This is a genomic window from Alistipes sp. UBA1686 (assembly GCF_002320215.1).
Classification (GTDB): domain Bacteria; phylum Bacteroidota; class Bacteroidia; order Bacteroidales; family Rikenellaceae; genus Alistipes; species Alistipes onderdonkii.
Map to the genome: position 1 here is coordinate 57,672 of NZ_DCKA01000005.1, position 45,830 is coordinate 103,501.

At 56.9% G+C, this 45,830-nt stretch carries 36 protein-coding genes and 1 tRNA gene (1 of these 37 only partly in view); 15 read left to right on the forward strand and 22 right to left on the reverse strand.

Annotation, left to right across the window (positions count from 1 at the left end; all coding sequences use genetic code 11):
* From B3C38_RS01375 to B3C38_RS01435, 14 genes are all read right to left on the reverse strand, one after another.
* Positions 1–945: the 5' portion of an AGE family epimerase/isomerase gene (locus B3C38_RS01375; protein WP_286724551.1), read on the reverse strand. 222 nt of this gene lie to the left of the window's left edge; the window shows 945 of its 1,167 coding nt (coding positions 1–945); its start codon is at positions 943–945; the stop codon falls past the left edge of the window.
* 91 nt (positions 946–1,036) lie between these two features.
* Complete coding sequence (locus B3C38_RS01380) at positions 1,037–2,437, reverse strand: sugar porter family MFS transporter (RefSeq protein WP_286724552.1); 1,401 nt, start codon at positions 2,435–2,437, stop codon at positions 1,037–1,039.
* Positions 2,438–2,440: 3 nt separating this feature from the next.
* Entirely contained in the window at positions 2,441–3,550 is a 1,110-nt protein-coding gene (locus tag B3C38_RS01385) for a DUF4434 domain-containing protein (protein WP_286724554.1), read from the reverse strand.
* A gap of 218 nt (positions 3,551–3,768) precedes the next feature.
* Positions 3,769–4,977 (reverse strand): ROK family transcriptional regulator, encoded by a 1,209-nt coding sequence (locus B3C38_RS01390; RefSeq protein WP_286724556.1) that lies wholly within the window; start codon positions 4,975–4,977, stop codon positions 3,769–3,771.
* 272 nt (positions 4,978–5,249) lie between these two features.
* Positions 5,250–6,965 carry an ATP-binding protein gene (locus tag B3C38_RS01395; RefSeq protein WP_141405134.1) on the reverse strand — a complete coding sequence of 572 codons (1,716 nt, stop codon included), beginning with the start codon at positions 6,963–6,965 and terminating at the stop codon, positions 5,250–5,252.
* 2 nt (positions 6,966–6,967) lie between these two features.
* A complete protein-coding gene (locus B3C38_RS01400; protein ID WP_022333923.1) occupies positions 6,968–8,089 on the reverse strand; it encodes a sensor protein KdpD in 1,122 nt (373 codons plus the stop codon).
* Between the two features lie 2 nt (positions 8,090–8,091).
* Positions 8,092–8,835 (reverse strand): hypothetical protein, encoded by a 744-nt coding sequence (locus B3C38_RS01405; protein WP_230317627.1) that lies wholly within the window; start codon positions 8,833–8,835, stop codon positions 8,092–8,094.
* A 51-nt stretch (positions 8,836–8,886) separates the two neighbouring features.
* Positions 8,887–9,519, reverse strand: a complete 633-nt coding sequence (gene kdpC, locus B3C38_RS01410; RefSeq protein WP_117507689.1) for a potassium-transporting ATPase subunit KdpC — start codon at positions 9,517–9,519, stop codon at positions 8,887–8,889.
* Between the two features lie 12 nt (positions 9,520–9,531).
* Positions 9,532–11,574, reverse strand: coding sequence for a potassium-transporting ATPase subunit KdpB (gene kdpB, locus B3C38_RS01415; protein WP_055202333.1), 2,043 nt, complete (start codon positions 11,572–11,574; stop codon positions 9,532–9,534).
* 12 nt (positions 11,575–11,586) lie between these two features.
* A complete protein-coding gene (gene kdpA / locus B3C38_RS01420) occupies positions 11,587–13,278 on the reverse strand; it encodes a potassium-transporting ATPase subunit KdpA (RefSeq protein WP_055202331.1) in 1,692 nt (563 codons plus the stop codon).
* 28 nt (positions 13,279–13,306) lie between these two features.
* Positions 13,307–13,387 carry a potassium-transporting ATPase subunit F gene (locus B3C38_RS12565; protein ID WP_055202329.1) on the reverse strand — a complete coding sequence of 27 codons (81 nt, stop codon included), beginning with the start codon at positions 13,385–13,387 and terminating at the stop codon, positions 13,307–13,309.
* Positions 13,388–13,775: 388 nt separating this feature from the next.
* The gene (locus B3C38_RS01425) at positions 13,776–15,116 is read right to left on the reverse strand and encodes a sigma-54-dependent transcriptional regulator (RefSeq protein ID WP_055202327.1); all 1,341 of its coding nucleotides are present in this window, start codon (positions 15,114–15,116) and stop codon (positions 13,776–13,778) included.
* A gap of 120 nt (positions 15,117–15,236) precedes the next feature.
* On the reverse strand, positions 15,237–17,285 hold the full coding sequence (locus B3C38_RS01430) for an LruC domain-containing protein (protein ID WP_286724569.1): 2,049 nt from the start codon (positions 17,283–17,285) through the stop codon (positions 15,237–15,239).
* A gap of 264 nt (positions 17,286–17,549) precedes the next feature.
* Complete coding sequence (locus B3C38_RS01435) at positions 17,550–18,416, reverse strand: helix-turn-helix domain-containing protein (RefSeq protein WP_022333932.1); 867 nt, start codon at positions 18,414–18,416, stop codon at positions 17,550–17,552.
* Positions 18,417–18,634: 218 nt separating this feature from the next.
* On the opposite strand from B3C38_RS01435, the gene B3C38_RS01440 reads away from it, so the two are divergent.
* From B3C38_RS01440 to B3C38_RS01450, 3 genes are all read left to right on the forward strand, one after another.
* Positions 18,635–19,309, forward strand: coding sequence for a FadR/GntR family transcriptional regulator (locus B3C38_RS01440; RefSeq protein WP_022333933.1), 675 nt, complete (start codon positions 18,635–18,637; stop codon positions 19,307–19,309).
* A gap of 9 nt (positions 19,310–19,318) precedes the next feature.
* A complete protein-coding gene (locus B3C38_RS01445; RefSeq protein ID WP_022333934.1) occupies positions 19,319–20,551 on the forward strand; it encodes an MFS transporter in 1,233 nt (410 codons plus the stop codon).
* Positions 20,552–20,661: 110 nt separating this feature from the next.
* On the forward strand, positions 20,662–21,183 hold the full coding sequence (locus B3C38_RS01450; RefSeq protein ID WP_022333935.1) for a methylated-DNA--[protein]-cysteine S-methyltransferase: 522 nt from the start codon (positions 20,662–20,664) through the stop codon (positions 21,181–21,183).
* Positions 21,184–21,436: 253 nt separating this feature from the next.
* On the opposite strand, the gene B3C38_RS01455 is transcribed toward B3C38_RS01450, so the two are convergent.
* On the reverse strand, positions 21,437–22,399 hold the full coding sequence (locus tag B3C38_RS01455) for a hypothetical protein (RefSeq protein WP_022333936.1): 963 nt from the start codon (positions 22,397–22,399) through the stop codon (positions 21,437–21,439).
* 706 nt (positions 22,400–23,105) lie between these two features.
* Between B3C38_RS01455 and B3C38_RS01460 the strand changes: the two genes are divergently transcribed.
* Positions 23,106–23,996 (forward strand): HEPN domain-containing protein, encoded by an 891-nt coding sequence (locus tag B3C38_RS01460; protein WP_022333937.1) that lies wholly within the window; start codon positions 23,106–23,108, stop codon positions 23,994–23,996.
* A gap of 20 nt (positions 23,997–24,016) precedes the next feature.
* Here the strand turns inward: B3C38_RS01460 and B3C38_RS01465 are convergent, their stop codons facing one another.
* From B3C38_RS01465 to B3C38_RS01480, 4 genes are all read right to left on the reverse strand, one after another.
* Positions 24,017–24,928, reverse strand: a complete 912-nt coding sequence (locus tag B3C38_RS01465) for an abortive infection family protein (RefSeq protein ID WP_022333938.1) — start codon at positions 24,926–24,928, stop codon at positions 24,017–24,019.
* A gap of 402 nt (positions 24,929–25,330) precedes the next feature.
* A tRNA-Gly gene (locus B3C38_RS01470) sits at positions 25,331–25,403 on the reverse strand.
* A gap of 221 nt (positions 25,404–25,624) precedes the next feature.
* On the reverse strand, positions 25,625–26,896 hold the full coding sequence (locus B3C38_RS01475) for an aminotransferase class I/II-fold pyridoxal phosphate-dependent enzyme (RefSeq protein ID WP_286724573.1): 1,272 nt from the start codon (positions 26,894–26,896) through the stop codon (positions 25,625–25,627).
* A gap of 181 nt (positions 26,897–27,077) precedes the next feature.
* Positions 27,078–28,241 (reverse strand): dicarboxylate/amino acid:cation symporter, encoded by a 1,164-nt coding sequence (locus tag B3C38_RS01480; protein WP_286724575.1) that lies wholly within the window; start codon positions 28,239–28,241, stop codon positions 27,078–27,080.
* Positions 28,242–28,371: 130 nt separating this feature from the next.
* On the opposite strand from B3C38_RS01480, the gene B3C38_RS01485 reads away from it, so the two are divergent.
* Genes B3C38_RS01485 through B3C38_RS01495 form a run of 3 tightly spaced genes read left to right on the forward strand, consistent with a single transcriptional unit; the run spans position 28,372 to position 30,691 of the window.
* On the forward strand, positions 28,372–29,145 hold the full coding sequence (locus B3C38_RS01485) for a radical SAM protein (RefSeq protein WP_286724577.1): 774 nt from the start codon (positions 28,372–28,374) through the stop codon (positions 29,143–29,145).
* 13 nt (positions 29,146–29,158) lie between these two features.
* Positions 29,159–29,926 carry an immunoglobulin-like domain-containing protein gene (locus B3C38_RS01490; protein WP_286724579.1) on the forward strand — a complete coding sequence of 256 codons (768 nt, stop codon included), beginning with the start codon at positions 29,159–29,161 and terminating at the stop codon, positions 29,924–29,926.
* 9 nt (positions 29,927–29,935) lie between these two features.
* On the forward strand, positions 29,936–30,691 hold the full coding sequence (locus B3C38_RS01495; RefSeq protein ID WP_286724580.1) for a YaaA family protein: 756 nt from the start codon (positions 29,936–29,938) through the stop codon (positions 30,689–30,691).
* A 42-nt stretch (positions 30,692–30,733) separates the two neighbouring features.
* On the opposite strand, the gene B3C38_RS01500 is transcribed toward B3C38_RS01495, so the two are convergent.
* Both B3C38_RS01500 and dxs read right to left on the reverse strand, forming a co-directional pair.
* The gene (locus B3C38_RS01500; protein WP_286724583.1) at positions 30,734–30,961 is read right to left on the reverse strand and encodes a hypothetical protein; all 228 of its coding nucleotides are present in this window, start codon (positions 30,959–30,961) and stop codon (positions 30,734–30,736) included.
* Between the two features lie 70 nt (positions 30,962–31,031).
* On the reverse strand, positions 31,032–32,912 hold the full coding sequence (gene dxs, locus B3C38_RS01505; protein ID WP_286724605.1) for a 1-deoxy-D-xylulose-5-phosphate synthase: 1,881 nt from the start codon (positions 32,910–32,912) through the stop codon (positions 31,032–31,034).
* Positions 32,913–33,201: 289 nt separating this feature from the next.
* On the opposite strand from dxs, the gene pyrH reads away from it, so the two are divergent.
* The 4 genes from pyrH (at position 33,202) to B3C38_RS01525 (ending at position 35,773) form a co-directional block, all read left to right on the forward strand.
* Positions 33,202–33,909 (forward strand): UMP kinase, encoded by a 708-nt coding sequence (pyrH, locus tag B3C38_RS01510; protein ID WP_286724585.1) that lies wholly within the window; start codon positions 33,202–33,204, stop codon positions 33,907–33,909.
* A gap of 4 nt (positions 33,910–33,913) precedes the next feature.
* Positions 33,914–34,480 (forward strand): peroxiredoxin family protein, encoded by a 567-nt coding sequence (locus B3C38_RS01515; RefSeq protein WP_018696253.1) that lies wholly within the window; start codon positions 33,914–33,916, stop codon positions 34,478–34,480.
* A 1-nt stretch (position 34,481) separates the two neighbouring features.
* Positions 34,482–35,039 carry a ribosome recycling factor gene (gene frr, locus B3C38_RS01520; protein WP_018696254.1) on the forward strand — a complete coding sequence of 186 codons (558 nt, stop codon included), beginning with the start codon at positions 34,482–34,484 and terminating at the stop codon, positions 35,037–35,039.
* Between the two features lie 86 nt (positions 35,040–35,125).
* Positions 35,126–35,773 (forward strand): DUF3575 domain-containing protein, encoded by a 648-nt coding sequence (locus B3C38_RS01525; protein WP_032135473.1) that lies wholly within the window; start codon positions 35,126–35,128, stop codon positions 35,771–35,773.
* Positions 35,774–36,123: 350 nt separating this feature from the next.
* Here B3C38_RS01525 and pckA read toward each other — a convergent pair whose 3' ends face one another.
* Positions 36,124–37,737: a phosphoenolpyruvate carboxykinase (ATP) gene (pckA, locus tag B3C38_RS01530; protein ID WP_286724592.1), complete on the reverse strand. Its 1,614-nt coding sequence runs from the start codon at positions 37,735–37,737 to the stop codon at positions 36,124–36,126.
* A 239-nt stretch (positions 37,738–37,976) separates the two neighbouring features.
* Here pckA and upp point away from each other — a divergent pair, with 239 nt between their 5' ends.
* From upp to B3C38_RS01550, 4 genes are all read left to right on the forward strand, one after another.
* On the forward strand, positions 37,977–38,636 hold the full coding sequence (gene upp / locus B3C38_RS01535) for a uracil phosphoribosyltransferase (protein WP_286724594.1): 660 nt from the start codon (positions 37,977–37,979) through the stop codon (positions 38,634–38,636).
* 561 nt (positions 38,637–39,197) lie between these two features.
* A complete protein-coding gene (locus B3C38_RS01540) occupies positions 39,198–42,374 on the forward strand; it encodes an alpha-amylase family glycosyl hydrolase (protein ID WP_286724596.1) in 3,177 nt (1,058 codons plus the stop codon).
* 98 nt (positions 42,375–42,472) lie between these two features.
* Positions 42,473–42,631: a hypothetical protein gene (locus B3C38_RS01545; protein WP_286724599.1), complete on the forward strand. Its 159-nt coding sequence runs from the start codon at positions 42,473–42,475 to the stop codon at positions 42,629–42,631.
* 72 nt (positions 42,632–42,703) lie between these two features.
* A complete protein-coding gene (locus B3C38_RS01550) occupies positions 42,704–45,556 on the forward strand; it encodes a starch-binding protein (RefSeq protein WP_286724601.1) in 2,853 nt (950 codons plus the stop codon).
* Positions 45,557–45,830: the final 274 nt, after the last annotated feature.

Here is a 45,830-nt window from a genome sequence, read left to right on the forward strand (position 1 = left end):
CTTGATCATCGTGATCGCGGATTCGATATGCACCCACCACAGTTTCTGATCCCATTCGAGCTGCTGCTGCGGACGCCCGAGGCGATCCATGAAATAGAATATGCCGCCGTACTGTTTGTCCCAGCCGTATTCAATGGTCGAAAGCGCAATCTTCACGGCTTTGTCGATCAGTTCGGGACGACCGAGCCGCTTGCCCAAGTCCATGATGAACCACATCGCCTCAAGCGAATGCCCCGGGTTGACCGAGCGTCCCTCGAAGGAGTCGACCAGCGAATTGTCTTCCGCCGAGACATTCTCGACGATAAGCCCGAGGTCTTTCTGGTAAAAGACCTCCATCACCTCGTGCAGGCATGTTTCGATCGTTTGGTCGATGAGTTGCTTGTCGATGAGCTGCTCGATTTCGAGCGACAGGTTGCACAGGATCATCGGCAGCGCGAAATCCTTGATCGGACGCGTCCCCGGATGTGCCTTGCACCACTTGCCCTTGGGGTTCGAACGCTTCTCGAGCACCCGGTCGAAAGTTTTTTTGGCGATGGCGGCATACCCGGTGTCGCCCGAGGCGATGGCCAGCTGCGCGAAGGCCATCGTGGCGAACGTATACGAGAAAATGTTGTAGGGGTCGACCAGCGGCCGGCCGTCGCGCGTGAGCGAGAAATACCAGTTGTAATTGCCATCATGGCCGTATTTCTTCAGGAACTCCGCACCCTGCAAAGCACACTCGAGCCACTCGGGGCGTTTTTCCACCTTGTTATAGAGCATCGAGAAAAGCCACACCTCACGGCCTTGCAGCCAGATGAACTTGTCGGTGTCGTAGACGCTGCCGTCGCGTTCGAGGCAGGTGAAATACCCCCCGTATTGTTTATCCTGGGAGTGTTCGAGCCAAAACGGCAGGACGCTGTCCAGCAGCTCCGACTTATACTCGCCGGCCAGTTTCTGAAAATCCATAGTGTCGGTTGTTAAATTGATGTCCCGGAGGTGATCCAGACGACGGAGGTCTCCGGCCTGAATGCGCACAGCACCGGATTCATTATTCGTGTTATTCATTTTTTTGCCAGTATTTCTCTATTTCTTCAAGCGAGCGCCCCGTGGTTTCGGGAACGGCACGCCAGATAATCAACATATAGGGGACGCACATCGCCGCGAAGAGGAAGAACGTGCCGGCGGGTGTAAGGTTTTCGAGCATCCACGGCGTCAGCTGCCCGATGAGGTAGGTGCCCACCCACAGCGCAAGTCCGGCGATCGACATCGCCAGCCCGCGCACCCGGGTGGGGTACATTTCCGAGAGCAGCACCCACACCACGGCGCAGATCGAAACGGCGCAGCAGAAAATATAGGCCAGGAAGAACACCAGCAGGAATACGCTGGGCAATCCCAGCGCCGCGCCGCACATAAAATAGAACCCGATGCAGAGCAGCGAAACGATCATGCCCGACACACCCCAGTAGACCAGTTGTTTGCGTCCCACGCGGTCGATGATGACAAGCGCCAGCACCGAGGTCAGCATGTTGACCACACCCACGAGCACCTGCGAGAAGAGCGAATCGCCGCTCGACAGCCCTGCATTTTCGAAGATCGTCGGGCCGTAGTACAGCACGGCGTTCACGCCCATGAACTGCCCCAGGATGGCGATGAAAACGCCTATGACGACCGCCTTGCGGATACCCGGTTCGAACAGCACGCGCCATTCGGACTTCGACGAAGCGGAGGCCGTGCCGTGTACGGCAGCGATCTCCTCGTCGGCGGCTTCCGACGAACGGTAGATGCGCTGCAACACGGCATGCGCCCGCACGTCGCGGCCGCGCAGCACGAGCCAGCGGGGGCTTTCGGGAATGAAGAATATAACGGTGAAGAAGAGCAGCGCAGGCAGCGTTTCGGCACCGAACATGCCGCGCCACAACTCCGTAACCCATATCTTCTGCATCCACGGGGAGGCGTAGACGGCCGTTTCGGCCGATTTGAGTATCTGGAAGTTCACGAGGTAGGCCGCCAGGAACCCGACCGTGATGGCCAGCTGGTAAAGCGACACGAGTGTCCCGCGCCAGCGTGCCACGGCGACCTCGGAAATATACATCGGCGAAACGATCGACACCACACCGATGCCCACGCCGCCCACGATGCGGTAAACGACCAGTTGCGTGAAGTCGGCGCTAACGGCACAGCCGACGGCAGAAACGGTGAACAGCACGGCCGACAGCAACATCGTCAGCTTGCGCCCGAAACGGTCGCTCAGCACACCGGCCACGGCCACGCCGCCGATCGAACCGACGAGCGCACACCCGACGAACCATCCCTGCTGCATGGCATCCAGCGAGAACTGCGCGGCCACACCGGATATCGTACCCGAAATGACCGCCGTGTCGTACCCGAATAAAATCCCGCCTATGGCGGCTACCAGTGACAGGAATGCCACATATCCCGTATTCGTCTGTGATTTCATCGGCTAACGGATGTTAAAGTATTCCTTGTAACGGTCGAAGAGATGCCCGGCCTGCAGGTATGCAGACTGGGGGCTCATGAAATGCGAAAATTCGAATGTGATGGCCTTGTCGTAGCCCGCACGCATGGCGGCTTCGAGCTTCATGCGCAGCTTGTCGAACTTGATGGGCAGGAACTTGATGGGCATGTCGCGGTCGAACGACTCGGCGTTGGTCCAGCATTGCATGCCGTACTTGTCGGCCAGGCGTTTGTTGACCGCAAAGAACACATCCAGCTCGTCGTAGTCGATATGCCCGTCCTGAAACGCACAGGCATCCACCACATCGTGAATCCCGTCGAATATCTCGTCCCATTCGCGTTCGTGCTGCTCGACGGAAACAGCCTGCTCCTTGGTCAGTTTGCTCCCGCTGGCCATCACGGCCTTCTTGCCGTCGATCCACGGCGAGATGAAGGTGGGCAGCCCGCCCGAAACCTCCTTGCACTGTTTGCCCAGGGCATGGAACGTCCCGATGGCACCCTTGGTGGCACGGCTGATCTCGCCACTCAGGTACCAGCCGCCGAAACTCTCGTATTTGCGGCCGTACATGTTCCACACCTCGTCGATTACATATTTGTTATGTTCGACCTCATGCGACATGTCGCCCGTGTCCCAGTATTCGCCCGAGTCGTAAAGCCCGAAGTAGAACTTCATGCCGTACTTGCCGGCCAGGCGCAGGAACAGGTCGAGCAGGTCGACCGACGGCATGTAACACCCTTTTTTGAGCAGGTAGGGCGAAGGGTAGGTGATGAACTTGCGGTAGCCCGAGCGAATCCCGATCACCGTGTCGATGCCGATCGACTTCATATGGCGAAAATCGGCGTCCCACTCCTTCTCGCCCCAGTTCTGGTGCGGGATGTCGTGCGAAATTTCGTCGAGGAACGTACCCGTGATGCGCAACCCTTCCCCCTTTGGGACGATCAGCCCGCCGTGCCCCGGAGCGGATGCGGCCAGGGCATCGTCCATCCCTTCTGCACCCAACTCCGAAGCTGCCTTGACCAGTCCGGGGACGGCGACAGCCGAAGCCGCCGTCACAGCTACTTTCTTAAGAAAATTCCTTCGACTCGAAGTTTTCATATCAGACGGGATTTTATAGTTTGCATAAAACAAAGTAAATTTTATCGTTTTTCTATGCAAATATAATAAATAAATTTACAATGAGGCAATATTATAGTCTTTTTTATTCTAATCGACTAAAAAAAACATTTGCGACAGGTAATATCGGGCAATAACGGGTATAAAAAAAAGTCCGTAAGGCTACGGACTTCTCTTTATAGCTAATTTTTGGTTCCGGACTACATCAGCCCCAGCATCTTGCTACGGCTCAGCATACAGGCGCCCACGGCCCCGGCTTTTTCACCCAACTTACTGAGTTTTATGGTAGTATCCTTATTCACGAGTTGCAGCGAATATTTATTGATGGCACTCTTAAGCGGCAACATGATATAATCCTTGGCCACGGCCAGCGTCCCGCCCAGCACGATGAGGTCGGGATTGAAGAGGTTGATGAGCCCGGCCATAGCCTTGCCGAGCGTATGCCCGACGGTTTCCATGACTTCGATGGCAAGCACGTCCTCCTGCCCCAGCGCTTCGAGGATATCCTCGAGCAGGATCTGTTCGCCGCGATTGTACTTGTCGGAAAGCATCGAAACACGCTTCTGCGCCAGCTTCTCCATGAATATACGGTGTACGGCCGAGCCCGAGGCGCCGGTTTCGAGGCAGCCGCGCTTGCCGCACCGGCATATCACCTCGTTGTCGAGCAGCGGGAAATGGCCGAACTCGCCCGAGAATCCCGACCGGCCGTAGAACAGTTTGCGGTCGATGACCAGCCCGACGCCCAAACCCCAGCTGGCATTGACGAATATCATCGTATCCTCGTTGTTGCCCACGCCGCACATGTACTCCCCGTAGGTCATCGCCCGGGTATCGTTCTCGACATAGACCTTGCAGCCCAGGCGTTTCTCCAGCAGCATCGTGAGGGGCTCCTCCTCGACGAAGAAATAGCTGTAACTGTACCCCGTCTTGGAATTGACCCGCCCCGAGAGGTTGAAGCCGACCGAAAAGATCTTGATCCGGTCGATCTTGCTCTTGGCGATGAACCCGTTGACCACGTCGCACAGCCGGTCGAGCGCCTGTACCGAATTTTCCATGACGAACGGCACGCAATCGCGCATGTCGACGACCTGCCCCTTGAAATTGATGATCGCCAGGGTGATGATGTCCTTCTTGATGTCGACACCGACGAAATAACCTGCATAGGGGTTGAGCCCGTAGATGTTGGGCCGGCGCCCCCCGGCAGTACCCTGTTTCCCGAAATCGTGCACGAAGCCGTCTTCGATCAGTTCGCTGACCAGTTTGGTGACCGTCGGCACCGACAGATTCATTTCATGGCTCAGATCCGTGATGCTGAAATCCCCACCCATGATGTAGTGTCCGATCAACTGCAGTTTCAGCAGAGCGGTTTTATTGCCTTCTTCGGCTTGTCCCAAAAAAGAATCGACCATAATTCGCAATGATTATTTGGTTTGGTGCTGTACTCCTGCAAAGATAATAATTTTTACTTTAAACAAGCTTTTTTCTACGGTATTTGGCCGTCTGCAACAGGCAAAATAAATAAATACGGAGAAAGCCGGGGAAAATGCGAATTTTATTTCTTTCCCGCTGCCGCCTGCCGTCGCCACACCGGACAATTCCGTCCGGGCAAACGAAAACGGGGAAGCCGCAGGCACGATGCCTGCGGCTTCGGCGCGCTGCGAGGGGCCTCCCCGGCAGGGCGCTAGGCCGGCAACAGGATCGAAAAACGGCTTCCCTTGCCGATCCCGCTTTCGACCGAGATCGTACCGCCGTGCGCCTCGACAAACTCCTTGGAGATGGCCAGCCCCAACCCGCTGCCCTGCACTTTGGTACCCGGCACGCGGAAATAACGCTCGAAAATGCTCTTATGGTAACGCGGGTCGATGCCCCGTCCGAAATCCTGCACGAAAATCTCGACCGCCTTTTCATGCTGCACGGCCCCGACGATGATGCGCGAATTCTCGGGGGAATGGTGGATGGCGTTGGAGAGGAGGTTGGTGATGACCCATGCGATCTTTTCGTTGTCGACGAACAGTTTCGAAATCTTCTCGGGATACTCCACCTCGACGAAGCAGCGGAAACGCTCGGCCAGCACCTGTGTCGCCTTGACCGCATAGTCGATCAGCTCGACAGGCTTCACGACCTTGGGCATGAGCCTGAGTTTCCCGGACTCGACCTGCGTCATGTTGAGCAATTCGCCCGTGATATTCAACAGGCGGTCGCTGCTCTCGCGGATGCTGCCCACGAGTTGTTTCTGTTCTTCGTTGAGCGGCCCGAGACGGTTGTCGCCGAGCAGTTGCAGGCTCATCAGGATCGACGAGATGGGAGTTTTCATCTCGTGCGAAACCGTCGAGATGAAATTGGTCTTGGCCGAGTCCAGCTCCTTGTACTTGGTGATGTTGTTCAGGACGATCAGGTTGCCGACGAACTGTTGCTCCCGGCTGCCGACCGGCATGATGTAGAGCGGCGTATCTTCCATCTGGAAATAGCTCTCCTTGTTGTCGGCATAGATCTTCAGCGGTTCCTGCCCGGCGTTTTTCTTCTCGCCGTAAAGCTCGCGCAGCAGGCGCCGGAGCAGGTCGTTGGCGAGCGCCACCTCGGCGGCATCGCGCCCGATGACGGTTTCGGGCAGGTTGAGCACCGACAGCGCCTCGCGGTTCATGAAGAGGATGGTCTTCCGGGGATCGAGACCGATGATCGGTTCGTGGAGCGAATTGACGATCGCCTCGATCCGCGTCTTGGCCGTCATCAGGTCGTCGAGCGAACTGCGGCGGTACTCGTCGAGCTTGGCCGCCATGTTGTTGAACGACTCGGCGACGGATTCGAACTCGCGGTTGCCCGTGAAGTCGAGCCGCTTGCCGTAATTATGGCTGGCGATCTCCTTGATCCCCTTCTTCAGCTCGTCGATCGGACGCAGCACCATCCGCGGGAACCACACCAGCACGGCGCCCGCTACCAGGGCGCACAGGGCGGCCACGACGATCAGCCACCACATGACATAGTCGGCACGCTCCTCGACCTGCGAGCTCTTGGCCCGGATGGCCGCCATGTTCACCTCCATAATGCGGTATAGGTCGGCACGCACGGTCTGTATCTCGGCCTCGGTGACGGGGTCGCTCAGGCTGGCGACATGCTGCTGCAAGGCCGCCGTAAGCTCCTTTTCGCTGACTTCGGTGATGTTCTGCTGCTGGAGCGCCAGGCTCTGGCGCAGGGCGTGCCGCGAGACGGAATCCTGGCCGATGTCGTTCAGCGAACGGAGCATGTCCCCGGCGTATTGCAGCGAATTATAGTTGTCGGCCAGGATGGTGCCCGTAGCGCGCGAAAGCTGGCGGACATAGCTGACCGACTGGATGCCGAGCAACAGGATCATGGCGAACAGCACGCCAATGCCCAGGGTAAGCCTCCCTTGTATTTTCATAGTCATGACATAATAAAAAGGTCGATGTTCATACGCGACAGGCGGCCGATCAGGCTACGCAGCACGATCGCGTTCTTCAGCAGCGAAAATAATGAAAATTCGGGCCGCCCGACGCAGACGATACTGATTTTTTGTTCCCGGCAGGTTTCGAGGATCGCCTCGACCGGACGGTTGGAATGCACCCGGCGGATTTCGCCGCCGAGCTCCGTGGCGAGGTTCAGGTTGTTGATCAGGTAACGCTGGTTGGCCAGCGGGATCCGGTCGGCGGCCTCGCGGTCGCCCTGCACGTAGAGCACGACGAACGAGGTGTTGATGTGCGTGGCCATGCGCGCCGTCTTGCGGATCACGCGGCGCGACCGCTTTTCCGAGGAGTCGATGACGGCCAGCAACCTGTCGTGGCGGCACTTGTCGCCTGCGGCGACCTCGTTCTCGACCTTCTTCTCCACGCGCAGCGCCACCTCCTTGAGCGCCAGTTCGCGCAGTTGGAGGATGTTCTCCTGCGTGAAGAAATTGTTGAGTGCCGCAGCGACCTTGTCGGGTTTATAGATTTTGCCTGCCTTCAGGCGGTCGATCAGTTCGTCGGCCGTGAGGTCGATGTTCACCACTTCGTCGGCCATGGCCAGCACGCTGTCCGGCACGCGCTCGTGCACCTCGACGCCCGTAATCTCCTGCACGGACTCGTTCAGCCCCTCGATATGCTGGATGTTGACCGCCGTGATGACGCTGATCCCCGCATCGAGCAGTTGCATCACGTCCTGCCAGCGCTTGGGATTGCCGCTGCCTTCGATATTGGTGTGCGCCAGTTCGTCCACGACCACGATCTCGGGATGCAGGTTCAGGATGGCCTGCGTGTCCATCTCCTCGAGTTCCTTGCCTTTGTAGAAGAGCCTGCGGCGCGGCACGAGGGGAAGCCCTGCGACGAGGGCTTCCGTTTCGGCACGGCCGTGCGTTTCGATAAATCCGATGCAGACGTCCACGCCTGCGTCGAGCAACTGATGCGCTTCCTGCAACATGCGGTAACTCTTACCCACCCCGGCACTCATGCCGATGTAGATTTTGAACTTGCCCCGGTGCGAGCGGCGGATCAGATCCAGGAACCGCTGAACACTGCCTTCCTTGTCCATAATCACATGCGGAACGATATTCCGCCCACGAAATTAACGTCCTGGGCCGCCGGGTTCCAGCTCAGCGAAGTGAAAAGTCCCAGTTGCAACGACCCCGCTACCGTCCAGCCCTTCGCTGCATTGACGAAGACGTTTTGCACATAGAAATCGCGGTCGATGCCATAGGTGCCGACGGCGTTCCACGGTACGACGCCTACGCCGGCCTTCATATCTATGCCCTTTACGGCGAAAGGATAGGATGCCTCGATGTAGGTGGCATAGGCACGGTCGCCGGCGGCATCGACATCCGCGGCGCCGAACAGTACCGTGTTCCATGCCAGGGTCAGGGGCACCCTGGGCGAGATGCACCAGGCTATCCCAGCCTCGACACGGTGCGGGGAGTCGGCACCGAAACGGAAATAGTTACGACTGATTGTGCCCCGGTCACCGGCGCCGCCTTCCCAGTAAAGGTCGGCCAGCGAGAAAGTCACGGGGCCGAGGGCATAAGCCATCGTCAAGTCCATCTCCTTGTAGGAGGTCGTCGCAAAATCGACCGAACCCCAGGCGGTCACCGAAAAATTCCCGGCAGCCAGTGCCAGCGTGGGCTGAAGGCTCACGCCCGCTTCCCAGACACCGCGCCATACATAGCCGCTCACGAGGTCGGTGCCACCCGAAATTTCCACACCGCGCTGCCTATCCTGCGCACAGAGGTCGACGGTGAGCATTACCGCCATGGCGGTTAGCAGAATTACGATCCAGCGTTTCATATATTTATCCTTTTCAGTTTTCTTTTCCATATCCGTTTCATGTAGTTTCCATTAGTTTTCCGGGGATACACCCTCCCCGCACCCGCCGGCCTGCCGGACACCGGCCGAGGCCGTGACGTTCGGTTGCAGGGTTTCCAGCGCGATATTCAGGCGCAGGACGTTGACCTTCGCCGTGCCGAAAAGCCCCAGCCACGGTTTTTGCGTCAGCGAGTCGACCAGCCGCTGCACGACGGCCTCGTCGAGCCCGCGGGCCGCGGCGACGCGGCGCACCTGCACCTGCGCCCCGCGGGGCGAGATGTCGGGATCGAGGCCCGAACCGCTGGCTGTCACCATTTCCGAAGGCACCTCTCCGCGGGAGAGGTAAGGATGCGCCGCGAGGAAATCCTGCACGCGCTGCTCCACATCGGCCAGGTATTCGGGATTGGTCGTAGCCTTGTTGCTGCCGCCCGAGCCGCCGCCGTTGTAATCCACGGCCGAGGGACGCCCCCAGAAATAGCGCCCGCCGGTGAACTGCTGGCCTACGTTCGCGGCGCCGACGACCCGGCCATCGAGCGTAAGTGTTTCGGCCTGCCCGCCGTTGGGGCCCGCAAGGGCCGAAACCCCGCGCAGCACGAGTACATATCCCACGCCGAGCAACAGGCACATTGCCAGCGTTATCTTCACTGAAATCCAAAGGTTTTTCATAATTGCAACACGTTAAAAGAATACACTTACCAACATATCTATCAGTTTGATGCCCACGAACGGCACGATGACACCTCCGAGCCCGTAGATGAAGAGGTTGCGGCGCAGCAGGGCCGAAGCCCCGATCGGCTTGTACGTCACGCCGCGCAGCGCCAGCGGGATCAGCAACGGGATGATGACCGCGTTGAAAATCACGGCCGACAGGATAGCGCTTTCGGGCGAATCGAGGTGCATGATGTTCAGAGCCTGCAACGAAGGGATGGAGGCGATGAACAGCGCCGGGACGATGGCGAAATACTTGGCCACGTCGTTGGCGATCGAGAAGGTGGTCAGCGTGCCGCGCGTCATCAGGAGCTGCTTGCCGATCTCGACGATCTCGATCAGTTTCGTGGGGTCATTGTCCAGGTCGACCATGTTGCCGGCCTCCTTGGCGGCCTGCGTACCGCTGTTCATCGCCACGCCCACGTCGGCCTGCGCCAGCGCCGGGGCATCGTTCGTGCCGTCGCCCATCATGGCGACCAGTTTACCGGCCCGCTGCTCCCGGCGGATGTATTCGAGTTTATCCTCGGGGCGGGCTTCGGCGATGAAGTCGTCGACGCCTGCCTGTTCGGCAATGTATTTTGCCGTCAGCGGGTTGTCGCCCGTCACCATCACGGTTTTCACGCCCATCTTGCGCAGACGCTCGAAACGCTCGCGGATACCCGTCTTGATGATGTCCTGCAATTCGACCACACCCCTGATCCGCTCGTCCTCGCAGACGATGAGCGGCGTCCCGCCGTTCTCGGAGATACGGCGCACGGTGGCTTCGATACCTGCGGGGCATTCGTGCCCCGCCTCGGCACACATGCGCAGGATCGCTTCCGAAGCGCCCTTGCGGATACGGCGGCCGTCGGGCATGTCCACACCCGAGCACTTGGTCTCGGCGGTGAACTTCACCATGTGCACGCCGACCAGTTGCAGGGGATCGGTCTTGATGCCCTGCTCGGCACCCAGTTCGACGATGGACTTGCCTTCGGGCGTCGGATCGGACACCGACGAGAGGACGCACAGCCGGACAAACTCCCGGGCACCGAACCCGTCGACCGGATAGAAGCCCGTGGCCTTGCGGTTACCGATGGTGATCGTACCGGTCTTGTCGAGCAGCAGTGTGTCGATGTCGCCGGCAGTCTCGACGGCCTTGCCCGACTTGGTGATGACGTTGGCGCGGAGCGCACGATCCATACCGGCGATGCCGATGGCCGAAAGCAGGCCGCCGATGGTGGTCGGGATCAGGCAGACGAACAGCGAGATGAACGCCGCGACGGTGATGTTGGCGCCGACGTAATCGGCAAAGGGCTTGAGCGTCGCGCAGACGATGACGAACACGATCGTAAAGCCTGCCAGCAGGATGGTCAGGGCGATTTCGTTGGGCGTCTTCTGGCGCGAGGAGCCTTCCACGAGGGCGATCATCTTGTCGAGGAAACTTTCGCCCGGACGCGCCGTGACCTTCACCAGGATGCGGTCGGAAAGCACTTTGGTACCACCCGTGACGGAACTTTTGTCACCGCCCGCCTCGCGGATCACAGGGGCGGACTCGCCCGTGATGGCGCTCTCGTCGATCGAAGCGAGCCCCTCGACGATCTCGCCGTCGGCGGCGACCGTGTCACCGGCGACGCATTCGAAGAGGTCACCCTGCCTGAGGTCGGAACTGCTCACGATATGCGACTGTCCGTCGGGGTCGATCCGCTTGGCAGGGGTTTCCTCACGGGTCTTGCGCAGCGAGTCGGCCTGCGCCTTGCCGCGCGCCTCGGCAATGGCCTCGGCGAAGTTGGCGAAGAGCACCGTGGCAAAAAGCACCAGGAAGACCACGACGTTATAGAGCAGCGACCCCTGCGAGGTATTGCCCGTCACGGCAATCCACACGATCAGCAGCAACATGACGAAGGTGACGGCTTCGACGGTGAACATGATGGGGTTCTTGACCATCTTGCGCGGGTCGAGCTTTTGGAACGAGGCGCGCAGGCTCTGGCGCAGCAGGGTACGGTCGAACAAGGAATTATTTCTGTTTCGTTTCATAGTCGTAACATTTTAGAAAGTCAGGTAATCGGCGATCGGGCCCAGTGCCAGCGCAGGGAAGAACGAGAGCGCAGCGACGATGATGATGACGGCGAAAGTCATCAGCGAGAAGGTTCCCGTATCGGTCTTGAGCGTACCGGCACTTTCGGGGATATATTTCTTCGAAGCGAGCAGCCCGGCGATGGCGACCTGCCCCACGATCGGGAAATAACGCCCCATGATCAGCGCAATGCCGGTCGAAATATTCCAGAACGGCGTATTGTCGGCCAGCCCCTCGAAACCCGAACCGTTGTTGGCGGCCGAGGAGGTGTACTCGTAGAGCATTTCGCTCAGGCCGTGGAACGAGGGGTTGTTGAGCCAGCCGATCTCCGGGTCGGCAGCGGCTACGGCGGCTGAAATTCCCGTGCCGACGAGGATCAGGAAGGGGTGCATCAGCACGACCAGCGTGGCGATCTTCATCTCTCGCGCCTCGACCTTCTTGCCAAGGAACTCGGGGGTACGGCCCACCATCAGGCCGCTGATGAAGACCGCGATAATAAGAAATGCGAAGTAGTTCATCCATCCCACGCCGACACCGCCGAACCAGCAGTTGATCTGCATGTTGAGCATTTGCAGCATACCGCTCAGCGGGGTCTGCGAATCGTGCATCGAGTCGACCGACCCGTTCGAGGTGACAGTCGTCGTCATGCCCCACATGGCCGAAGCCGCCGAACCGATGCGGATCTCCTTGCCCTCCATCGAACCGAGCTCCTGCGCGATACCCATCCGGTCGATCTGCCGGCTGCCGCCCGTCTCCTGCCATACCGAAAAGACGACGCCCGCGGTATAAGCGAAGAGCATCACGGCGAAAATCCATGCGGCGAGCCTACGGCGGCGCGTATAGAAGCCGAACGCGAAGGCCATCGCCATCGGAAGGATCAGGATCGACCAGCACTCGAGGATGTTGGTAAAGGCATTGGGGTTTTCGAGCGGGTGAGCCGAGTTAGTGCCGAAATAGCCGCCGCCGTTGGTGCCCAGTTGTTTGATAGGCACAATGGCCGCTGTAGGGCCCTGCGAGATGACCTGCTCCTGGCCTTCGAGCGTAGTGATGGTCTGTTTGCCGTCGAACGACATCGGGGTTCCGTTGATGACGAGCAGGATACCCACGACGAGCGACAACGGCATTAGAATACGGGTTACGCTCTTGGTAAGGAACACCCAGAAGTTGCCGATGGTCTTCGTGGTCTTGGCAGCCAGCGCCTTCATGACACCTGCCATGGCCGCCATGCCGCAGGCTGCGGTGACGAACTGGAAGAGCATGATGACGAACAGCTGGGTGAAATAGCTCAACCCCGTCTCGCCGCTGTAATGTTGCAGGTTGCAGTTGACCATGAACGAGATACAGGTGTTGAACGCCAGATCGGGCGACTGCCCGGGGTTGCCGTCGGGGTTGAGCGGCAGCCAGCCCTGGAAAACCAGCAGCAGCATGCCCCAGAAGAACCAGAAGAGGTTGACCATCAGCAGCGCCTTGAGAAACTGTTTCCAGTCCATCTCCTGCGCGGGGTCGATACCGCACACGCGGTAGACGAACCGTTCGACGGGAGCCATGAAGTCGAGCCACGTGCGCTCACCTCGGTATACTTTGGCAATGTAGCGTCCCAGCGGATAGCAAAGCACCACCAGAGCCACCCATTGCAGGATAACGCCTAAAATTTCGGTATTCATTTATTTGCGTTTTTTCGGGGTCAGACAATCAGAATCTTTCGGGTTTTACGAGCACGTACATCAGATAGACGAATCCGACGATGCTCAGAATAAGCAGTCCTGTAAACATTTTTCATCAGATTTTTTCAAACCAATCCACACATTTCAAATAAAACCAGTAACACAGCGACCCGAGGGCGCACAGCAACAGGAACAACACAGTTCCATTCATCTTCGTTCTTTTTTTGAGTTAGACAACAATTTTGTAAAACCGCAAAGCATCCGGCACAGCAGCAGCATTGCGCCGCAGAATATCAGGATCAGGATCACGATTACCATGTCGATTTCTTCTTTCGGTTTGTGTCCAAAGGAATACGAAGGGAGTGCCAAAACAGGAATTTCGGCACTATGCGACTAATTGTCAAACAGATGCGACTTTGGCATACCTGCCAAAAAGAACGGCCGCCCTATCAAAATGATAAGGCGGCCGCCTCAGAATGATACGCCTGGCGCCGGCGTCAGGGCTTCATGCCGTAACTTTCCAGCTTGCGGTAAAGCGTGGCGATGCCGATGCCCAGCAGGCGGGCGGCCTCGGCCTTGTTGCCTTTCGTGTATTCGAGTACCCTGAGGATGTGGTGCCGTTCGAGGGCGTCGAGCGCCATCGAGTCGGGCACGGAGCCGTCGCACGACGCGGCATGGAATTCGGGGGAGAGGCAGCCGACGGTGAGGGCGTTGCCTTCGGCCATGATCAGACTGCGCTCCACGACGTTGCGCAGTTCGCGGACGTTGCCGTGCCAGGCATGGCGTTCCAGTGCGGCGATATATCCCTTGTCGATCGTGTCGATCCGGCGCCCCATCCTGTCGGCGAACTGCGCCGCAAAGAACCGGGCATATTCGGCGATATCGCCCGGCCGTTCGCGCAGCGACGGCAGGTGGATGCGGAAAACAGAAAGTCGGAAGAAGAGGTCTTCGCGGAAATTCCCGGAAACGATCTCCTTTTCGAGGTCGCGGTTCGTGGCGGCGATGATCCGTAGGTCGACCTTGGTCGGGCGGGTCTCGCCGATTTTGATGAACTCGCCGCATTCGAGCACGCGCAGCAGCTTGGCCTGCAGCTCGACGGGCATCTCGCCGATCTCGTCGAGGAAAAGTGTCCCCTTGTCGGCCTCCTCGAACAACCCTTTCTTATCCTTGGTGGCACCCGTGAAGCTGCCGGCACGGTGGCCGAACAATTCGCTTTCGAGCAGTTCCTTGGAGAAAGCCGAACAGTTGACGGCGACGAACGCCCCCTTCGCGCGCGGGCTGGCGTGGTGGATGGCCTGCGCAAAGACCTCCTTGCCGGTTCCGGTTTCACCCGTGAGCAGCACCGAGGTATCCGTGACGGCGACCTTGCGCGCCAGCGCGACCGCACTGCGGAGGGATTCCGACGAACCGATGATGCGGTCGAACGAATGCTCTTCGGAGAGTTTGTCCTCGAGACGAGCCAGCCGGCGCTGCATCTGCGCTTTCTCGGTGGCACGGCTCAGCAGCGGCAGTATCTTGTTGTTGTCGTCGCCCTTGGTTATGTAATCGAATGCCCCGTTCTTGATGGCCTGCACGCCGTCGGGGATATTGCCGTAGGCCGTCAGCAGGATGACCTCGGCCGACGGCATGGCCTGCTTGATCCGTCCGACCATCTCGACACCGTTGCCGTCGGGCAGCTTGACGTCGCACAGCACGACATCGGGTTCATAGCGGCGGAGCATCCTGAGCCCCCCGGCACAATCGGCGGCCTCGGCCACCTCGTAACCTTCCAGAGCAATGATGCGGGCCAGCAGCTTGCGCAACTGTTCCTCGTCGTCGATAATAAGAATCTTTGCCATTCGGTTCGTTCATTCTTTTCGGCAAAGGTAACACAATAATTCCACATATCGTTCCGGCAGCCCCATACAACACGGAGCCCCCGCGATGCAGGGGCTCCGTGCGAACCGGCAATACCGGGTCTATTTCACGGAGTTCTTATACCACTCCTTGTGTTTTTCGCCACGGCTCTTCACCCAGTCGGCGAAATAGGGATAGAAGACGTCGATTTTCACCATCTCGTCCGGGATCCGGTAATCGGTAACGGGCAGGTCGATGGCAAAAGGATACAACTCGGAAGTCGCATAATAATAGGGCCCGATGGGGTTCCCCGCCTTGTCCAGCGAGCTCTTGTCATCGTTGCGGCCGAAAGGATAGGGGTCGGCCAGCGACGTGGGCGGATAGTTGGTCAGGTGTATTTCCTTGCGGACGGCCCCGGGAACAAACCCTTTGTCGCTCACGCAGATGAACGGGTTGTAGAGCGACTTGCGGGTCACCTTGTCCATCGACAGGCTCCCGTCCAGTTTGATCTCGACGCTAACGGGCCCCCGGGCCACGGCCTGCTCGATGTCGTCGAAGAGTATCACCACGGCTTTATCCTGGTTCTTTTCGAGTCCGGCCGTCAAAGACCCGTTTTCGATCTTCACGCCTTTGACGGCGGTTACGGGAATGTCGAGCTGGTAACCGAAGGCGCTCCGGAGTTTACCGCCGCTGTGCAACGGAGTGACGACATCCCGGATCGCCACGATCCGGTTGTCTTTGTCGACCGTGAAGGTCGTGCTGTACCCGACCACCACGTCGTTCATGTCGTAATCGCCCTGGCTCGGCCACAGATCCTCGAAAGCCAGCGTGCCGACCACAGGGTCGCCCGCCACGTCGGGATACTTCTCGTCACCGGGGTCGGTCGTCGGGCGGTCGGGGTCGTAAATGGCATCGGCAGGATCGGAGTCCACATAGAAAAGCACGTCCTTATAGTCGTTGTCGCCGCCATCCTCGAAGCCGAGCACGGTCTTGCCGCTCACTTTGTCGTAAAGGCTGACCATATAGCGGCCGTTCCCCGCATTGAACTCATTGTTCGAATAGCGCGCCGGGTGTTTAGAACCGGTGATATCGAGTTTTCCGGTATAGTCATAAGCCGAAATTTCATACGCATCGGGCAGCATGAACCAGCCCACGGTCGTACCGGCTGGAAAAATGTCAGTAGCCTTGCCTCCCCTGAAACAGGTCAGCCGCAGCTGTTCGCCGAAAAACAGGGGTGCCGTCCAATCGCCGCCGCCCGACCCCAAATCATCCGGGTCGTCGAAATTGGTCGTAAAGGAAGAGCAGTTGGGGAAGGCCACGTACTTGGGCAGCGCATCGAACTCGGTTTGCGTCCGGGGAGGGTTCTGCGTATCATAATAATAATAACCGATGGCATTGCGCCATGCTGCCAGTTCTGCGGCGAACACCAGCGTCAGATGGGCATCCTTCGTCACATTGAGGTTGACCACCCCGGTCGGCATGGCGTATTTCGAATTGTCGACGCCCGGCATCAGTACGTTCTGAATGCGGTTCATCAGCCCCGCAGGTGTCTGTGCGTAATCGGGTGCGATATTCAGGTAGGGTTTCTGACCATACACTGTACCGAGGATGTAGAGCGGTTTGCCTTCCCAAGTCCAGTCGCCGAGCTGCTGCACGTTATAAGGATTGGCCGCATCGGCACGGGTCGCCGCAACCCGGTCGGCAACCGCGGCGCCGGAGACCTTCCCGGCCGCCTTTTCGTAGAACTGCCGCACGTTGCACGAAATACCGCCGGCAGTCACGTCGGCCTCGATACAGGCGGGGAAACCGTAGGATTCGCTATACACGTACACCTTGCCTACGGCAGTCGGGAGGTTGACCATTCCCGAATATTTACCGTCGTTATCGGTATAGGCCCTGAGCAGGGCTTTTACGCCGGGTTTCAGGGTAAACGCACCGTCCACGGCATTCACAGGGTTCTGGGCATAAATTTCAAACAGCGCCTTGCTGCCCCTGCGGGCATAGTCCAGATTAAGAGGAATATCCCGCGTCGTGGCGTAATCGTATTTATTTCCGCCTTGGGCCGTGTCATCCGGGCCGGGAACTTCATCCGGCCGTTCGATACAGCCGGTCGGTAACATGGTGCATACTGCGAGGGCACACAGCAGGCACAGGTATCGTAAATTTTTCATATGAGAAAAAATTGGTTTATCACATCCTTTTCCGACAGCCATCCGCACCTACCGTTCTGCCCTGCGAAAGCAAATTCCGCAGAAGCCCGCATTTCTATCTTGACAAATGTAAAAAAATAAACCCAATTTCGCCAAACTTTGGGCGAAAATCGCATATTATTAGTGAAATACACACCAAAAGCACAACAAATACGGCTACCATTTAAAACATTTCAGCCCTACATTCTACAAAAAAAGAAGCCGGGCTTCCGCCCGGCTTAAAGCTCAGAAATGAATATTCTTCCGATACCGGGACGGGGACATGCCCGTGTACCTGCGGAAAAAGCGGCTCAGGGTAGACTGGTCGGGAAAATTGACACGCGCCACGATCGTCTTCAAGTCCATCGCCGATTCCCGGAGCAGCGCCTTGATCTCGAAAATCGTGAAGCAGACGATCCAGTCCCGTGCCGACTGCCCGCTGATCTCGTTCATCAGGTTGGTCAGGTACTTCGGAGTGATCCCGAGCCTCTCGGCGAAATACGCCACGTCCCTGTTGGGAGAATGTTCCTCGACGACCGTCCGCATGAACCGGAATGCCAGTTCTTCCTTATGGGTATAAGCAGTCTTTTCAGCCTGCGGATCATTGAGATAGATGGTGTAGACGTCCCAATAGAACACCCGCAAAAGTTGCATTACCGACTCACGGCGACAGATGACGGGAGCATTTTCGGCACGGTAAGCCAGCAAGTCGCAGAAATTCAGGAACCGCCCGACATACTCTTCCCGCGGCTCCGAGGCGATATGCGTGCGCATGTAAAAAAAGAAACCGGGCCTGGCCCTCCACAGGGAACTGAGGGTATCGGTAAACATATCGTGCGATATGCGGAAAAACCTGATCCCGAAATCGTCGCTTACCTCCTTGATGGAAATCAACTGCCAGGGAAACAGGGCAAGCACCATCCCGCGCACGATCCGGAAGCGATGGCTGAAAACCTGTACCGTAGCCGTACCCGACAGGCAGATGCCTCCGACCCCTTCCATAAGGTATACCGGACAATCGGATACCGGTAATTCGTCAGACTGTGTGTAGATACCGAACTCCCCGGGCTCGAGCAACCTGAAAAGTTTCGTATCGTCTTCATCTATATTCATTGTTACAAATTTAGATATTTGTCCGTTCTGAAAGCACCTCGCTTTTCACCAATAACATGCAAAAATTGCCGCACATGAAAATTCGTACTTTCATCCGCATTTCTCGGATCACAGCGGGTGAAGCTTCCTTGCCCGAACCTTTTTCCGCACGCAAAAGATCCCGGAAAACTTTGCCGGTTCGGAATTAATGCCTACCTTCGCGCAAAACATCAGATGATATGATGAAACCCGGTTCGAACATGCAACTCAGCAAGAAATCGCTGGCCGAAGAGCTGGCCGGCCGGTTGCAGGGGCAATTCATGTCCGGAAAATTCGAGGTGGGCGAAAAACTACCGCCCGAACCGGAGTTGATGCAGATTTTCGGGGTCGGCCGCTCGACCGTGCGCGAAGCGGTCAGAATCCTGTCCAACATGGGGTTCCTGAAGGTACGGCAAGGTGCCGGGACATTTGTCGAACGCCTCACGCCCCCGGACGAACCGATGGAGCGGCGCCTCGGGCGCGCCGACCTGCACGACCTGGACGAAGTGCGGAAAATACTGGAAGTCGCGATCGCCGAAAAAGCCGCCGAACGGCGAACGGCACACGACGCCGCAGTCCTCGAAAAGCACCTCGCGGAGCGGGGAGCGACCGCAGCTGCCGGGGCATTGCAGGCCTGTATCGAAGCCGACGTCAACTTCCACATCGCCCTGGCCGAGGCCACGCACAACGAAATCCTGTGCGAGCTGTACCGCTCGACGGCCGCCCATCTGAAAAAGAGGTTCAGCAATATATACAGGGACACGGAGTGCCTGCTCGCCACCCAGCCCACGCACGGGCAGTTACTCGGATACATCCTTGCCGGGGACGTGCGGAATGCCCGGGAGGCGATCACGCGGATACTCGAAGAACCATAGCCCGCAGCAATGGAGACGCTTACAAAACCCACGGACACACGCCTGCGGCGCTTCACGGAGACCGGAACAGTCTACCCGATACTGTTCATGATCAGCATCACCCACCTGCTGAACGACATGATGCAGTCGGTGATCCCGGCCGTCTACCCGCTCCTGAAGGAGAAATTCGGCTTCACGTTCGCCCAGATCGGAATCATCACGCTGGTTTTCCAGATGACCTCGTCGCTGCTGCAACCCTTCATCGGACTCTATGCAGACCGCCATCCGCGCCCCTACTCGCTCGCCGCGGGGATGTGCTTCACGCTGCTCGGGCTGTTCACCCTCTCCGTCGCCCCGGGCTTCGTACCCATCCTGCTGGCGGTAGGACTGATCGGCTGCGGCTCTTCGGTCTTCCACCCCGAATCCTCCCGGGTGGCGCAACTCGCTTCGGGAGGCCGGAAAGGACTGGCACAGTCGATATTCCAGGTCGGCGGCAACGCCGGGGGCGCCATGGGGCCGCTGCTGGCCGCGCTGGTCGTCATCCCCTTCGGGCAGGCCTCGATCGGCTGGTTCGCTTTGGCCGCAATCCTCGCCATCCTCATCCTCTCGAGAATCGGGAGGTGGTATAAACTTCGCCTCACCGTCACCGCAAACCGCCCCGCGGCAGCCGCAGCGGCCCCGGCACACCACCTGGGGAAACGCAAAATCCGCCTCGCACTGGGCATCCTGGGCGTACTGGTATTCTCGAAATACTTTTACATCGCCAGCATGACCAACTACTTCACATTCTTCCTGATGGATAAATTCGAAATCTCGGTGCAGGGGGCGCAGTACTGCCTCTTCACATTCCTCGGGGCATCGGCTGTCGGCACGGTCGCCGGCGGGCCGCTGGGCGACCGTTTCGGGCGTAAATACGTGATCTGGGGCTCCATCCTCGGGGCTGCGCCCTTCACCCTGCTGCTGCCCTATGCGAACCTGACCTGCACGATCGTGCTCGCCGTCATCATCGGACTCGTCATCTCCTCGGCATTCTCCGCCATCCTGGTCTACGCCACCGACCTGATGCCCGGCAAGGTCGGGATGGTCGCCGGGATCTTTTTCGGGCTGATGTTCGGCCTCGGCGGCCTCGGCTCGGCCTTCTTCGGCTGGCTGGCCGACAAGACCAGCATCGAATTCATCTTTCGGATCAGCACCCTGCTGCCCCTGTTGGGGATAATCACGGGTTTCCTGCCGAATATCGAAGGCAAAACGACAAACACATAACCGATGAAAGCATGCCAAATGTAATCGTACTACGCCCCCGGGCTGTTGCACGATAGCTTCGAGAGAAGAAGCCCCGGAAGATTCCAACCTTTACTTTAACCGATAACACCATGCAGTACATTTGTAAATACCAGTCGCCCCTCGGCGGGATAACGGTCTCCGCCGACGGCAACAGCCTGACCGGGCTTTGGTTCGACGGGCAAAAATACTTTGCCGCCACACTGCCGGCAGCACACGAAGAGAAGCAGCTCCCCGTATTCGACCAGACACAGCGGTGGCTGGACTGCTACTTCAGCGGGAAAAACCCGGGATTTACACCCCCGCTGGGCCCCGAAGGGTCGCCCTTCCGGCAGGCCGTATGGGAAATATTACTACAAATACCGTACGGGGAAACAATCACCTATAAGGATATTGCGGAAGAAATCGCACGGCAGCAGGGAAAGCAAACCATGTCGGCGCAGGCCATAGGCGGTGCCGTAGGGCACAATCCGATCAGCATTATCATCCCCTGCCACCGGGTCGTGGGCAGCGACGGCAGCCTGACGGGATATGCCGGCGGCATTCCTAAAAAAGTCGGGCTCCTCACCCTCGAACAGGCGAACATGTCCGGACTGTTCATCCCGGAAAAGTAATTCCCCCTGCGGAAGCAAAAGATCCGCCGACGGGTATAAAAGAAAAATCCTTACGACTTGCCGAAACTTGTCGTAAGGATTCTATTTTTGTTTTGGAGCGGGAAACCGGAAACCGATCCTGCAGTTTCTTTCCGTTATGTATCAGAATGTTATGGCGACCTTTCGGTTTTCAGCTCACCTTTTGCTCCTCGCTGCATTTCTATGTGTCAATACGAAGACAGACAGTCTTTTAGACAAAAACAAATCTTTTATTCTATCTATTTTGGCGGAGCATTTTATCATATTCGTCGAAATCCATCAGGTCGAACGATTCCACCCGCTCCCCCGCTTCCCGCCGGGCGGCTATGATCTCCAACAGTTGCCGGAATTGCCGGAACCGCCTTATCGCGTCGACCCCCGACGGGGTTTCCCGGCCTCCCGCCCACATATCATGCCTTACGGCATAGGCGTATGCGAACACTTTGAGCGAAAGATGATCGTGGCGCGGCGTTTCCCGCAGGCGGAATATCATGTCCGTATCGTCCGGGGTCGTCAGGTAATGATACCACCCCGGCGGCGCGGACTGCCATTTGCGCACGAAGATCATCGGAAGGTGTTCCGCCCGGATCACGAAATTATTGCGCCGCAGGTAGGCGACGCTCTGCCGAATCTCCTGATAGGGATCGTAGTAAGGGCCTCCGTATATTCGGTACTGCTTCCGGTCGGCCGGATAATGCAGGCTCGCATAGCCGGGATGGAGAAGTTCGTACTGCACGGGCAGCGGCACGGCCATATCCGTCAGCAGTTCGCGCATCAGTCCGACCATTTGTGCCCCGGCATGGTGTTCTTGAAAAACGAGCAGGTCGCAACGCTCGATAAACAGCCGGAACAGCTCCGGAGGCGAAAAACGCTCCGCGCACCGTTCCATCACCTCCCGACGATCCGCCGCGTCGATAATCGGGTTGCATTCGGCGGCTTTGCCGTGCGAAATGTTTTGCAGATATTCCCGCCATTGCCGGGCCGTCAGCACGACGGCGACCTCCAGCCCGGAGTGCTTCGCTCGTTGTTCCAAAAGACAGGCCGCAACCGACCGCTCGGCTTTGCCCGTCAGAGCGATCAGCACCCGGACGCGCGACATGGATTTCAGATAGTATGCGGCGAGTTGTTCGAAATACTGCGCCGTGCGGAAACCGCAGCCGCAGCCGTACAGGATGCCGAGGGTAAAGGCTGGTTCCATAGTTTGTGGTTGTCGGATTAAAAAGCGGATGCGGGGCCGAAACAATCAAGTGACGCAACTTCACAGATTGAAGAATTCGTTTCGGCCGCCCGCATCCGCATAATAAAAAGGACGGCCGGGCACGGGATTACTTGCGTGTTACTACCAGATTTCAGGGCCATGTCCGCCGTCCTTGTGAAGCCCCCGGCAGACACGGCAATGCCCGCCGACCAAGGGCCGACGGATGCCAAAAACGCCTCTTTTCGATTGATTTGCCGTGACATAATACCGGGGTTGAGATTGTGGGAGTGCGCCCCGGATAGAAATAAAAAAGGGGCGCATTTGCAGCCCCGTTAAGCAGGTCGTGGAAAACCCGAATCAGTAAGCTGTCCTGCGCCCTTGCCTGCCCCGCCCGTAAAGGGCAGGACATAACAAGGACTGACAACTATTATACCTGATTCAAACCCTCTCGAAAGAGGTTTCCACGTTTGCTTAACGGTATAAAGAGTTGTTTACCCTTTATATGTTATGTCCGTCGGCTATGCCGAATCGAGATAATTCCTTGAAGTTTGCATAGTAGTTGCTTGCCAGTTTGTTCCCGGACGGCTTCTGCCGCCCCTATACAACGAAACTGCTTCAAGGAATCGTGAAACAAATATACGAACAATTTCGAATCTAATACCAACGGGCCGTGTGTTTTTGGAAAAATCTTGCTAATTTTGTAGGTATGAAGAACTCCATCGACTTTCTGCCCGAACGCAAACAGCGGGATTTACACGAATTGGCCGCACTGATCCGCGACGAGGTGAAAGATGTCGTTATGATTATCCTATACGGGAGTTATGCGGCGAATACCTATGTCGAACGCGACGAACGGCGCGACTACGGCGTGCGGACAATCTACATGAGCGACTACGATCTGCTGGTCGTTACCAAGCGTCGGCTGGGAGAACGGGAAAGCACGGTAGAGGCCCGCGTTAGGGAGCGGTTTGCAGCCGGGAAGAACGACGAGAACCTGCCCCGACCCCAGATTATCAACGAAAGCATCTCCAAGCTGAACGACGCCCTGACGATGGGACGTTATTTCTACGTCGAGATCGTCGCAAAGGGAATCATGCTCTACGATTCGGGCGAATGTCTGTTAACCACACCAAAAGAATTGGACTATGCGGAGATTAAGGCAATGGCGGAAGAGTATTATACAAGCAAATATATTCGCGCTACATATTTCTTTGATGACGCTATTACTAACATCCACAAAAACAGATTTGTCCAAGCATCTTTTTATCTTCACCAAGCTGCCGAGTATTTTCTAAAAGCTATCCCGTTGGTTTATATTCTTTACGGGTATAAAGAACATGATCTTGAATTTCTGATCGGGAAATGTAAACCCTATACGCTGGAATTGGCAAAAGTATTCCCCTGCGACACGGATGAAGAAAAACGCCTGTTCGACCTGCTGCGCCGCGCCTATCTGGAAGCCCGCTACAATGACAAATTCGTTGTAACAAAAGCCGACATCGACGCCCTCGTCCCCAAGATCGAACTACTCCGCGACATTGTGGAAAAGGTCTGCGAAGAACAGATTGTAGAATATAAACGTTTGAGTGGGAGATAATCTCCACTCTGTTATTGTTATTAATTCTGCAATGGCGTTGTTTCTCCATTAATTTGCAAAATGAAAACTACTATATTTGAAACAATTGACACGACAAATTCTACATATTGAGGCTCTAATCTTTTGAAAGATGCCTCTTTGCCATGGCCAGATCCATACCCATTACGCAATTCTGAAACTCCTTGAATAACACTATTTAAACCGCTCAAAATTTGGCGTATTGAGCGGTCTGCTTGTTCTTTATTACTGGCCGAAGATGATTCTAATATTCCTACTGAATTGATAGTTTCCTTAAAAAGTTTTGAAAGGGTCATATCGTCTGTATATGAGATTTTTTTCTCCGATAAAATACTTTTACATACGATTTCCAATAATTCTTTTGCGCTGCCTAAAGCCAAATCAGTATTTGTTTTGACCATAGATTTCATCAAATTTACTTTTGACAGGACATATTCAGAATCTAAATATTGCTGTATTGATTTTTCTTGAATATCAATGCCTGTTTCTATTTTTCTCACACCATATATAGGCATTGAGGAAATATTATATCGAATATATAATTCATATCCATCACCTCGTAAATATCTACTATATATAGCTTTGAGCTTATCTAAATCTTCCTGTTTGTGCATTACAGCCGGATTTAGTGTTTCACATATAAAACGAATAAATAATTCATCGTTACAGTGTAACAAATTAAAACGGCTGTCGTTAAACATCCAAGTAATAGTTTCGTAGTCGCCAAATCGAGAATGACAACTAATATCTCCAAATGCGGTTTTGTATCGTTTGTCTTGAGATGGCAATTGTTCTAAATCAAATATTCTATTTAGAAATTCGGCGTCATTCAACTTTCCGCAAATAGATATTTTAGAAGTTTCTATTTCATCTGCGATTAACTGTCGCGTGATAGACGTTATATTATTTGACATATTTCAGATTTTTTTCCAAAAATAGCATTTTATAAAGTATACAAGAAATTATATGTATTAAATCAAAGATGCCTTCCCCGTTTTCTCGGCGAGTAAGTTCTAACACGCGGCCTCGGTTTCTGTTGCTGTTCCGGTTTGACCTGCGGCTTTGTGTCGGGCTTCATCTCTTGCGGCTGTTGCACGGATAATACGCTCTCGGTCAGCATATCTTTCTGTCCGGGCTTTGATTCCACCCCGAACCGGGATCGGCAAACAGTTCCGCCCTATTTGCGGTATCCACCCCATCGCTCTTTAGCAGGCAGGCTTTTTTTACAACTTCAACCCAAAAACGAAAAAACCTTACATATCATTGATACATAAGGTTTTTGCTCTTTATTGCCGCCTCTTTTCAAAGGCTCCGGGAGCGGAAAACGAGACTCGAACTCGCGACCCCAACCTTGGCAAGGTTGTGCTCTACCAACTGAGCTATTTCCGCAATATGTTTTCGTCCTGCGAAAAGGCTTTCACCCCTCCTCTTGGCATCCGAAACTCGCGTTTCGGGATTGCAAATATAAACTGAAAAATCTATTCTGCAAAATTTTCCGGCAAATTTTGTCGCAAAACGATGTCCCCGGCCTTCGGAAAAGCCGGGGACACCGTATGGGAAACCCTTATATCCGGGCGGCGGAATGATCCGTCCTGCCGGGAAGCGGGGAATTAACGAACCAGGAATCCTTCGTCGGCACGTACCGGGATGGGCAGTTTGGCGTAAATACCATCCTGGAGCTTGCTGCGTACGGCCTTGAACGCCTCGATGGTGACATTCACGTCCTCGAGGGTATGGACTGCGGTCGGGATGATGCGCAAGATGATCTCGCCTTTCGGGATTACGGGGTAAACGACCAGCGAACAGAAGATGCCGTGGTTCTCACGCAGGTCGACGACCAGATTCGTAGCCTCGGGGATGCCGCCCTTCAGGAAAACGGGCGTCACGGGCGAATTGGTCACGCCGATCTCGAAGCCGTTCTCTTTGAGGCTGCTTTGCAACACGCGTACGATCTCCCAGAGTTTCTGCTGGTATTCGGGGTGGTTGCGGATCAGCTCCAGGCGTTTCAGGGCACCGATAACCATCGGCATCGGGAGCGACTTGGCGTAAAGCTGCGAACGCATGTTGTAACGCAGCAGGTTGATCAGCCAGCGGGGGCCGCAGACGAATGCACCGATACCGGCCATCGACTTGGCAAAGGTGTTGAACAGCACGTCTACGCCGTCCACTACGCCGAAATGCGACGCCGTACCGCGGCCGCCCTCACCCATCGTACCGAAGCCGTGGGCATCGTCGACCAGCAGGCGGAACTGGAAATCCTTTTTCAGGGCCACGATCTCGTCGAGCTTACCCAGGTCGCCCTTCATGCCGAAGACACCCTCGGTGATTACGAGCACGCCGCCGTTCTGCTCTTCGGCCAGGTCGGTGGCATGCTGCAATTGCAGGCGCAGCGACTCCATGTCGTTGTGGCCGTATACGAAACGCTTGCCCTTGTGCAGGCGCAGGCCGTCGATGATGCAGGCATGCGCTTCGGCATCGTAGACCACCACGTCGCGCGGCGTCAGCAGGCAGTCGATGATCGAAATCATGCCCTGATAACCGAAGTTCAGCAGGAAGGCGTCCTCCTTGCCGACGAACTCGGCCAGTTCGCGCTCGAGACGCTCGTGGTAGACGGTCTGGCCGCTCATCATGCGGGCGCCCATCGGGGCCGCCATGCCGAACTGCGCGGCACCCTCGGCGTCGGCCTTGCGGACTTCGGGGTGGTTGGCCAGCCCGAGGTAATTGTTCAGACTCCAGTTGAGCATCTTCTTGCCCCGGAAAGTCATGTGGGGGCCGATATCGCCTTCCAGTTTAGGGAACGCGTAATAACCGTGGGCGTACGACATGTACTGACCGATGGGGCCACCTGCATTTTTCTCCAGGCGTGCAAAAATATCAACCATAAAATATTGTAATTTAATGTTTAAGTTTCCGTTTCGGACGCGCAAAAGTACAAAAAAACCTTTTAGCCATCAAAATTAGCCGTTTTTTATTCGGCAAGGGTACGCATTTATACTTATTTCCGGATATTTAATATGGAAAAAGGCCGCTTTCGGCGGCCCGGAGAAGAATTTTGTTTATTTTTTATTTTTTCGAACGGCGGTCTATCGCATCGACGATCACCGCGACGGCACCGTCGCCCGTCACGTTGGTCGCCGTGCCGAAGCTGTCCATGGCGATGTAGGTGGCGATCATCAGCCCCGCGAGCGTCTCGTCGAACCCGAGCATCGACTCGAGCAATCCCAGCGCCGCCATGATCGCGCCGCCCGGCACCCCCGGTGCGGCGATCATCGTCACGCCCAGCAGCAGAATGAACCCCGCAAAAGTCCCCGCCGGGATATCCAGCCCGCCCAGCATCGAAACGGCCAATGCACAGGCCACGATCTTCATCATCGACCCCGAGAGGTGGATCGTGGCACAGAGCGGTATGACGAACGACGCCAATTCGGGACGCACGCCCAGCCGGAGGGTCTGCGCCAGCGTCACGGGGATGGTGGCGGCCGACGATTGCGTGCCGAGCGCCGTGACATAGGCCGTAAGCATCGTACGGAGCATCCGCAGCGGGTTTTTGCGCGCTACGAGGCCGGCAACGGAGAACTGTGCGAGCAGCAGCACGACGGTCATGAAGAAGATCACCACGATCAGCTTCACGAAGACGCCCAGCACTCCGGCCACCTGCCCGGACTGGGTCATCGAGAGGAAGATGCCGAAGATATAGAAGGGCAGCAGCGGGATGATGATGCCCGCGATCACGCGGTCGATGATCGACTTGAAATCGTCCATCACCCCTTTGAGTTTCACGCTATGCGTATAGGCCATGCCCAACCCGAGTACGAAGGCCAGTACCAGTGCCGACATGACACCGAACAGGGGCGGCATCCCGACCGTGAAATAAGGCACGAGGGCCGTTGCAGCCCCGTCGGGCAGCACGGCTGCGGCGCCTTCGAGCAGCGCGGGGAACAGCGCCTGCCCCGTGAGGTAGGTGCCGAAGCCCGAGAAAAGGGTGAAGGCATAAGCCAGCGCCGCCGTGATGGCCAGCAGGCGCCCGGCGTTGCGGCCCAGGTCGGCGATGCCCGGCGCCACCAGCCCGAGGATGAGCAACGGGATGACGAACGAAAGAAACTGGCCGAAAATATCGTTGAACGTAAGGGCGATGCGCGTCGCCCAAGCAGGGAAGAAAAAGCCGCAGCCGACCCCGAGGCCGATGGCCAGCACGACGCGCGGCAACAGTCCGAACCTGAATTTCATAAGGAATGGTTTTTGTAAAGGTAGAAAAATATTTCCGTTTTAGCTATCTTCGGCTTTGCCTCAAGCAGGCGCGGCGCGACAAAATGCAAGTAAACTTGCTTTTGCCCCCGGCTTATACTATCTTTGTACTATGACTTCATTATTCCACGACATCATCTTCGGCCCGGTACATTCGCGGCGGCTGGGACTCTCGCTGGGGGTCAACCTCCTGCCCACCGAGTCGAAACTCTGCTCGTTCGACTGCATCTACTGCGAATGCGGCTGGAATGCCGAGCATCCCGGCGCGCGGCGCTTCAACACCCGCGAAGATGTCCGCACGCAGCTCGCAACGATGCTGCGGCGCATGGTGGCCGACGGCACCCCGCCCGACGTCATCACCTTCGCCGGCAACGGCGAACCGACGATGCACCCTGAATTCGAAGCCGTGATCGGCGACACGATCGCCCTGCGCGACGAGCTGTGCCCCTCGGCCAGGGTTTCGGTGCTCTCGAACGCCACGCAGCTCCACCGCGAGGGCGTGCGCCGTGCCCTTCGCAGCGTGGACAACAACATCCTCAAGCTCGATTCGGCCTTCGACGCCACGGCACGCCTGATAAACAATCCCCAGAGCCCGGCCTATTCCGTACGGAGGGTCGTCGATCAGATGAAAGGCTTCGACGGGCACCTGACCGTGCAGACGATGTTCCTGCGCGGGGAGTTCGACGGGCAGCGGGTCGACAACACCACCGAAGAGGAGGTCGCGGCATGGCTGCGCCTGATCGGCGAAATCCGCCCGCGGCAGGTCATGGTCTACTCGCTCGACCGCGACACCCCGTGCCGGACGCTCGAAAAGGTGCCGCGCGAGGAGTTGCGGGCCATCGCCGCCCGCGTCGAGGCGCTCGGCATCCCCTGTTCCGTAGCATAAACCGCACCGCACCATGAAACGCTTCCTGCTGCTCCTGTCGCTTGCGGCCGGCTGTACGGCCGCCGCACAGAGGCGCCCCGCAACGGGCGAACTGTCCGCTTTACAGGACAGCATCTGGCAGTGGGCGGCAGACAACAAGGCGACCGATCCGGTCGCAAACGCCATCTACGCATCGGCGGTCAACGAACCGGACGGGGTTGTAGACGTACACATGATCCGTGCCGACACGGCGATGAAAGCCCGCTTCCGCCGCTGCGTGCACGACAGCCCCCTGATCCGGCTCCACGGGTTCGACCCCGACACGACACCCTATCCGCCCGCACCCGAAGGGGCAGCCCCGCCGGATGGGCTCACGATGGAGGCCGAATACGCATTTTATCCCGCCTGCACCGAACATATCCGGCTCACAATCCGCCACAAAGGCGATTCGACGGTATATTTCGGGAGCGACTACACCGTCTGCCGCTTCCAGCACGGACGGTGGGAAACGCTGCCCGTCGTCAATGCGTGGAACTCACTGCTGACCGGCATCGGGCCAAACAACCTGTCCCGCACCGAAGTACCGCATCCGGCACCGACCGCCGAATACACCTACGGGTTCACAGCCCGGCTCGCACCCCGCATCTACCCGGCCCGGTATGCGCGTTACCGTATCTGCAAACAGGTGTACAAGACCTGCCCATACCGTCCATACCTGCTCACGGCCGAGTTCACGGTGACGCCGTTCGTCCCGTTCACCCGCTTTGCGGAGCCGGCAGAGGGGCAGGACATCCAATTTTGATCCACAGCCATGCAAATACTCCTTTCCTGCGCCAAAACGATGGCCGAAAACAAGCCGGCCGAAATCCCCCGAACGACCCTGCCGCGTTACGCCCGCGAGGCCGCGGAGCTGGCCCTGCAGCTGGCGACGCTCAGCACCGAAGAGCTGGAACGCATGCTGCGCACCAACCGGCAGATCGCCGCGACCAACCGCCGGCGTTACCGGCAGTTCCACGGCGAAGAGGCCCTCCCCGCGCTGCTGGCCTACACGGGCGTCGTATTCAGGCATATCGCCCCGGAGCGATTCACCCCCGGGGATTTCGAATACGCACAGCAGCACCTCAACATCACGTCGTTCCTCTACGGGCTGCTCCGGCCGCTGGACGCAATCCGCCGCTACCGGCTGGAAGGGGACGCCGTATTGCCGGGGCACGACGACCAAACGATGTTCGGGTACTGGCAGGGACGGCTGACGGAGGCCTTCCTCGAAAAAATCCATGCCGACGACGGCATCCTGGTCAACCTCGCCAGCAGCGAGATGAAGCGCCTGTTCGACTGGAAACGCATCCGCCGCGAAGCGCGTATCATCACGCCCGAATTCCGCATCCGCGAGGGCGACCGTCTGAAAACCATCGTGGTCTACACGAAAATGTGCCGCGGAGAGATGACGCGCCACCTCATCAGAAACCGGATTACGGATCCGGAAATGCTCAAAGAATTCGAATGGGAAGGGTTCCGGTTCGACGCCGCGCTCAGCCGGGGCGACGACTGGACGTTCACGATGTAACACGGCCGCAGGAAACCGAAGAAGAACCCCTCCGGCTCAGTTTCATTGCCCCTGGTCGACGAACAGGAGCCTGTCCGTCCGGTAACCGCGTCGTTCGGCCAGCCCCCGTTCGAACGAATGGTCGTAGCGGGCGACCTCCTGCCAAGAGCCCATGTAGCACGCCTGATCGAACGACGGCACCGGAGTGCGGTCGGTACGGTCGGCGGCACGGCCGTATGCCACGCCGATGACAAGCAGCGCAGAGACCAATAATACGATCGCGATTTTCACTTCCCGAACGGTTTTCAGGGAGCATGTGACAGATTTTATGCCGCAGCACGGCAAACAGGGCTAGACGGTTTTATTTCCCCGCGGCGAGCAGCGCCCGCAGGATACCCTCCTCGTCGTAATCGCAGAGGGCGTAGAGCTGAGCCGGGGTTCCGTGCTCGACCCACTCGTCGCCGATGCCCAGCGAGTGTACGGCCACCTCGCAGCCGCGGGCATTGAAAAATGCCGTGACGGCCTCGCCGACGCCCCCGCGCAGGGAACCATCCTCGACCGTGACCACATGGCGGAACTTGGCACCGACCTCGGCCAGCAGGGCTTCGTCGAGCGGTTTGGCGAAGCGCAGGTCGTAATGCGCCACGCTCACGCCCTTCTCCGCGGCGCGTTCCGCGGCACGGTCGGCAGCGTTGCCGACCGTCCCGACCGTCACCAGCGCCACGTCCGTACCTTCGCGGAGCCTCCGGCCCCGGCCGACGGGCAGCGCCTCGAAGGGAACGCCCCGCCACAGACGTCCCGCACCGTTGCCGCGCGGGTAGCGGATCATGAAGGGATGGCCGTATTGCAGGCCGGTATACATCATGTTGCGGAGTTCCAGTTCATCCATCGGCGCAGCGATCGTAAGTCCCGGCACGGCACCGAATGCAGCCATGTCGAAGACCCCGTGGTGGGTCACGCCGTCCTCGCCCACGATGCCGCCCCGGTCGAGGCACATCACCACGGGCAAATCCTGAATCGCGACGTCGTGGATCACATTGTCGTAAGCCCGCTGCATGAAAGACGAATAGATGTTGCAGAAAGGCACCATGCCCGCAGCGGCCATCCCGGCCGAGAAGGTCACGGCATGGCCCTCGGCGATACCCACGTCGAAGCAACGCGACGGCATGGCGTGCATGAGCATGTTCATCGAACAACCCGACGGCATGGCAGGCGTGACGCCCACGACCCGCGGGTCGAGCCCGGCCAGTTCGACGAGCGTCTCGCCGAAGACATCCTGGTAGCGCGCCGCAGCGCCCGGCGAGGCGATCCGCTCGCCCGTATCGGGATTGAAACGTCCGGGGGCATGCCACGTGGACTGGTCGTGCTCGGCAGGCAGGTAGCCCTTGCCCTTCACGGTCATGACATGCAGCAACTTGGGCCCTTCGATGTCGCGCAATGCCCGAAGCGTGCACACCAACTCCTTGAGGTTGTGGCCGTCGACGGGGCCGAAATAGCGGAAATTGAAGCTCTCGAAGAGGTTGCTCTTGTTCAGCACACCCTGTTTCACGGCGTTGCCCGCCTTCTGGCAGAGGCGCAGCAGGCGCGGCGTATGCGAAAGGATGCCCCACAACCGCTGCTTGAAACGGTTGTAGTGCACCGATGTGGAGATTTTGAGCAGGTAGTTCTTCAATGCGCCGGTGGCCTGGTCGATGGCCATGTTGTTGTCATTGAGGATCACCAGGATATTGGTGCGTTTGCTGGCCCCGGCGTTGTTGAGCCCTTCGAACGCGAGGCCGCCGGTCATCGAACCGTCGCCGATGACAGCCACGACCTGATGCCTCTCGCCCCGCATCTCGGCAGCCTTGGCCATGCCGAACGCCGCCGAAATCGATACCGAGGCATGCCCGCCCCCGAAAGCGTCGTAGGGGCTCTCGGACATGCGCGGGAAACCGCTGATGCCGCCCAGCAGGCGCTTGGTCTTGAACGCCTCGCGGCGCCCGGTGATAATCTTGTGGGCATAGGTCTGGTGCCCTACGTCCCAGACGATCTTGTCCGCGGGCGTATCGAAAACGTAGTGGAGTGCGGCGGCGAGTTCCACGCAGCCGAGGCTCGACGCCAGATGCCCGGGATTTACCGAGCACTCGTCGATGATATAGCTGCGCAGCTCGTCGCAGTAGGTGCGCAGTTCCTCCGCCGAGAGTTGCTTGAGGTCGCGGGGGGAATTTATTTTTCGGAGTAATTTGTATTCATCCAACGTCATGGCAGCACAAAGATAGCGCAAGGAGCGCGACAAACCAAACTTGTTTGAGTTTGTCCGAACCGAAGCCTATCTGAAACGAGGTTAAAGATAGCACAAGCCGAGCACAATGCCAAATTTATTCGGACATTGCCAAGGCGAAGCCTGTGTTCCGTAAAACAGCTCAGACCGGACATGGCGCCGTTTTTTCCTGCATAGCCGCCATACCGCCTATTTTCTGTAAAGATAGTCATTCTTGCGTTTTTTTCAATAAAAATTTTTATCTTCGCGTTACGGTAAACCCCATCGTACAATGAAATATAAGCGAATACTACTGAAACTGAGCGGCGAATCGCTGCAAGGTTCGCAGAAATACGGGCTCTCCCCCGAAGTACTCCAGTCTTATGCCGAACAAATCAGGGCGGCTGCGGCCACAAGCGTTCAGATCGGCATCGTCATCGGCGGCGGCAACATTTTCCGCGGCCTCACGGGCGCAAAGAAAGGCTTCGACCGCGTGAAAGGCGACCAGATGGGCATGCTCGCCACGATCATCAACTCGCTGGCCCTGCAATCGGCCCTGGAGGACAACGGCGTGAAGGCCAAAGTCCTGACCTCGATCCGCATGGAGCCCATCGGCGAATACTACTCCAAGGCGCGTGCCATCGAATACCTCGAGGCGGGGTATGTGGTCATCATCGGCGGAGGCACGTCGAACCCCTATTTCACGACCGACTCGGCTTCGGCGCTGCGCGGCATCGAAATCGAGGCGGACGTGATGCTGAAGGGCACCCGCGTGGACGGCGTATATACGGCCGACCCCGAAAAAGACCCTGCGGCCGTCAAATTCGACGAAATAAGCTTCGAAGAGGTGCTCGATCGCCGGCTGAAAGTCATGGATCTCACGGCATTCACGCTCTGCCGCGAGAACGGACTGCAGATCATTGTCTTCGACATGGACACGCCGGGCAACCTCGGCAAGGTGCTTGCCGGGGAGAGGATCGGGACACTTGTAAAAAAATAAGATTATGGCCACAAAAAAGAGCAACAAGCAGCTATGGATCATGCTGGCGCTGATCGCAGTGATCATCGCCGCAATCCTGTTACTGCCCTCGTGCGGCAGCCGCGGCGGCAAAGCCGAGGCGGATACCGAATCGACCACGCTGGTCAAGGCGGGCGACAAAGCCCCCGACTTCACCGTGGAGATGTTCGACGGCACAAAAACCTCCCTCGCAGAACTCAAAGGCAAAGTCGTGTTACTGAACTTTTGGGCCACCTGGTGCCCGCCCTGCCGGCAGGAACTGACCCGCGTGCAGAAGGACATCATCGACCGTTTCGCCGGCCGCAACTTCGTATTCCTGCCCATATCGCGCGGCGAAAAGCGGGAAGACGTGGCGGCGTTCCGCGAAAAGACGGGCTATACGTTCCCGATGGGCCTCGACCCCTCGCAGGCCATTTACGACCGTTATGCCTCGAATTACATCCCGCGGAATTTCCTGATCGGCGCCGATGGTAAAGTCGTGCTGGCAACGGTAGGCTACGACGCCGAAGAGTTCGACGAAATGATCAAAACCATCGAAAAAATACTCGAATAATATGGATACCAAGACGATTCTCAACGATGCCTCCGGACGTATGCAGAAGGCCATCGACCACCTCGAAGAGGAACTTTTGAACGTGCGCGCGGGAAAAGCGTCGCCCAATGCCCTGAACGGCGTAATGGTCGATTATTTCGGCTCGCAGGTGCCCGTATCGGGCGCCGCCAGCGTCACCGTACCCGACGCCAAGACGATCCTGATCCAGCCGTGGGACAAGAACATGCTGCGTGCGATCGAAAAGGCCATCATCGACTCGAACATCGGGCTGACGCCTTCGAACAACGGCGAGCAGATCCGCCTGTCGATCCCGCCCCTGACCGAGGAGCGCCGCAAGGAGTTGGTGAAACAAATCCGCAACGAGGCCGAAACCGCCCGCATCAGCCTGCGCAATGCCCGCCGCGACGCGGTCGAGGCATTCAAGAAAGCCCAGAAAGAAGGTATGCCCGAGGATGAGTCGAAGGACGGCGAAGCACAGGCCCAGAAATTGCTGGAGAAATTCACCAAGACCCTCGACGAGGCGCTCCAGAAAAAGGAGAAGGAGATCATGACGGTATAAATCCGTCCGCCCCATAGTTAAAATCCGGCCAGCACAGTATGTTGGCCGGATTTTTTCATATCTTTGTCCGTTGTAACGATCCGCCTATGAAAAACATCCGCTTCGGGCTTTGCATCCCGGCATTCCTGTTCGCGCTGTTCTGCACGCAGCAGGCATCCCCGCAGGGATATGTCAAGCTCAATGTCCCCTATGCTCTGGTGGGCGTGGTGAATCCCGCCGTGGAGTTCGCCATCTCGCCCAAATCGACCTTGCAGACCGACATCGTCATCTCGCCGTGGAAGTCGATCAACGAAAAGCACATGCTCTTCGCCATCTTCATGGGCGAATACCGCCGCTATTTCAAGGAGCATAACCGGGGCTGGTACCTAGGGGCAAATATCGGCATGATGGCCTTCGACATGTCGAAACCTTACATCGAAGGGTGGAAACTGAAATTCGAAGACCGTTACTGCAAAGGATACGGCATGATGATCGGCCTCTGCGTGGGTTATGAATACCAGTTCGGGAAACGCTGGCTGCTCGACGCTTTCCTGGGTTGGGCATGGATGGACAGCCATTACAACGGATACAGTTTCGACGGCCAGGTCGACATGTACCCCCACCGCCCCGTACAACCCGAACACCCCGACCCGTTCAACGGCTCTTCGGAGTGGTATCCCAACAAGATCGGCGTCTCGATCGGGTATCGCATCTTCACGCCCCGCAACAAACAGCGGACAGCGGACGTGCGCTAAACAGCAGTTGCAGACTGCGGCAGGCAGCCATGCACGGAAAGTCCGCAACTCCGGAACCAAAGGGAGCAGCACTCCCGGAATACGGGCAACCGGAAATAGCGGCCGACCCGTCAACCTGAACCCGGAGCAAATTGCCCCCGAATCCTTCCGAGGCACACCCGCCACAACCCCGCCCCGGTCAGGCGGCAACCCGGAATCGCGGCAGGCAGCAACCCGCCCCGCGGGAAACAGGATCCGAGCCCTTCCGAGGATACGGAAGCCCCTCCCATCGCAGCATACGCAATGCCGCAAAATAAAGAACCCCGCACCTTCCGGCGCGGGGTTCTACCATTCAAAACTTTATTCAGAGATTATTTCACTTTCGGGCCGGCGGCTACGAGCTTCTTACCCTCTTCGTTACCCGTGAACTTCACGAAATTCTTCACGAAGCGGTTGGCGAGGTCTTCGGCCTTGACGTCCCAATCCTTGGCGTTCTTGTAGGTATCGCGCGGGTCGAGGATCTTGGTATCTACGCCCGGCAGCTCCGTCGGGATCGTGAAGTCGAAGATAGGCAGCGTCTTGGTCGGAGCCTTGTCGATCGAACCGTCGAGGATGGCGTCGATAATACCGCGCGTATCCTTGATCGAGATACGTTTGCCGGTACCGTTCCAGCCCGTGTTCACCAGGTATGCCTTGGCACCGGCCTTCTTCATCTTCTTCACCAGTTCCTCACCGTACTTGGTGGGGTGCAGCGAAAGGAATGCCGCGCCGAAGCAAGCCGAGAAAGTCGGGGTCGGCTCGGTGATACCGCGCTCGGTACCCGCCAGCTTGGCGGTGAAGCCCGACAGGAAATAGTATTTGGTCTGCTCGGCATTGAGGATCGAAACCGGGGGCAGCACGCCGAATGCGTCGGCCGAAAGGAAGATCACCTTCTTGGCAGCCGGGGCTTTCGATACGGGTTTCACGATATTCTCGATGTGGAAGATCGGGTACGAAACGCGGGTGTTCTCGGTTACCGACTTGTCGGCATAGTCGATCTTGCCCTTCTTGTCTACCGTCACGTTCTCCAGCAGCGCGTTGCGGCGGATGGCGTTCCAGATGTCGGGCTCGTTCTCCTGCGAGAGGTTGATGACCTTGGCGTAGCAGCCACCCTCGAAGTTGAATACGCCGTCGTCGTCCCAGCCGTGCTCGTCGTCGCCGATCAGCTGACGCTTCGGGTCGGTCGAAAGCGTGGTCTTGCCGGTGCCCGACAGGCCGAAGAAGATAGCGGTCTCGCCCTTGGCATTGGTGTTGGCCGAGCAGTGCATCGAAGCCATGCCCTTGAGCGGAAGCAGGTAGTTCATGTAGGAGAACATACCCTTCTTCATCTCGCCGCCGTACCATGTGTTCAGGATAACCTGCTCCTTGGTAGTCACGTTGAAGACAACGGCTGTCTCAGAGTTCAGACCGAGCTCAGCATAGTTCTCTACCTTAGCCTTAGAAGCATTGTACACAATGAAGTCGGGCTCCTGGTCGAGTTCTTCCTGGTTTACGGGCTTGATGAACATGTTTGTCACGAAATGAGCCTGCCAAGCCACCTCTACGATGAAGCGAATCTTCATGCGAGTATCCTTGTTGGCGCCGCAGAAGCCGTCAACAACGAACAGGCGCTTGTTGGAAAGCTCCTTCTTGGCCAGCTGGTTTACCACGGCCCAAGCCTCTTTAGAAGCCTTCTTGTTGTCGTTCTTATATTCGTCTGATGTCCACCATACAGTATCGTGAGAGTTCTCATCGTCAACGATGAACTTATCCTTAGGAGAGCGGCCAGTATAGATACCAGTCATTACGTTAACTGCACCCAGTTCTGTTACCTGACCTTTTTCGAAACCTTCGAGACCAGCTTTGGTCTCCTCCTCGAACAACACCTCATAAGAAGGGTTGTAAACTACTTCTGTAGTACCTGTGATACCGTACTTTTCCAGTACTGATTTGTCAAACTTTGCCATTTTGTAAAATGTATTTAAGTTGTGAAAAGTGATATATATCCTTACTTAATGGCCACAAAGTTAGCAAAAAGTGTGTAGGTGAACAAGGTTTACACTTGTTTTTTCCTATTGCTAAATCCTTTTTAGGTTAAAGAAATTAAAATCTAATCGCACTCCGATATATTTGTAAATTAGACTTTGCAAAAATTAGAACTTTTTCCTACTTTTGCATGATGAAAAATACATTCTGTTAAAGATATATGGAAATTATCAACTTCAGCGAGCACAATTCCATCATCAACCAGTATATGGCTGAGATGCGAGACAAGGTGTATCAGAAGAATCGGTTGCTGTTTCGCAACAACATCATGCGCATAGGCGAGTTTGAGGCCTTCGAGATTTCGAAGACCTTTAATTATGAAGCCAAGGAGGTGGAGACACCGCTGGGTGTGTCGACCGTGAACGTGCCTACCGACAAGATTGTGATTGCCACCATCTTCCGCGCCGGACTGCCGTTCCACAATGGATTCCTCAACATCTTCGACCACGCCGGAAACGCCTTTGTGAGTGCCTATCGCGAGTATGTAGACGACGCGCATCACCAGGTGGGCATCCATGTGGAATACCTCGCTACGCCGAGTATCGAGAACAAGAACCTCATCATTGTAGACCCGATGCTCGCCACCGGAGGCAGCATGGAACTGGGCTACAAGGCTTTTCTCACCAAGGGAACGCCCAAGCGCATCCACGTGGCCTGCGTCATTGCCTCGCCCGAGGGCATAGAGCACATCAAAAAAACCTTCCCCGAAGACAAGACTACTATCTGGTGCGCTGCCATCGACCCGGGAATGAACGAGTTCAAATATATCGTTCCGGGCTTCGGCGATGCCGGCGACCTCTGCTACGGAGAGAAGTTGTAGGCCATAAAACCATCGTTCCCTCGCGCTTCCCCCACTCTTCGATTCAGGCGGAAAGCCGCTGGAACCTTCCCTTTTCCAATCCAGCCCATTGGGTTAAACATGATTCCGTGCAACAAGGCTCACCGCACGCCGGAATCAGATTTACCCCAAGGGACTCGATTTTTTCCTTTTCGCCACCGCGAAGACCATTTTTCTGTTCAGACATTATTATATAATTACCTTATATATAATAGATAATTCTGTAAACATTTTTGTTCCGTTTTTATTCTAATCCCACGTTTTCGCACTGCTCAACGCATTGCGCAGAGGCCTGTTTGCGCAATCGTTTGTACACAAAAAACGGCATTTTTATTCCAAACTGCAATTATTTATAGATAGCATTAAATTAATTTTGCAATTAGGAACCTACGAGAAAATTTACGTTGTAAATATTTATTCGACAGAATCACCTACTTTTCTGTCCTATATCTATGACCGACTCCGATATCATTAAGCCTAAAAACCATCCTTATGAGAACAAGAATTCTGGGACTATTAGTGCTCCTTCAATGCGTCATATCCATGTATGGTGCGAGCAGCTATGTAGACAATTTCACCGGTGGACGTACGGATTTCCGCGACGAAACCATCTATTTCATGATCACCACGCGCTTCTACGACGGCGATCCGAGCAACAATGTGCTGTGTTGGGATAACCAAACAGCCCAAATCAGCACCGGAGACCCATGCTGGCGCGGCGATTTCAAGGGTGTGATAGACAAACTCGACTATATCAAAGCACTCGGATTCACTGCCATCTGGATTACACCGGTGGTGCAAAACGCCTCCGGCTACGACTATCATGGTTATCACGCCATGGACTTCAGTAAGGTGGACACCCGCTATGAGAGCCAGGACGTGAACTTCCAGACGCTCATCGACAAGGCCCACGAGAAGGGAATCAAGATCATTCTCGACATCGTGCTCAACCATACCGGCAACTTCGGCGAGGCCAACCTGTGCCCGGAGTTCACCCGCAGCACCAACATCCTCAACCAGGCAAGCATCGACGCCTGCATGCAACCCAACACCAGCATCCTCGGTTCCGACTATGCCTCGCTGGCTTCGGGCAGTCAGTATGCCCGCCGACTGGCCATGATGAAGAACACCGACGGCGTGAACCACGACAAAAACAACTATTGGCACCACTTCGGAAACTTCAACTGGGACAACGAGACGCGCTGGTGGGCACAGATTGCAGGCGACTGTGTGGACCTCAACACGGAGAATCCCATCGTGTACAACTACCTCGTGAAATGCTACGGAGAGTTTATCAAGATGGGCGTCGACGGCTTCCGCATCGACACTTCCGGCCACATTGCCCGCCTAACGTTCAATCATGCCTTCATCCCCGCATTCCAGAAGCTCGGCGAGCAGTATGCCTCGAAGCGACTCAACGGTGCGCCGTTCTATATGTTTGGCGAGGTTTGTGCCCGCTATGGTGGCGTGATCTATCGCGAGCAAGACGCCCTCTCGCCCTTCTTCTATACCTGGACCAGTCCGTCAAAGTACGCATGGAGCGAGGATACCACCGAGTGGGTGGGCAAGGAATACCCGATTTCCGAAGGCACCAACTTCACCAACACCAACATGGCGGCCTGCGAAGCCGAGTATGCCGACTACAGTTCGTCTAACACGGCCGACTTCCAGTCGAGCAATGCCTTCCTCAACGGCAACACCTACCATACCCCCGACTACAGCAATGCCTCGGGATTCAACGTCATCGACTTCCCCATGCACTACAATTTCACCAGTGCAGGCAGTGCAGTGGGTATCGCCAAGAGCGGCGACAACCTCTATAACGACGCCAGCTGGAACGTGGTTTATGTAGACTCTCACGACTACGGACCGCAGCCGAGCGACAACATCCGCTTCAGCGGTGGCACCTCACAGTGGGCCGAGAACCTCAGTCTGATGTTCACCTTCCGCGGCATTCCCTGCATCTACTATGGCTCCGAGATTGAGTTTCGTGCCGGAAAGGTCATCGACAACGGCCCCAATGGCGCGCTGAAGGAGACCGGACGCGCCTACTATGGTGGCTACATCACGGGCGACGTGAGTGCCACCGATTTCGGCCAATACACCGCATCGGGCAACGTGGCCGCCACGCTCAATCAAGATCTGGCGCAGCATATCCGCCGTCTCAACCTCATTCGCAAGGCCGTGCCCGCCCTCCGCAAGGGCCAGTATAGCTGGGATGGATGCTCGTCCAACGGCGGTTACGCCTTCAAACGCCGCTACACCAGCGGCAGCATAGACAGCTATGCCCTCGTGGCATTGAACGCAGGTGCCACCTTCACGGGCGTGCTCAACGGCACTTACACCGATTGTATCACCGGAAACACCATCAATGTGAGCAACGGAACCCTCACCACCGACGGCTTCTCGGGCCAAGGCAACCTGCGCGTCTACGTGCTCAACGGCCCCGGCAAGATAGGCGAGGACGGCAAATTCCTCTATGGCAGCAGCTCGTCGAGCAAGGCTTCGCTCGTCTCCTACGACGGCAACCAGGAGGCTGGAACCACCTCTTACATCACGCCTGACGACGCAGTGAAAGACGCCGCGGTGACCTTCTCGCCCGCAGGAAGCACGTTTAAGACCGAAACCACCGACATTACCGCCACACTCAACGCCTCGGCCGTGAGTGGATGGTATCAGGTGGGCAGTGGCGCCAAGGTGAATATCAGTCAGACGGGCACCTTCACCATCGGTGCCAACATGGCCTACAACGACGAAGTGACCGTGAACTGGGGCGCCACCGGCGCCGACGGCGTGGAGCACACCGGCTCTGAGACCTACAAGAAAGTAGACCCCAATGCCACCATCACCATCTATGTGAAGTCGTCTACCGCCCCCAAACTCTATGCATGGAATGTGACCAATGGCACCACAAACGTGCTCAACGGAGGCTGGCCCGGCACCACCATGACTCAAACCACGACCATCGGCACCGACACTTACTATATGCAGTCCTTCTCCAACGTGGAGACTCTCAACGTAATCTTCAACAACGGCTCTGCCCAAACCGCCGACATCACCGGCATCACGGCCGACACCTACTTCTCATGGGATGGTACAACGGGCTACAGCATCCTGCCCACGCCCAGTCCAGTGACCGACGACTCCCTTTCGCTCGCGCTCTCTACGCCCTGGGCTACGTTCAGCAGCAGCCGCGACGTGAGCTTTGCCAACGTGTCGGGACTCAAGGCTTATGTCATCTCGGGCTACTATCGCGTGGACGGTAACCTCTCGATGCTGCTCACCAAGGTGACCGACGTGCCTGCAGGAACTGGACTTCTGCTTGCAGGAGCCGCAGGCACGACCTATAAGATTCCCTATGGCTGCAACACCGCCGGCTATCAGAACTATCTCGTGGCCTGCACCACCGACCAGACCATCAGCGCTACCGACGGCAGCTACACCAACTTCGTGCTGGTCAACAACAGCAGCAACTATCAGTTTGGCTACCTCTCATCCAGCCGCACCATGCAGGCAGGCAAGGCCTATCTGCAGTTGCCCACATCCATCGTACCGGCTGGAGCCAAATACATCTCGTTTGTCGAAGACACCGCCACGGGCATCAACGAACTGTCGGCTAATGCCAGCGACGATGCCTACTATTCGCTTTCGGGCGTCCGAGTGGCCCAGCCCGCCAAGGGAGTGTATATCAAAAACGGCAAGAAGTATATCTTCAAATAATTAGAATCAACCTTTTATTAATAACTATTTTAATTTAAAAAGTCATGTTTTCAGTATCTAAGAGAGTGTATGTTTGCCCCAGTATCAAATATAAGTCTATGGAGGGCGAAGCGTTTATGGCAGCCTCTACCTTATCTGGCACATCAGGTATGGAAGTTGGCGAATCCACAACCGTTGGTGTTTCGACCACCCCTGCCACCGATGATCAGCCCGCTTTGGCCAAGAGTTCCTCCTCCTATAACGTTTGGGCCGAATAAACGGTAACTCCAGACAACAGGGAAACACCCCTTTTCCCTATGCAATTTACTATACCTGACCCTTCAAACGACATGTGTAAGACTATTCTAAAACAACTGACATACCGGGCACTGATGCTTGTCTTCGCCATCACGGCCTTGCATCCGGCGTGCGCCGACAATGCCTACAGGCTTCCCGAAAAGATACAGCAGGGAGTGATTCTCCACTGCTTCGACTGGAAATATAGCGACATCACCGCCAACCTGTCTAACATCGCGGCTGCAGGATTCACGGCCGTACAGACCTCTCCCGCCCAGACCAACTACACGGGCACCACCAGCTGGAGCACACTCTATAGACCACGCGATACCCAGATTGGGGCCAACACGCTGGGCACGGAGACCGACCTCGCCTCGCTCTGCACCGAAGCCCATAAGCTCGGCATCAAGGTCATTGTCGATGTGGTGGCCAATCACACCGACGGCACCCTCGACTGGGTGGCCGATTTCTGGAAGAACACCGACCTCTACCACTCCTACGGCGCCGTTTCCAACTGGCAAGACCGCTACCAGGTGACCCACGGAGAGATTGGAATGAAAGACCTCAAGACCGAGGACAGTCGGGTGCAGGATAAGTTTAAGACCTATATCCAGGCGCTCAAGGCCATCGGCGTGGACGGATGCCGCTTCGATGCAGCCAAGCATATCGGTCTGCCCTCGGAGGGAGACAACTTCTGGCCGGCCGTCATCGATACCACAATGTTCAACTATGGCGAGATCCTCGACAACACTGGAGGCGACGACGCCACCCTGATGCCCGAATACCTGAAGTATATGAGCGTCACCGATAGCCCCTACGGCACCAACAACGTGCTCGGGTCGGCCAAGAACGGACAGGCTTCCACCAGCGGAGGCGGCAACTATGCCTTCACCTACAACACCTCCCATCTGGTGTATTGGGGCGAGAGCCACGACACCTACTGCAATTCTGGCGGCATGAGCGACGGCGTGAGCCAAGAGGTGGTAGACCGCGCCTATGCCGTGGCAGCCAGCCACAACAGCATTCCGGCACTCTATTTCTCGCGCCCCACCAGCTCTTCGGGCGCAGCCGCACAGGCCGGAGTGATGGGCAGCACCCACTACACCTCCTCCAGCGTGGCCGAGGTGAACAAGTTTCACAATGCCATGAACGGCAAGGCCGACTACTACACGGCCAGCGGCAGCGTGGCCTCCATCTCGCGCAAGGATGGTGGCGCCATCGTGGTCAACTTCGCAGGCAGCGGCTCGGTGAGCGTTGCCAATGGCGGAGCATATGCCACTCCGGGTACCTACACCGACCGCGTGTCGGGCAATACCTTCACCATCACCGCGTCGACAATTAGCGGAACCACCAACAGCACGGGCATCGCGGTGCTCTACAACGATGTGGCGACCACTCCATCGGTAACCCTCAGCCAGGACGGTGGCATCTTCAAGGCCGAAAGTCTCTCGCTCACAGCCACGCTCAGCAATGCCACTGCCGGATGGTATCAGGTGGGCACAGGCACCAAGACCACCTTCACCTCTACGGCCACATTCACCATTGGCACCGACGCTGCCTACGGCGACACCATCGTGGTGAACTGGGGAGCCACCGCAAGCGATGGCACCGAGGTCACCGGTAGCGCCACCTATTATAAGATAGACCCCAACGCCAAGGTGTATGTCTACTACAACAACCCCAACAGCTGGTCGAGCGTGAGCTGTTATCTCTATACCGCTACGGTCAACAACGCATGGCCCGGCACCATCATGACCTACGATTCGAGCCTCAGCATCAACGGCAAGACGGGCTGGTGGTACATGGAAGTGCCCACGGCCTATGTCAACGGCTATGCCATGTTCACCGACGGACAGGCCAGCGGCACCCAGCAGTATCCCGGAGCCAACCAGACAGGCATCGCCATCGAGGGCAGCTCACTCTATGTAGACGGCACCACGACGGGCCACACCACGGCGATTCCCGGCGACAGCGCTACCCCAACGCCCACACCCACCCCATCGACGGGCATCACCATCTATGTGAAAGCCTCTACCGCTCCCTACCTCTACGCATGGGACGACAGCGAGGTGGCACTCAATGCCAAATGGCCCGGCACCCAGATGTCTGCCCAGACCACCATCAACGGCATGGCCTATTACTACCAGACATTCACTGCTTCGCCCCTGAACATCATCTTCAACAACGGCCAAGGACAGCAGACCGCCGACATCAAAGGCATCACCGGCTCTACATTCTACAGCTACGACGGCACCACGGGCTACGAGGTGCTGACGGTAGACACCACTTCGACCGACAGCGATACTACCACGGTGACCTCGCAGACCATCAACCTCGGCACATCTGTAGCCACCTACTGCAGTGCCTACGACCTCGATTTCACCCATGTGCAAGGCCTGAGCGCCTACATCGCCTCAGGCTATCGCCTCATCGATGGTGTCATAGACATCGTGCTCACGCAGGTCGACTATGTTCCTGCAGGCACCGGACTGATGCTCATGGGTACGGCAGGCACAGCCTACACGGTGCCCGTGCAGACCATGGAAGCCGGCTATCGCAACTATCTGAAGGGCGTGACCACCGACACCACTGTCGAGGCCACCGACGGCATCTATACCAACCTCGTGCTGGTGGCCAACAACTCGTCCTATCAGTTTGCGGCCATCTCCGCCTCACGCACCATCGTCGGCAGCAAGGCCTACCTTCAGTTGCCCACAAGCGTGGTATCCACCTCGTCGGCCAAGTATTTCAATTATGTCATCGACGACCCCACCACGGGCATCAGCAAGATACAGCAGCATTCCGCCATAGACCGTGAGGCCTATTACAGCATGACCGGAGTCAAGACCTATCGACCCACTCCGGGAATCTATATTCACCAAGGTAAAAAGATTGTAGTGAGATAACGAGCATTGTTTGACTCAATAGGTAGTATCCGCCGGATAGCTCAGGTCATTCCTATTTCCCCTGAGCGTCCGGCGGTTTATCGTTTCAGGGTGGGGAGAAGAGATAGCCATGCCCACAAAGCCTCTCCCCCAACCCCTCCCCCGAAGGGAGGGGAGTGATATGCTGGATAAACAAAAACTCCGTAGGGACATGCCCCGTGCATGTCCGCACCGCCGCATGGAGTCCATAGAGTAGCCCTTTCATCGCGATGCGATGAAAGGGCTACTCTATGGA

Bases quoted from the DNA above. Each gene is read 5' to 3' on its own strand.
- B3C38_RS01550 (WP_286724601.1), top strand. From the start codon at position 42,704: ATGTGTAAGACTATTCTAAAACAACTGACATACCGGGCACTGATGCTT.
- B3C38_RS01540 (WP_286724596.1), top strand. From the start codon at position 39,198: ATGTATGGTGCGAGCAGCTATGTAGACAATTTCACCGGTGGACGTACG.
- B3C38_RS01525 (WP_032135473.1), top strand. From the start codon at position 35,126: ATGAAAAACATCCGCTTCGGGCTTTGCATCCCGGCATTCCTGTTCGCG.
- B3C38_RS01440 (WP_022333933.1), top strand. From the start codon at position 18,635: ATGATGAAACCCGGTTCGAACATGCAACTCAGCAAGAAATCGCTGGCC.
- B3C38_RS01435 (WP_022333932.1), bottom strand. From the start codon at position 18,416: ATGAATATAGATGAAGACGATACGAAACTTTTCAGGTTGCTCGAGCCC.
- B3C38_RS01385 (WP_286724554.1), bottom strand. From the start codon at position 3,550: ATGAAAACTTCGAGTCGAAGGAATTTTCTTAAGAAAGTAGCTGTGACG.
- B3C38_RS01495 (WP_286724580.1), top strand. From the start codon at position 29,936: ATGCAAATACTCCTTTCCTGCGCCAAAACGATGGCCGAAAACAAGCCG.
- B3C38_RS01430 (WP_286724569.1), bottom strand. From the start codon at position 17,285: ATGAAAAATTTACGATACCTGTGCCTGCTGTGTGCCCTCGCAGTATGC.
- B3C38_RS01380 (WP_286724552.1), bottom strand. From the start codon at position 2,437: ATGAAATCACAGACGAATACGGGATATGTGGCATTCCTGTCACTGGTA.
- B3C38_RS12565 (WP_055202329.1), bottom strand. From the start codon at position 13,387: ATGTTTACAGGACTGCTTATTCTGAGCATCGTCGGATTCGTCTATCTG.
- B3C38_RS01395 (WP_141405134.1), bottom strand. From the start codon at position 6,965: ATGAAAATACAAGGGAGGCTTACCCTGGGCATTGGCGTGCTGTTCGCC.
- frr (WP_018696254.1), top strand. From the start codon at position 34,482: ATGGATACCAAGACGATTCTCAACGATGCCTCCGGACGTATGCAGAAG.
- B3C38_RS01425 (WP_055202327.1), bottom strand. From the start codon at position 15,116: ATGGCAAAGATTCTTATTATCGACGACGAGGAACAGTTGCGCAAGCTG.
- B3C38_RS01515 (WP_018696253.1), top strand. From the start codon at position 33,914: ATGGCCACAAAAAAGAGCAACAAGCAGCTATGGATCATGCTGGCGCTG.
- kdpA (WP_055202331.1), bottom strand. From the start codon at position 13,278: ATGAATACCGAAATTTTAGGCGTTATCCTGCAATGGGTGGCTCTGGTG.
- B3C38_RS01490 (WP_286724579.1), top strand. From the start codon at position 29,159: ATGAAACGCTTCCTGCTGCTCCTGTCGCTTGCGGCCGGCTGTACGGCC.
- kdpB (WP_055202333.1), bottom strand. From the start codon at position 11,574: ATGAAACGAAACAGAAATAATTCCTTGTTCGACCGTACCCTGCTGCGC.
- upp (WP_286724594.1), top strand. From the start codon at position 37,977: ATGGAAATTATCAACTTCAGCGAGCACAATTCCATCATCAACCAGTAT.
- pyrH (WP_286724585.1), top strand. From the start codon at position 33,202: ATGAAATATAAGCGAATACTACTGAAACTGAGCGGCGAATCGCTGCAA.
- dxs (WP_286724605.1), bottom strand. From the start codon at position 32,912: ATGACGTTGGATGAATACAAATTACTCCGAAAAATAAATTCCCCCCGC.
- B3C38_RS01475 (WP_286724573.1), bottom strand. From the start codon at position 26,896: ATGGTTGATATTTTTGCACGCCTGGAGAAAAATGCAGGTGGCCCCATC.
- B3C38_RS01545 (WP_286724599.1), top strand. From the start codon at position 42,473: ATGGAGGGCGAAGCGTTTATGGCAGCCTCTACCTTATCTGGCACATCA.
- B3C38_RS01460 (WP_022333937.1), top strand. From the start codon at position 23,106: ATGAAGAACTCCATCGACTTTCTGCCCGAACGCAAACAGCGGGATTTA.
- B3C38_RS01455 (WP_022333936.1), bottom strand. From the start codon at position 22,399: ATGGAACCAGCCTTTACCCTCGGCATCCTGTACGGCTGCGGCTGCGGT.
- kdpC (WP_117507689.1), bottom strand. From the start codon at position 9,519: ATGAAAAACCTTTGGATTTCAGTGAAGATAACGCTGGCAATGTGCCTG.
- B3C38_RS01485 (WP_286724577.1), top strand. From the start codon at position 28,372: ATGACTTCATTATTCCACGACATCATCTTCGGCCCGGTACATTCGCGG.
- B3C38_RS01390 (WP_286724556.1), bottom strand. From the start codon at position 4,977: ATGGTCGATTCTTTTTTGGGACAAGCCGAAGAAGGCAATAAAACCGCT.
- pckA (WP_286724592.1), bottom strand. From the start codon at position 37,737: ATGGCAAAGTTTGACAAATCAGTACTGGAAAAGTACGGTATCACAGGT.
- B3C38_RS01400 (WP_022333923.1), bottom strand. From the start codon at position 8,089: ATGGACAAGGAAGGCAGTGTTCAGCGGTTCCTGGATCTGATCCGCCGC.
- B3C38_RS01450 (WP_022333935.1), top strand. From the start codon at position 20,662: ATGCAGTACATTTGTAAATACCAGTCGCCCCTCGGCGGGATAACGGTC.
- B3C38_RS01445 (WP_022333934.1), top strand. From the start codon at position 19,319: ATGGAGACGCTTACAAAACCCACGGACACACGCCTGCGGCGCTTCACG.
- B3C38_RS01405 (WP_230317627.1), bottom strand. From the start codon at position 8,835: ATGAAACGCTGGATCGTAATTCTGCTAACCGCCATGGCGGTAATGCTC.
- B3C38_RS01465 (WP_022333938.1), bottom strand. From the start codon at position 24,928: ATGTCAAATAATATAACGTCTATCACGCGACAGTTAATCGCAGATGAA.
- B3C38_RS01480 (WP_286724575.1), bottom strand. From the start codon at position 28,241: ATGAAATTCAGGTTCGGACTGTTGCCGCGCGTCGTGCTGGCCATCGGC.